Origin of the sequence: Pseudomonas sp. 3HC3, assembly GCF_044904505.1 — a bacterium.
Lineage (GTDB): Bacteria > Pseudomonadota > Gammaproteobacteria > Pseudomonadales > Pseudomonadaceae > Aquipseudomonas > Aquipseudomonas putida_Y.
In genome coordinates this window covers 394335-450125 of the sequence record NZ_JADDRH010000002.1, presented here as the reverse complement: position 1 = coordinate 450125, position 55791 = coordinate 394335, and the positions used below count along the sequence as shown (strand labels likewise).

Here is a 55791-nt window from a genome sequence, read left to right as displayed (position 1 = left end):
ATAATGCCCAGCGTTTTTTGGTCCACCGGACCTGCGTGCAATCCACTCCCAACCTGGACACCGAAAAGCCTTGATACGTCTGCTGAAGTTCTTCTGGTGGTCTTCCGTCGCAGTCATCTGCGCGCTCGTACTCGGTGTGAGCGGTGCGTTTCTGTATCTTAGCCCCAGCCTGCCCTCGGTCGAGTCCCTCAGAAGCATCCAGTTGCAGATCCCCCTCAGGGTGTACAGCAGCGATGGCAAACTGATTGCCGAATTCGGCGAAATGCGCCGCTCGCCGATCCGCTTCGCGGATATTCCCCCACAATTCATTCAGGCGCTGCTGTCAGCCGAGGACGACAATTTCCTCAACCATTACGGTGTCGACCCCAGCAGCCTGATGCGCGCCGCGACCCAGCTGGTGAAAACCGGTCATATCCAGACCGGCGGCAGCACCATCACCATGCAGGTGGCGAAGAACTTCTTCCTCACCAGCGAGCGCAGCTTCTCACGCAAGACCAACGAAATCCTGCTGGCCCTGCAGATCGAGCGTGAGCTGACCAAGGACGAAATCCTTGAGCTGTACGTGAACAAGATCTACCTGGGCAACCGCGCCTACGGTATCGATGCAGCTGCACAGGTGTACTACGGCAAGTCCATCCGTGACGTGAGCCTGGCGCAGATGGCGATGATCGCCGGCCTGCCCAAGGCACCGTCACGCTTCAACCCGCTGGCCAACCCGGTGCGTGCCAAAGAGCGCCGCGACTGGATCCTCGGACGCATGTACAAGCTGGGCAAGATCGACGAGGCCAGCTACCAAGCCGCCCTGGCCGAGCCGCTCAACGCCAGCTACCACGTGCCGACGCCTGAGGTGAATGCCCCGTACATCGCCGAAATGGCCCGCGCGGAAATGGTCGGCCGCTACGGCAGCGACGCCTACACCGAAGGCTTCCGCGTCACGACCACCGTGCCTAGCGACATGCAGGAAATGGCCAACAAGGCCGTTCTCAAAGGGCTCTCCGACTACGATGAGCGCCACGGCTACCGTGGCCCTGAAGCACGTTTCCCGGGCCGCACCCAGGCAGCCTGGCTGAAGGAGTTGGGCAAGCAACGCACCCTTGGCGGCCTGGAGCCAGCCATTGTCACCCAGGTGGAACAAACCGGCCTCAAGGTGCTGACCCGTGACGGCCAAGAGGCGCAGGTTGCCTGGGAGACCATGAAATGGGCGCGTCCGTTCATCAACAACAACGCCCAGGGCCGCGCACCGCAATCGCCGGCCGATGTGGCCCAGGTCGGTGACCTGGTGCGTCTGCAACGCCTTGAAGATGGCATGTTGAAGTTCAGCCAGGTGCCCGCTGCGCAAAGCGCCCTGGTCACCCTCGACCCGAACAGCGGCGCCATCCGCGCCCTGGTTGGCGGTTTCTCGTTCGAGCAGAGCAACTACAACCGCGCCGTGCAGGCCAAGCGCCAACCGGGCTCAAGCTTCAAGCCATTCGTCTACAGCGCCGCGCTGGACAGCGGCTACACCGCTTCCAGCCTGGTCAACGATGCGCCGATCGTGTTCGTTGACGAGTCGGTGGATAAAGTGTGGCGACCAAAGAACGACAACAACACCTTCCTCGGCCCTATCCGCATGCGTGAGGCGCTGTACAAGTCGCGTAACCTGGTGTCGATCCGCCTGCTGCAAGCCATGGGCGTGGACCGCACCATCGACTACATCGCCAAGTTCGGCTTCAACAAACAGGATCTGCCGCGCAACCTGTCGCTGGCCCTGGGTACCGCCACCCTGACCCCGATGGAGATCGCCACCGGCTGGAGCACCTTTGCCAACGGTGGCTACAAGATCACCCCGTACCTGATCGACCGCATCGAAAGCCGCAGCGGCGAGACACTGTTCACCGCCAACCCGGCCCGCGTACCGCAAGGTGCCGAGGACCAGGCGGGCCTGGCCGCCCCCGAGCAGCCAATCAGCACTGCGGCCATGCCAGGCGAGGCACCTGCTGCCCTCAGCCAGGTGGCCGCGGCACCGCAAACGCCAGCAGTGGCCGAACAGATCATCGACGGGCGTACCACCTACATCCTCACCAGCATGCTGCAGGATGTGATCAAGCGCGGCACCGGCCGCCGGGCCCTGGCCTTGGGCCGTACCGACCTGGCGGGCAAGACGGGGACCACAAACGAATCCAAGGACGCCTGGTTCTCCGGTTACAACGCCGACTACGTGACTACCGTTTGGGTCGGCTTCGACCAGCCGGAAACCCTCGGCCGCCGCGAATATGGCGGGACTGCGGCACTGCCGATCTGGATGAGTTTCATGGGCGCGGCGCTCAAGGACAAGCCTGCGCATGCCCCGGCAGAGCCGGAAGGCATTCTCAGCTTGCGCGTCGACCCGGTCAGCGGTCGAGCAGCATCGCCGAGCACACCGAATGCCTACTTCGAGCTGTTCAAAGCCGAAGATTCACCGCCGTCGGTGGACGAACTGGGCAATGGTGTGGCACCGGGCAGCCCGCTGCCAGCCGATGAAGCGACGCCGATGGATCTGTTCTAAAACAGGGCGCCTGACTCAGGTTTTGCGCGGGCGGCGCTCGACCTGATAGGCGCCACAAGTGCCCTGACGAACACCCTGCAGCCCTGACACATTCCCAAGCCCCAATAAAAAGCCCCGGCTCATGCGAGCCGGGGCTTTTTAGTGTCGCGGCAATCAGCCGTTGAACACTTCATCCACGCTGGTCAGCGGGTAGTGCTTCGGATAAGGCAGGGTAGCCACGCCAGATTCGATGGCGGCCTTGGCCACAGCATCGGAAACGACAGTGATCAAGCGTGCATCCAGCGGCTTCGGAATGATGTACTCACGGCCGAACTCCAGGCCTTCAACGCCATAGGCTTCGCAAACTTCCTTCGGCACTGGCAGCTTGGCCAGGTCTTTCAGGGCGATAGCGGCAGCGATCTTCATTTCTTCGTTGATACGCTTGGCGCGAACGTCCAGAGCACCACGGAAGATGAACGGGAAGCCCAGCACATTGTTGACCTGGTTCGGGTAGTCGGAACGACCGGTCGCCATGATCACGTCGTTGCGAGTGGCATGCGCCAACTCTGGGGAGATTTCCGGGTCCGGGTTCGAGCAGGCGAACACGATCGGGTTGGCAGCCATCGACTTCAGGCCTTCTGGGCTCAGCAGGTTCGGGCCAGACAGACCTACGAACACGTCGGCACCGTCAAGGGCGTCGGCCAGGGTGCGCTTGTCGGTGGCGTGGGCGAACTGCGCCTTGTATTGGTTCAGGTCGTCACGGCCAGCGTGGATCACGCCACTACGGTCGATCATGAAGATGTTCTCGACCTTCGCACCCATGCTTACCAGCAGCTTCATGCAGGAGATGGCAGCAGCGCCGGCGCCCAGGCAGACGATCTTGGCGTCTTCCAGTTTCTTGCCGGCGATTTCCAGGGCGTTGATCATGCCAGCGGCAGTCACGATGGCAGTACCGTGCTGGTCATCGTGGAACACCGGAATGTCGCACTGTTCGATCAGGGTACGTTCGATTTCAAAGCACTCAGGTGCCTTGATGTCTTCAAGGTTGATGCCACCGAAGGTGATCGAAATGCGGCGAACGGTGTCGATGAACGCTTGCGGGCTTTCCGACTCGACTTCGATGTCGAACACATCGATACCGGCGAAACGCTTGAACAGAACACCCTTGCCTTCCATGACCGGCTTGGAAGCCAGTGGGCCAAGATCACCCAGACCGAGGATGGCAGTGCCATCGGAAATCACCGCAACCAGGTTGCCTTTGCCGGTGTATTTGTAAGCCAGCTCTGGATCACGGCCAATTTCGCGCACCGGCTCTGCAACACCTGGGCTGTAGGCCAGGGCGAGATCACGGGCGGTGGCAGTGGGCTTGGAGAGTTCAACGCTCAGTTTCCCCGGACGAGGTTGAGCGTGATATTCGAGAGCGGCGGTTTTCAGGTCTGACATGGTGGGCATTCCGCTATTTACTGTTCTGACGGACCGCCGAGGATACGCAAAGAGCCGGGGAGCCACAAGACTGGCCGGTCACTTGTGTCAAGGCCTTTAGCCTACGACTTTACGCTACAACCCACGGGGGCATACGACCTACAGTGTGTACAATCCAACATAGAAATGTCTACATCTTTTAGCCTGAAATACGCTCCAGCATGCTCGGATCGGTCAATGGCAATACCCAGCGTCGCTGCCCAGGCTTGAGGCCACCCCTGCGGGAGCGATCCTGCACCCAGCCACGCGCTTCGACCTGGCGTCCCTTGAGGTTATCGAAGAAGCTGGCGGGGAAGTTGCGCTGCAGACGAGCGGGAACCTGCAGCACCATGGTATTGCCCAGGGTCAGCCAGACCCCGCCACGATTATGCTCAATGCCTCCGATACGACCACGTACAACAGCGAAACCTGACTGCCTGACATCGCCTGCAGGCACCACGGGTGAACGCCGCCACAGGCCAACACCAGCCTGGCGCGACGCTTGTTCGGCAAGCTGCTGGCAGCCGCTGAAACGCACATTAGGGGCAATTGCCACGCGATAGCCCAAGCCCTCGCTAAGCAGTTGTGCTTCCAGATTGTCGCCATTGCGGCTGTAGATGTGCGCCAGTGTGCGACCGTACTTGTCTTTGCCTTCAACACCAGGCACCAGCCCGACGCGATGGTCACTGGCCTTTACCAAGGCCTGCAATCGCCGCCTGGCAGCTTCGGCATAAGGCTCACTGGTACGCCCCTTGCGACCGATTTCCGGTGCATTGATGCCGATCAGCCGCACACTGCGGCCATCGACCAGACGCAAGGTGTCGCCATCGACCACCTGTCGTACCGCTACCCATTGGGGCTTATCCGGCTGCGGGCAGAACGCCAGGACCGGGAAGTGCCAGATAACGCCCACAAAAAAGGCGCCCACAAGGGGCGCCCTCTTCAGCAACAATGCGAAACCCGAAGGATTCGCCATGCGCATGATTACTTCTTGGCACCGAACATGCCGAAGCGATCGGCGAACTTCTGTACGCGACCACCGGTGTCCAGAACTTTCTGCTTACCGGTGTAGAACGGGTGGCACAGGTTGCAAACGTCGATCGACAGGACATTGCCCAGGGTCGAACGAGTTTCGAACTTGTTACCGCAGCTGCAGGTGACTGCAACTACTTCGTAGTTCGGGTGGATACCTTCTTTCATGGTCACTTCCTCGAGCTGCGTGCCGCCACCCAACACCAATTGTTGAATACCGCACGTAATTAGGCGGCGAATAATACCAGAGCACACCGTCAGCGCAAGATGTCGCTTGCACCGACCGTCGTCTGCTAGGCTCGCCAGTCCTTGTAACGCCCTCCGAGACTTTCCGCGTGTCCGACGTCATCCTGCGCCTTGCCCTGCCCTCTCCGCTGCGGCGCCTGTTCGACTACAAGGCACCAGCGAGCATGGCGCGCCTGACCTTGACCCCTGGCATGCGCATCCGCGTACCCTTTGGCCGCCGCGAAATGATCGGTGTACTGATAGAAGTGTGCACGCAGAGCGAAGTGCCCGCCGACAAACTGAAGCCTGCCAGTGCCCTGCTCGACCCGGTGTCCCCCATCCCCGCGTCGCTGTTCAAGCTGTGCCTGTGGACCGCCCAGTACTACCAGCACAGCCTGGGCGATACCCTGAGCTGGGCATTGCCCACGCTGCTGCGCCAGGGCGAGGCTGCCGAAATGCGCCAGGAGCGTTTCTGGCACATAGCCCCTGGCGCCCGCCTGGAAGACCCGCGCATTGCCCGCGCGCCGCGCCAGCGCGACGCTCTCAAGACCCTGGCCCAGCACCCGCACGGCGTGGCCCACAGCCTGCTGGCCAAACTCAACCTGAACAAGGACAGCCTCGACCTGCTGCTGGCCAAGGATCTGGTGCAGGTCGAGACGCGCCGCCACTTGCCGGCACAACGCCATGAGCACTGGCTGGCACAGCCGGAACTACCCCTCAACGAAGAGCAACGCGATGCCTTCGACGCCGTGTGCGAGGGCTTTGGCAGCTTCGGCGCATTCTTGCTGGCCGGCGTCACCGGCAGCGGCAAGACCGAGGTCTACCTGCAACTGATCCGCGAAACCCTGGAAGCCGGCAAGCAGGCGCTGGTGCTGATCCCGGAGATCAACCTCGGCCCGCAAACCCTGGCGCGCTTCGAGCAACGCTTCAACGCGCGCATTGCCCTGCTGCACTCGGGGGTGAACGACCGCGAACGCCTGGATGCCTGGCTGGCGGCTCGGGACGGCGAGGCCGATATCATCATCGGCACCCGCTCGGCTTTGTTCACGCCGATGAAAAACCCCGGCCTGATCATCATCGACGAAGAGCACGACGGCTCCTATAAACAGCAGGAAGGCCTGCGTTACCACGCCCGCGACCTGGCGCTGGTACGCGCTCACCAGGAGAACATCCCGATCCTTCTCGGCTCCGCCACACCTTCGCTGGAAACCCTGCATAACGCCCTGACCGGCCGCTACCGCCTGCTGCGTATGAACCAGCGCGCCGGAGGTGCACGCCCGCCGCGCATGCTGCGCCTGGATGTGAAAAGCCTGCCGCTGGACAGCGGCATCAGCGGCCCGCTGCAGCAGGCTATCCGACAGACACTGGAAGCCGGCCAACAAGTGCTGGTGTTCCTCAACCGCCGCGGCTTTGCCCCAACCCTGCTGTGCCACGACTGCGGCTGGTTGTCCGAATGCCCACGCTGCGATGCGCGCATGACCGTGCACCAGCGCTCCGGCGTGCTGCGCTGCCATCACTGTGGCTATGACGAACGCCTGCCGCACCAGTGCCCGCAATGCAACCATGTCGACCTGCGCCCGGTCGGCGCCGGCACCGAGCGCGCCGAAGAGCGCCTGAAGGTGCTGTTCCCGGATTACCCGATCCTGCGCGTGGACCGCGACAGCACGGCGCGCAAGGACGCCATGCACAACCTGTTCAGCACCATCCAGCGCGGCCAGCCAAGCATCCTCGTCGGCACCCAGATGCTCGCCAAGGGCCACCACTTCCCCCGGGTGACCCTGGTGGCCATCCTCGATGCCGATGGCGGGCTGTTTTCCGGCGACTTCCGCGCCAGCGAGCGCATGGCACAACTTATCGTACAGGTGGCCGGGCGAGCCGGGCGGGCCGAAGAGCCCGGCAAGGTCATCATCCAGACCCACCTGGCAGACCACCCACTGCTGGTACAGCTAACCGAGCAAGGCTACTTCGCTTTCGCCGAACAGGCCCTGGACGAACGCCGGGCCGCCGGGCTGCCGCCCTACTCACACCTGGTCTTGCTGCGTGCCGAAGCACACAAGCCGGGGCAGGCCGAAGGTTTCCTCGACGAAGCCTGTGCCGCCGCCGAGCGCCTGGTGGCCGAACAACACCTGCCGGGCATCGAACTGCTGGGCCCGGTACCAGCACCCATGGAGCGCCGTGCCGGACGATTCCGCGCGCAACTGTTGATACAGGCCAATACCCGGGCGCCGTTGCATCGACTGATCAGCGCCTGGTTGCTAGTGTTGGAACAGATGCCAAGCGGGCGCCAGGTGCGCTGGTCGCTGGATGTCGACCCGGTAGACCTGTATTGAACTGCAAGCTGCGAGTTACCAGCCGCAAGCAAGCGCCGTGCGGGTGCGATGCCGCTTTTTCTTGCAGCTTGTGGCCTCCAGCTTGCCGCCCAAAGGTTGGCAACCTGCTCCCGGCAACGGATAATGCCCAGTTTTTCCACCTGCGCATCCAGGCGCTCACCGCGCTTGCGGTCGAAAAGAGATCCCCATGAAAGACACCATTCGCCAGCTGATCCAGCAAGCCCTCACCCAACTCGTCACCGACGGTGTGCTGCCTGAAGGGCTGTCGCCGGCGATCCAGGTGGAAAACGCCCGGGACAAGACCCACGGCGACTTCGCCAGCAACATCGCAATGATGCTGGCCAAGCCGGCCGGCATGAAGCCGCGCGACCTCGCCGAAAAACTGATCAACGCCCTGCCGGCCAGCGCCGACATCAGCAAGGTCGAGATTGCAGGCCCTGGCTTCCTCAACTTCTTCCAGAACACCGACGCCCTGGCCAGCCGCCTGGATGCCGCCCTGGCCGACGCCCACCTGGGTGCGCGCAAAGCCGGTCCGGCGCAAAAGGTGGTGATCGACATGTCGGCACCCAACCTGGCCAAGGAAATGCACGTCGGCCACCTGCGCTCGACCATCATCGGTGACAGCGTTGCACGTGTGCTGGAGTTCCTGGGCGACAACGTCATCCGCCAGAACCACGTCGGCGACTGGGGTACCCAGTTCGGCATGCTGATGGCCTACTTGCAGGAAAACCCGATCACCAGCGACGAGCTGTCGGACCTGGAAAACTTCTACCGTGCGGCGAAGAAACGCTTCGATGAATCGGAAGAGTTCGCCACTCGCGCCCGCGGCCTGGTGGTCAAGCTGCAAGCTGGTGACCCCGAGTGCCTGGCCCTGTGGACTCGCTTCAAGGACATCTCGCTGTCGCACTGCCAGAAGACCTACGAGCTGCTCAACGTCAAGCTGACCATGGCCGACGTGATGGGCGAAAGCGCCTACAACGACGACTTGGCCAACGTGGTGGCCGATCTCAAGGCCAAGGGCCTGCTGGTCGAAGACCAAGGCGCCCAATGCGTGTTCCTCGACGAGTTCAAGAACAGCGAAGGCGACCCCCTGCCGGTGATCGTGCAGAAGGCCGACGGCGGCTACCTGTACGCGACCACCGACCTGGCTGCCGTGCGTTACCGCAGCAACGTGTTGAAAGCTGACCGCGCACTGTACTTCGTCGACCAGCGCCAGGCCCTGCACTTCAACCAGGTGTTCGAAGTAGCCCGCCGCGCAGGCTTCGTCAGCCACCCGATGCAAATGGAGCACATGGGCTTCGGCACCATGAACGGCGCCGACGGCCGCCCGTTCAAGACCCGTGACGGCGGCACCGTGAAGCTGATCGACCTGCTCACCGAGGCCAAGGAGCGCGCCTACGCGCTGGTCAAGGAAAAGAACCCGAGCCTGGCCGACGACGAACTGCGCCACATCGGCGAGGTGGTGGGCATTGGCGCGGTGAAATACGCCGACCTGTCCAAGCACCGCACCAGCGACTACAGCTTCAACTTCGAGCTGATGCTCAACTTCGAAGGCAACACCGCGCCTTACCTGCTGTACGCTTACACCCGCGTAGCCGGCGTGTTCCGCAAGCTGGGCAAAGGGTTTGACGAAGTCGACGGCAAAATCGTGCTGCAGGCTGCCCACGAGCAAGATTTGGCCGCGCGCCTGGCGCAGTTTGGCGAAATCCTCAACAACGTCGCCGAAAAAGGCACGCCGCACGTGCTGTGCAGCTACCTGTACGACTTGGCCGGCCTGTTCTCCAGCTTCTACGAGAACTGCCCGATCCTTGCTGCCGAAACCCCTTCGCAGCAGCAGAGCCGGCTGCGCCTGGCCGCCCTGACCGGCCGCACCCTCAAACAAGGTCTGGAACTGCTCGGCCTGGAAACCCTGGAGCGCATGTAAGTTGGCTGCCAAGAAAAAACCTGCCCCGAAACGCGGCGCCAGCCGCCAGACGGCACCAGCCAAACAGCCGATCCCCGGCTGGGTATGGCTGGCGGTCGGCCTGACCGTAGGCGCGTTCATCGTATTCCTGATGAAGCTCGAACCCGGTGGCGACGACATCAAACGCACCAAACCCGAGCAGCAGAAGCCGGCGAAAACGGCCGAAGCCGGCAAGCCAGCGCAAGCTACTGCGCAACAGCCGGTGAAGCCGAAGTACGACTTCTACACCCTGCTGCCGGAGTCTGAGGTGATCGTGCCGCCGGAAGCCGTACCGGAGAAAACGCCACCAGTGCCGGCCCAGCCGGTAGCTCCGGTAACACCAGCAGAAGCGGCGAAAATCGACACGGCGAGGGCCCAGGCAGCGCTGCTCGGCCAAACCCCGCCGCCGCCACCACCCGTGATCAAGCCGGCTGCGACCACACAGTACTTCCTACAGGCAGGCTCGTTCCGCAAGCAGGCCGATGCCGACAAGGTACGGGCACAGATCATCCTGCTGGGCCAGTCGGTGAAGGTGGAGTCGGGTACGGTCAAGGAGGAAACCTGGTACCGCGTGCTGGTCGGGCCGTTCAGCAACCGCGAGCAATTGACCGGGGCACAGAAGCAGCTGGCTGGAGCCGGTTTCAGCAACCTGTTGCTGCAACAGCGGCAGACCCGCCAGTAACAAAGAAGGCCTTGCCGCAGCGGTGCGACAAGGCCTTTTTTATATAGGCAGCATTACCCGTGAGTGGGCTGTAAAACAGCCCCGGCACCGTCAGCCCCGCCCCGCATTCCTCTCGGACACCTGGGTGTTCAACGTCCAGAAGTCATACAGCACCCCCACCAGGAACAACCCACCGGTAAAGAAGTAGATGATCGCGGTGATCCACTTGCCCTGATACAGCCGGTGCAGGCCAAACACCCCGAGGAAGGTCAGCAGAATCCAGGCGATGTTGTAGTCGATACGCCCGGACTGAAACCTCAGGTCGGCTTCACGGTCCATGGACGGGATCAGGAACAGGTCGATCAACCAACCAATGCCCAGCAAGCCCAAGGTGAAGAACCAGATGGTCCCGGTAATCGGCTTGCCGTAATAGAAGCGATGGGACCCGGTGAAGCCGAAAATCCACAGCAGGTAGCCAATGGTTTTGCTGTGGGTGTCGTGAAAGGGCACCCCCTGTTGATAACTGTTCATTCATAGCCCCTGTGGGTTATCCGAAAATTTTCTAAGAAAAAATGTGACTTTCTCGCCGCAAGCCGACATACGGCACCTGGACAATCGACCAACGGATCAATGATTGATCAAAAAGCTGTTATAAAGTTGCGCGCCCAACACATAACTATTCATAAGAGCTTCATCTATGCCGCCTTTGATCAAGACATGGCTGACCCTCTGCCTATTATTGCCCCTGGCCGCCCACGCCACCAATCGTGAGCAACGTCTTCCCAATGGTTTCACCGGCTACACGACCAACGCGTCGGTGAAACACGCACCCGCCAAACAGACCGCGCTGCGCGCCCGCCCAAGCAACGCCGTCAGCAGCCGCGGTGCCAATGTCGCCGCCATGTCGCCCAAGCAAAGCAGCGACGTACTCAGCCGTGCGGTCAATGTGCTCGGTACCCCTTATGTTTGGGGCGGCAGCAGCCCGAAAAAAGGCTTTGACTGCAGCGGGCTGGTCAAATACGCCTTCAACGACGTCGCTGACGTCAACCTGCCGCGCACCTCCAATGCCATGGCCCAGGGCCACGGGGTGAAGGTAGCCAAGGCTGATCTGAAGCCTGGAGACCTGATCTTCTTCAACATAAAGAGCCGTCGGGTCAATCACGTAGCCATCTACCTGGGTAACGACCGCTTCATCCACGCTCCACGCCGTGGCAAGCGGGTGAGTATCGACACCTTGAGCAAGCCTTACTGGCAGAAGCACTACGTGGTGGCCAAGCGGGTACTGCCGAAAGAGCAGCAGCTGAGTCTGGCCAAGCGTTAATCTGATCGGCGCTATCCGGTACCGGCCCCTTCGCGGGCACGCCCGCTCCCACAGGTACCGCGTCGCTCTCGCGGGCAGCGCCATACCTGTGGGAGCGGGCGCGCCCGCGAAAGGGCCTTTGCAGGTACTACTAGCTTTTGATCAACCCTCGCTCCCTCAGCCTCCGCATCGCCCCCTCCATCGTCCGCATCCCCTCCGCTGCCCCACCCTGCATCACCGAAGACAACTGCGCCAACCGCCCCTCCCGAACCAGGTTACGCACCGCCGGCGTCGCCACCAGCACTTCCCGCGCAGCCACCCGCCCACCTTCCACACGCCTGACCAGCACCTGCGCGACCACCAGGCGCAGCGACTCGGACAGCATCGCCCGCACCAACGGCTTTTCCTCGGCAGCAAAAACCTCCACCAACCTGTCGATGCTGCTGGTCGCCGAACGCGCATGCACGGTTGCCAGCACCAGGTGCCCGGTTTCGGCCGCGCGCAGGGCCAGACGAATGGTTTCCAGGTCGCGCAACTCGCCGATCATGATCACGTCCGGGTCCTGGCGCAGCGCACTGCGTAGCCCCTGAGCAAAGCCGCGACAATGGCGCCCCATCTCACGCTGGTTGACCAGGCTGCGCTGGCTGCCATGGATGACCTCAACAGGGTCTTCCAGGGTAATGATGTGCAGTGCCCGCTCGCGGTTCAGCTGGTCGAGCAGCGTTGCCAGGGTGCAGGTCTTGCCACTGCCGGTCGGCCCGCCGACGAGGATCAAGCCATCACTGCATTGCGCAACAGCTTGAAACACATCCGCAAGGTCCAGCTCGCTCACGGTGGCAATGCGCCCCGGAATCAGCCGAAAGGTCACCGCCGGGCCATTCAACTGGCGAAACAGGTTCAGCCGAAAGCGCCCAAGCGCCGGCAACTCCAGCGCAAGGTCCAGTTCATCGCCTTGGGCCCACTGCTGGCACTGGTGGTCATCCAGCACGCTCGCCATGCCCTCGATCAAGGCACCCGCGCTCAAGGGCGGCAAGCCCATACGCTGCAACTCGCCATCCAGGCGCAGCATTGGAATCTGGCCCGTCGCCAGGTGCAGGTCCGAAGCCCCCGCATCCACAGCTCGGGCCAACAGGTCGGTCACATCCATGAGACTCCCCAAAGGCCTTCAAGCAGGTAGAATGCCGCAGACCCTACAGCTGCCGGCATTGATCCATGTCCACCCTAGCAGACAACCTTTCCGCGATTTCCGCCCGTATCGCCAGTGCTGCCCAGGCAGTCGGGCGTGATCCGGCCAGCGTCCAGTTGCTGGCCGTGAGCAAGACCAAGCCCGCCAGCGCTATCCGCGAAATCCATGCCGCCGGTGCGCGCGACTTCGGGGAAAATTACCTACAGGAAGCACTGACAAAGCAGCAGGCGCTCAGCGACTTGCCCTTGATCTGGCACTTCATCGGCCCCATTCAGTCGAACAAGACCAAAGCGATCGCCGAGCACTTCGACTGGGTACATTCCGTGGACCGCCTGAAAATTGCCCAACGCCTGTCGGAACAGCGCCCTGCCGGGCTGGGGCCGCTGAACATCTGCCTGCAGGTAAACGTCAGCGGCGAAGACAGTAAATCCGGCTGCGCCCCGGCCGACCTGCCCGCGCTGGCCGCAGCCGTAGCCGCACTGCCCAACCTGCGCCTGCGCGGGCTGATGGCAATTCCCGAACCCACCGAAGACCGCGCCACCCAGGAAGCCGCCTTCGCCAGCCTGCGCAAGTTGCAGGAAGGCCTGGGGCTTGGCCTGGACACCCTGTCCATGGGTATGAGCCACGACCTGGAAGCGGCCATCGCCCAGGGTGCGACGTGGGTACGGATTGGCACGGCCCTGTTCGGTGCCCGCGACTACGGCAACACCTGATTCCATGCTTCACTCACTCTTTTCCACAAGGACCTGACATGAGCAAGACACGTATTGCCTTTATCGGCGCCGGCAACATGGCCGCCAGCCTGATCGGTGGTCTGCGTGCCCAGGGCCTGGACGCCTCGCAGATCCGCGCCAGCGACCCCGGCGCCGACACCCGCAGTCGCATCCAGGCCGAGCACGGCATTGAAGCCTTCGAGGACAACGCCCAGGCCATTGATGGCGCCGACGTCATCGTGCTGGCGGTCAAGCCACAAGTCATGAAAACCGTCTGTCAGGCGTTGCAACCCAACCTGCAGGATGGCCAGCTGATCGTTTCCATCGCCGCCGGTATCACATGCGCCAGCCTGCAAAGCTGGGTGGGCGCTCGCCCGGTAGTGCGCTGCATGCCCAACACCCCGGCATTGCTGCGCCAAGGCGTGAGCGGCCTGTACGCCACCGCTGAAGTGTCCGGCGAACAGCGTCAGCAGGCCGAACAACTGCTGTCGGCCGTGGGCACCGCCCTGTGGCTGGAACAGGAACAGCAACTGGACGCCGTGACTGCTGTGTCTGGCAGTGGCCCGGCGTACTTCTTCCTGCTGATCGAGGCCATGACCGCGGCCGGCGAAAAACTCGGCCTGCCACGCGAAACCGCCTCCCAACTGACCTTGCAGACGGCCCTGGGCGCCGCGGGCATGGCGGTTGCAAGCGATGTCGATGCCGCCGAACTGCGCCGCCGCGTCACCTCGCCCGCCGGCACCACGGAAGCGGCGATCAAGTCGTTCCAGGCCAGCGGCTTCGAAGCCATCGTCGAGCAGGCGCTGCAGGCTGCAGCCACGCGCTCCGCCGAGCTGGCCGAACAACTGGGCAAATAAGGAGCTTTAGATGAATGCACTGTCAGGCGCCGCGATTTTCGTGGTGCAAACCCTGGTAAGCCTTTACCTGGTAATCGTCCTGCTGCGCTTCGTACTGCAGTTGGTCAAGGCCAACTTCTACAACCCGCTGTGCCAGTTCGCAGTTCGTGCCACCCAACCGCTGCTCAAGCCGATCCGCCGGATCATCCCTAGCGTTGGCGGGCTGGATACCTCGTCGCTACTGCTGGCGGTGGTCATCCAGGCCCTGCTTATGGGCTTCGTGCTGATGGTCACCTACGGGACCTTCGGCGACGTCCTGCACCTGCTGATGTGGGCAATCATCGGCATCACCTCGCTGTTCCTGAAGATTTTCTGGGTGGCGATGATCGTCATGGTGATCGTTTCCTGGGTTGCACCCAACAGCCACAACCCGGCGGCCGAACTGGCCTACCAGATCAGCGAGCCAGTGCTGGCGCCATTCCGCCGTCTGGTACCAAATCTGGGCGGCATGGACATTTCGCCGATCTTCGCCTTCCTGGCGATCCAGGTAATCCAGTCGTTTGTCATGCCCCCGCTGGCCGCCTACGCCGGCATGCCTCAAGAGCTGTGGCGAATGATCTGAGGCTCGCCAGCCCAGCTTGCCCCCAGTCGCAAGCCTTTGCTTGCCGCTGGGGGTAGCGCTCTTTAGACTTACGCCTCCGTCAAGCGTGAGCAGGGTCGATGTCAACTGTCTTTCCCGAAGATTCCGTCGGTCTGGTAGTACCGCAAACCGCCCGGTTCGATGAACCGCTGGCACTGGCCTGTGGCCGTTCACTGGCCAGTTACGAACTGGTCTACGAGACCTATGGCACCCTGAACGCCAGCGCGAGCAATGCCGTGCTGATCTGCCATGCCCTGTCCGGCCACCACCATGCCGCTGGCTACCATGCCGCCACCGACCGCAAGCCGGGCTGGTGGGACAGTTGCATCGGCCCCGGCAAGCCGATCGATACCAACCGCTTCTTCGTAGTCAGCCTGAACAACCTCGGTGGCTGCAACGGCAGCACTGGCCCCAGCAGCGTCAACCCTGCCACCGGCAAACCGTATGGCGCCGATTTCCCTGTACTGACCGTAGAGGACTGGGTACACAGCCAGGTGCGCCTGGGCGAGCGCTTGGGCATCCAGCAGTGGGCCGCTGTCGTGGGCGGCAGCCTTGGCGGCATGCAGGCACTGCAATGGACCATCAGCTACCCCGAGCGTGTGCGCCATTGCGTCGACATTGCCTCGGCACCCAAGCTGTCAGCGCAGAACATCGCCTTCAACGAGGTGGCGCGCCAAGCCATTCTCACCGACCCTGAGTTCCATGGCGGTTCGTTCCAGGACCAGGGCGTGATCCCCAAGCGCGGCCTGATGCTGGCACGCATGGTCGGGCACATTACCTACCTGTCCGACGACTCGATGGGTGAAAAATTCGGCCGTGAGCTGAAAAGCGACAAGCTCAACTACGATTTCCACAGCGTCGAGTTTCAGGTCGAAAGCTACCTGCGCTATCAGGGCGAAGAGTTTTCCGGCCGTTTCGACGCCAACACCTACCTGCTGATGACCAAGGCGCTGGACTATTTCGACCCGGCCGCCAAGCAGGGGGGTGACCTGGCAGCCACCCTGGCCCACGTCACAGCGGACTACTGCATCATGTCGTTCACCACCGACTGGCGCTTCTCTCCGGCCCGTTCGCGCGAGATCGTCAACGCGCTGATGGCTGCGCGCAAGAACGTCTGTTATCTGGAGATCGATTCGCCCTACGGGCACGATGCCTTCCTGATCCCCACACCTCGCTACATGCAGGGTTTCTCGAACTACATGAACCGCATTGCCATCTGAGGACAGCATGAGAGCCGATCTGGAAATCATCCACGACTGGATCCCCGCCGGCAGCCGGGTACTCGACCTGGGCTGCGGTAGCGGCGAACTGCTGGCCTCGCTGCGTGACCGCAAACAGGTCACCGGCTATGGCCTGGAAATCGACGCCGACAATATCGCCGCCTGCGTGGCCAAGGGCGTCAACGTCATCGAACAAGACCTGGACAAAGGCCTGGGCAACTTCGCCAGCAACAGTTTCGACGTCGTGATCATGACCCAAGCCCTGCAGGCCGTGGAGTACCCCGACCGCATCCTCGACGAAATGCTGCGCGTGGGCCGTCAGTGCATCATCACCTTCCCCAACTTCGGCCACTGGCGCTGCCGCTGGTACCTGGCGACCAATGGCCGCATGCCGGTATCGGACTTCATGCCGTATACCTGGTACAACACGCCGAACATCCACTTCTGCACCTTCGCCGACTTCGAAGAACTTGTGCACGAACGCCGAGCCAAGGTACTCGACCGCCTGGCGGTCGACCACTTGCACCGCAATGGGTGGGGTGGCCGGCTATGGCCTAATCTTCTAGGTGAGATCGGCATCTACCGCGTCAGCAGTCCGGGCCTGCAAGAGCAGCCGCTCGCGGTCTGACGCCCACCGGAGGAATCGCCCCATGCGCCGCCTAGCCCTGTTCCTGATCAGCCTGTGCCTGGCCCTGCCAGTACTGGCTGCCGATGCCGCACGCCCCGAGCGCAAGGAGGTATTTGGCGACGTGACGGTGCACTACAGCGCATTCACGTCGAGCATGCTCACGCCCGAGGTGGCAGCGGCCACCGGCCTGGTTCGCAGCAAGAACCAGGGCGTGCTCAACATTACCGTACTCAAGGCCAGCAAACCGGCCACAGCGGTGGTCAGCGGCACGATCAAGGACCTGACCGGGCGCAGCAGCCCGCTGTCGTTCAAGCAGATTACCGAACAGGGTGCGGTGTACTACATCGCCCAGTTCAAGATCGACCAGCCAGAAACCGTCACCTTCGACTTGAACATCGAAACCGGCGGCATCAGCAACTCTCTCCGCTTCAACCAGGAAGTGTTCCCAGGCGAATGATGAATTTCCAGCAACTCGTATTGGCCAGCCACAACGCCGGCAAACTCAAGGAACTCCAGGCCATGCTCGGCCAATCCGTGCAACTGCGCTCGATTGGTGAGTTCAGCCAGGTCGAGCCGGAAGAAACCGGCCTGTCGTTCGTCGAGAACGCCATCCTCAAGGCGCGCAACGCCGCCCGCATTTCCGGCCTGCCGGCCCTGGCCGATGACTCCGGTCTGGCGGTGGATTTCCTCGGCGGCGCGCCGGGCATCTACTCGGCACGTTATGCCGATGGCCAGGGTGACGCGGCAAACAACGCCAAGCTGCTCGAAGCCTTGAAAGACGTGCCTGAAGGTGAGCGCAGTGCACAGTTCGTCTGCGTTCTGGCACTGGTGCGTCACGCCGACGACCCGTTGCCGATCCTGTGCGAAGGCCTGTGGCAAGGGCGCATCCTGTTCGAGGCCAGCGGTGAGCAGGGCTTTGGCTACGACCCGCTGTTCTGGGTACCGGAGCGCAACTGCTCCAGCGCCGATCTGGCCCCCGCAGACAAGAACCAGCTCAGCCACCGCGCCCGTGCCATGGTCCTGCTGCGCCAACGTCTGGGCCTGGCATGATCGAAATGCTGTCGCCCTCCGGCGCGGCGGGCTTTACCAGCCTGCCGCCGCTGGCGCTGTACATCCACATTCCGTGGTGCGTACGCAAATGCCCTTATTGCGACTTCAACTCCCACGCTGCCGGGCCTGAGCTACCGGAAGATGCCTATGTCACAGCCTTGCTCGACGACCTCGACCAGGAACTGTCTGCCGTACAAGGCCGCCCGCTCAGCTCGATCTTCTTCGGTGGCGGTACGCCAAGCCTGTTCAGTGCCAACGCCCTCGGCCGCCTGCTGCGCGGCGTAGAGCAACGTATTGCGTTCGCGCCAGACATCGAGATTACCCTGGAAGCCAACCCGGGCACCTTCGAGCAGGACAAGTTCAAGGCCTACCGGCAGACCGGCATCAACCGCCTGTCGATCGGTGTGCAGAGCTTCCAGCCAGCCAAGCTGGAAGCACTTGGACGCATCCACAATGGCGACGAAGCGGTTCGGGCCGCTGGCATGGCGCGCGCGGCCGGTTTCGACAATTTCAACATGGACCTGATGCACGGCCTGCCCGACCAGTCGCAGGACGACGCACTGGCTGACCTGCGCCAGGCCATCGACCTGGGCCCGACACACCTGTCGTGGTATCAGCTGACCGTGGAACCGAACACGGTGTTCTGGAACCAGCCGCCAGAGCTACCCGAAGACGATATCCTCTGGGATATTCAGGAAGCCGGCCAAGCGCTGATGGCCGCGCACGGCTACCGCCAGTACGAGGTATCAGCCTACGCCCAGGCAGACCGCGCCGCCCGGCACAACCTCAACTACTGGCGCTTCGGCGACTTCATCGGCATTGGCGCTGGCGCTCACGGCAAGCTCACCTTTGCCGACGGGCGCATCCTGCGTACCTGGAAGACCCGCCTGCCCAAGGATTACCTGAACCTGGCCAAGCCGTTCAAGGCCGGCGAGAAGCTGCTGCCAGTCGATGAACTGCCGTTCGAGTTCCTGATGAACGCCCTGCGCCTGACCGATGGCGTGGAAGCCGACTTGTTTACCCAACGCACCGGCTTGCCACTGGCACAGCTGCATGAGGCACGCCGTGCCGCCGAACAAAAGGGCCTTTTGCAGGTCGAACCGGATCGACTGGTAGCCACGCCGAGGGGCCAGTTGTTCCTCAATGACCTGCTGCAGTATTTCTTGACCTAAGGATGACCCATGGATCTGGTACTTGATCTGCTCGCGACGGTTTCCCGCTGGAGCCGCAGCAACCTGTCGGAGATTTCACTGGCCTTGGTAGGCTGCTTGCTGGTGCTGTTCGGCACCGATGTCAAAGCCTGGGCAGAGCAACGCCTGGGGGGCTTAGCCGGCGCCCTGCGCGTGCCGTTCATGGCGCTGATGGTGATGATCGGTAGCGGTGCTGCGCTGATCTATGCCACGCCGTGGGTGGTGAAGGGGCTGAGCCAGTTCAACAACTATGCGCTGGCGCCGGTATTGCTGGTGGTGCTGGTGTTGATTGGCGTGGTGGCGGATCGCCGCGGCTGAGCCAATGGCCCCTGGGTCAACTGTCTTGCTCAACATTTGAAAGACCTGCGCGGCCGCCTGTAGGAGCGGGTTTACCCGCGAAGAGGCCGGCCCTGCTGGCCAATTTCCACCCGCCATTCACTGTTGCTGCCGCCACCGTATTCGCGGGTAAACCCGCTCCTACACAGATGGGTGGTGGACACACATCGGTGGTTGGACACAGCCCACTGTAGGAGCGGGTTTACCCGCGAATGGGCCGGCCCTGCTGGCCAATTTCCCCGCCGTTCACCGTTGCCGCCGCCACCGTATTCGCGGGTAAACCCGCTCCTACACAGATTGGTGGTGGACACATCTCGGGGTTGGACACAGACCGCTGTAGGAGCGGGTTTACCCGCGAATGGGCCGGCCCTGCTGGCCAATCTCCACCCGCCGCTCACCGTCGCAGCCGCCCGCGAACACCGGCAAAGCCGGTGCCATCCACCGCGTTGGTTTCTTCGCGGGCATGCCCTGAGGTGTTGTGTATTACCGAAAAAAACCGCCCTTCTCAAGGCGGTTATTTTCGCCTGCATTCCTGCAGGCATCAGCACATCGAAAGGCCGTATCAGCCGCTCAATCCACCTTCTCGAACTTCAAGTCCCACACCCCGTGTCCCAGCCGCTCACCGCGGCGTTCGAACTTGGTGATCGGGCGCTCTTCGGGGCGCGGCACATAGGTGCCGTCTGCCGCACGGTTGCGATAGCCCGGGGCAGCGCTCATCACTTCCAGCATGTACTCGGCATACGGCTCCCAGTCGGTGGCCATGTGGAACACGCCACCGGGCTTGAGCTTGCGACGTACCAGCTCGGCGAACTCCAGCTGGACGATGCGGCGCTTGTGGTGACGCGCCTTGTGCCAAGGGTCTGGGAAGAACAGCATCAACCGATCGAGGCTGTTATCCGCCACACAGCGGTTCAGCACCTCGATGGCATCGCAGTCATACACCCGCAGGTTTTTCAGCCCCTGGGTCAGCACGCCATTGAGCAGCGCGCCAACACCCGGGCGGTGCACTTCCACACCGATGAAGTCCTGCTCAGGTGCGGCAGCGGCCATTTCCAGCAGGGAATGGCCCATGCCGAAGCCAATCTCCAAGGTGCGCGGGGCCGAACGGCCGAACACCTGGTCGTAGTCCACCGGGCTGTCAGCCAGTGGCAGGATGTACAGCGGGCCGCCTTGGTCCAGGCCGCGCTGCTGGCCTTCGGTCATGCGCCCGGCACGCATCACGAAGCTCTTGATGCGGCGGTGTGGGCGGGCTTCGCCGTCGGGGGTGATCGGCGTATCGTGCGATTCAGTCATCAGTTGCTCTTACTTGATCAGACCATCCAGCGGCGAAGAGGCGCTGGCATAGAGTTTCTTCGGCATACGACCGGCCAGGTAGGCCATGCGACCCGCGACAATGGCGTGTTTCATGGCCTCGGCCATCAGCACCGGCTGCTGGGCATGGGCGATGGCCGAGTTCATCAGCACTGCCTCACAGCCCATTTCCATGGCGATGGTGGCGTCGGATGCGGTACCCACACCGGCATCGACCAGCACCGGCACCTTGGATTCTTCCAGGATGATCTGCAGGTTGTAGGGGTTGCAAATACCCAGGCCGGTGCCAATCAGGCCAGCCAGCGGCATGACCGCGATGCAGCCGACTTCGGCCAGCTGACGGGCGATGATCGGGTCGTCGCTGGTGTAGACCATTACATCGAAACCTTCCTTGACCAGCACTTCGGCAGCCTTGAGGGTTTCGATCACGTTAGGGAACAGGGTTTTCTGGTCGGCCAGCACTTCCAGCTTCACCAGCGTGCGGGACTCGTGCGATTTGCGCCCATCGAGCAGTTCGCGGGCCAGACGGCAAGTGCGTACCGCTTCCACCGCGTCAAAGCAGCCTGCAGTGTTCGGCAGGATGGTGTACTTGTCGGGCGACAGTACATCGAGCAGGTTCGGCTCGCCCGCGTTCTGGCCAAGGTTGGTGCGGCGTACAGCGACAGTGACGATTTCGGCACCCGAGGCCTCGGTGGCCAGGCGGGTTTCTTCCATGTCACGGTACTTGCCGGTACCGACCAGCAGGCGCGACTGGAAAGTACGCCCGGCCAGGGTGAAGGGCTTGTCGCTACGAACGTTGCTCATCGTTGTTCCTCGGGAAAAGGTTGCAGGGCTTGCTTGTGAACCGCCGGGCTGCTGTCAGCCGCCACCGATGGCGTGGACCACTTCGACCTGGTCGCCGTCATTCAGCAGCGTGCTGTCGTGCTGGCTGCGCGGCACGATATCCAGATTCAGTTCCACTGCAACACGGCGCCCGGTCAGTTCCAGGCGCGCCAGCAGGGCTGCAACGCTTTCGCCGGCAGGCAGTTCGTAAGGTTCACCGTTCAATTTAATGCGCATGCGCACGGCCACCATTGTTCTTTGGGGCCAGCATTCTAGCGCCGAACCGCCCTGCAACCCAAGGGCGGTGCGCGCCATTAGTCGTGATTGTGGACCACTCGGTCAGCCCAGCCGCCAGGCTGCCAGGCCCAGGCACAACCAGCCGCCGAGGAAGCACAAGCCACCAATCGGGGTGATGATGCCAAGCTTGCCGATGCCGCTGAGGGTCAGCAGGTACAGGCTGCCGGAGAACAGCACGATGCCCAACGCAAACAGGCCGCCAGCCCACCCCACCAGGCGCCCGGGCAGGTGCGCCGAGAGCACCGCAACGCCGAAGATCGCCAAGGCATGGACCAGTTGGTAAGTCACGCCGGTATGGAAGATTGCCAGGTAGTCAGCCGTCAGCCGGTTTTTCAGGCCATGAGCGGCGAAGGCGCCCAGGGCGACGCCGGTAAAGCCAAAAAAGGCGGCAAGCATCAGGAAGCTGCGAAGCATGGGACGACTCCTTGTATCGGGTCTGTATAATGGCCCCTTCCACCCTTAGGGCCAAGCCATCGACATGCTGTCAACGCTTATCCGTCGCCTCTCCCGTGCCCTGCTCTGGTTCGTTGCCGGCAGCATCGTACTGGTGCTGGTGTTCCGCTGGGTCCCACCGCCCGGCACGGCGCTGATGGTCGAGCGCAAGGTACAGTCTTGGGTGAGTGGTGAACCGATCGACCTTCAGCGCGACTGGGAGCCATGGGAGAACATCTCCGATCAGCTCAAGGTTGCAGTCATTGCTGGCGAGGACCAGAAGTTCGCCAGCCACTGGGGCTTCGACATCCCGGCCATTCAGGCGGCGCTGGCCCACAACGAGCGCGGCGGCAACATTCGCGGCGCCAGCACCCTGACCCAACAAGTGGCCAAGAACCTGTTTCTGTGGTCAGGCCGCAGCTGGTTTCGCAAGGGGCTGGAGGCTTGGTTCACCGCGCTGATTGAGCTGTTCTGGTCGAAGGAACGGATTCTCGAGGTCTATTTGAACAGCGCCGAGTGGGGCAAGGGCGTGTTTGGTGCCCAGGCGGCGGCGCGTTATCACTTTGGTGTCGACGCCAGCCGGCTCAGCCGTCAGCAGGCAGCGCAGCTGGCTGCGGTGCTGCCTAGCCCGATCAAGTGGAGTGCCAGCCGGCCGAGTGCGTATGTGGCCAGCCGGGCCAGCTGGATTCGCCGGCAGATGAGCCAGTTGGGCGGGCCCAGCTACTTGATGCAGCTGGACTCATCCAGAAAGCTTTGAATGCAGGCCCGGCCCTTTCGCGGGTAAACCCGCTCCTACGGGCAACTGCGCGCCCGCGCGCCTACGGGCAACCGCATCCCCTGTAGGAGCGGGTTTACCCGCGAAGAGGCCGGCAAAGCCAGCACAAATAAAAAAGCCGCTCACCCCATCAGGGCCAGCGGCTTCTCTCTACAACCAAGACTCGATCAGGCAGCGATCAGGGCCTTGACCTTGTTCATCGCATTCTTCTCCAGCTGGCGAATACGCTCAGCCGATACGCTGTACTTGTCTGCCAGTTCATGCAGCGTGGCCTTCTCTTCCGCCAGCCAACGCTGGTAGAGAATATCGCGGCTACGCTCGTCCAGACCTTGCAGCGCTTCGTGCAGGTTGCTGGTGGAATTGTCACTCCAGTCGGCATCCTCCAGCTGCACTGCCGGATCGTAACGGTGGTCTTCCAGGTAATGCGCAGGCGACTGGAAGGCGCTGTCATCGTCAGCTTCCGCTGCCGGGTCAAAGGCCATGTCCTGGCCACTGAGGCGGCTTTCCATCTCGCGCACTTCGCGCGGCTCGACGCCAAGGCTTTCCGCCACGCGATGCACTTCGTCGTTGTTCAGCCATGCCAGGCGCTTCTTCTGGCTACGCAGGTTGAAGAACAGCTTGCGCTGAGCCTTGGTGGTAGCCACCTTCACGATGCGCCAGTTGCGCAGAATGAACTCGTGGATCTCTGCCTTGATCCAGTGCACGGCGAACGACACCAGACGCACGCCCATTTCCGGGTTGAAGCGCTTGACGGCTTTCATCAGGCCGACGTTGCCTTCCTGGATCAGGTCAGCCTGAGCCAACCCATAGCCGGCATAGCTACGGGCGATATGTACGACAAAACGCAGGTGGGCCATCACCATCTGACGAGCGGCCTCGACATCCTGCTCATAATAGAGACGCTCGCCCAGATCACGCTCCTGCTCGACCGTCAGCAGCGGGATGCTGTTGACCGTGTGCACATAGGCTTCCAGGTTTGCACCGGGTACCAAGGCATAGGCAGGTTGCAACGATGTGGTCATTCAAGAACCTCCGACTTACAAAACTCGCACCTTGTGGGCGCTGCCAACATTGACCTGGAACGACGGTACAAGTTCCGCAGTGAAGAAAATGTCAATGCTGACACGTAAAAACTATCGCGGCGCCAGCTCGTTCAAGTGGCGGGCGACTGCAATCCATGCACCGATATACCCCAACAACACTGCTCCGATCAAGAGCGACAGACCATCGGAAGCCGGAACGCCGCCCAGGGCGAAGTCACTGCCATACAGCCCGGAAAGCCCTACTACCGCCTCGTTCAGCCAGTTCAGGCCAAACGCCAGGATGCCCCACGCCAGCAGGCCTGCGCCCAGGCCATACAGGGCGCCCATGTACAGGAAAGGCCGGCGCACGTAGGCGTCGGTGCCGCCGACCAGCTTGATCACTTCGATCTCGATACGACGGTTTTCAATGTGTAGACGAATTGTGTTACCGATTACTAACAGCAGGGCAGAAATCAGCATCACGGCCAGGCCGAAGACGAAGCGGTCACCCAACTTGAGGATGGCTGCCAGGCGCTCGACCCAGACCAGGTCCAGTTGCGCCACGTCCACCCGCGGCAACTCCGACAGGCGCTGACGCAAGGCTTCCAGGGCCGGCTTGTCAACCTCGGTCGGGGTTACCACCACCGTCCCCGGCAGTGGGTTGTCTGGCAGTTCGCGCAGGGCCTCGCCCAGCCCGGACTGCTGCTGAAACTCCTCCAGCGCCTGCTCGCGGCTGACATACTGGGCGTCCGCCACCCCAGGCATGCCCTTGATCTCGTCGCGCAGCGCTTCGCCATCGCGGCTGCCGGCATCAAGCTTGAGGTACAGCGAAATCTGCGCAGCGCGCTGCCACGAACCGCCAAGCTGCTCGACGTTCTTCAGCAACAAGGACAGGCCCATCGGCATGCTCAGCGCCACTGCCATCACCAGGCAGGTGAAGAAACTGCCGATCGGTTGCTTGCCCAGGCGGCGCAGGCTGTCGGCCAAGCTGGCACGGTGGCTTTCCAGCCAGGCATGCAGCAGGGTGCGGAAGTCCGGGCCATCATCGTCTTCCCCGCTTTTTTTCTTCGCAGGTTGCGGATCGGCCGGTTTCGGTGCGACCCGCTCGGAAACCTTCGGCGTACGTGTAGTGTTCATTGCCCGGCCTCCCCATCGCCGATCAAGCGGCCGCGTTGCAAGGTCAGCATGCGGTGGCGCATGCGCGCGATCAGTGCCAGGTCGTGGCTGGCGATCAATACCGTCGTGCCCAGGCGGTTGATGTCCTCGAACACGCCCATGATCTCTGCAGCCAGGCGCGGGTCGAGGTTACCGGTGGGCTCGTCGGCCAGCAGCAGAGCCGGCTGGTGAACGATGGCTCGGGCGATACCGACCCGCTGCTGCTGCCCGGTGGACAGGTCGGCCGGGAACAGCTCGCCTTTGTCGGACAGCGACACACGTTCCAGGGCCGAGTCCACGCGCTTGGCGATCTCGACCTTGGACAGGCCGAGAATCTGCAGCGGCAAGGCAATGTTGTTGAACACGGTGCGGTCGAACAACAGCTGGTGGTTCTGGAACACCACGCCGATTTGCCGGCGCAGGAACGGGATTTGCGCATTGCTGATCTGGCCCAGGTCCTGCCCTGCCAGCATCAGCTTGCCGCTGGTCGGGCGCTCCATGGCCAGCAACAGGCGCAGCAGGGTGCTCTTGCCAGCGCCCGAGTGGCCGGTGACGAACAGGAATTCGCCCCGGCGCGCCCGGAAACTCAGCTCATGCAAACCCACATGACCATTGGGATAGCGCTTGGCAACCTGCTCGAATCGGATCATGGTCAATCTCGCTCGGCGAACAGAGCCTTGACGAACGGCTCGGCTTCGAAGGTACGCAGGTCGTCGATGCCTTCACCGACACCGATGAAACGGATCGGGATGTTGAACTGCTTGGCCAGGGCGAAGATCACCCCGCCCTTGGCAGTGCCGTCCAGCTTGGTCAGGGCCAGGCCGGTCAGCTCGACGCTCTGGTTGAAGTACTTGGCCTGACTGATGGCGTTCTGGCCGGTGCCGGCGTCAAGCACCAGCAGCACCTCGTGCGGCGCCTCAACGTCGAGCTTGCCGATGACCCGGCGGACCTTCTTCAGCTCTTCCATCAGGTTGTCTTTGGTGTGCAGGCGGCCGGCAGTGTCGGCGATCAGCACATCAACGCCACGGGCCTTGGCGGCCTGCACGGCATCGAAGATTACCGAAGCAGAGTCGGCACCTGTGTGCTGGGCGATCACCGGAATCTGGTTGCGCTCGCCCCACACCTGCAACTGCTCGACCGCCGCTGCACGGAAGGTATCACCGGCAGCCAGCATTACCTTCTTGCCTTCCAGTTGCAGCTTCTTCGCCAGCTTGCCGATGGTGGTGGTCTTGCCGGCGCCGTTCACGCCAACCACAAGGATCACATAGGGTTTGTTCTGGGCTTGTACGTTCAGCGGCTGCTCGACCGGGCGCAGCAGCGCAGCCAGTTCTTCCTGCAACGATTTGTACAGGGCATCGGCATCGGCCAACTGCTTGCGCGCGACCTTCTGGGTCAGGTTCTGGACAATGGCCGAGGTAGCCTCCACACCCACGTCGGCTGTCAGCAGGCGCGTTTCGATTTCGTCGAGCAGGTCGTCGTCGATGACCTTCTTGCCGAGGAACAGGCTGGCCATGCCCTCGCCGATGCTGGCACTGGTCTTGGACAGGCCTTGCTTGAGGCGCGCGAAGAAGCCGGGCTTGGCCTGTTCGGCGGGAGCCGCAACAGGGGCCGCGGGAACTGGTACCGCGCGTTCCGGGATTGCGGGCGGCGCTTTCGGCTCCAGGTCCGGCACCAGGGCGACGGGCTCTTCGGCAACCGGCAGCACCAGGTTGCTGACCGGCGCTGCGGCCTCGACAGGGGCAGACTCGACAGGGGCCGCCTGCAAGGGCATGGACGCGACCGGCTGCGGTGCAGGCGCCACCAGCGGCCGGGACGCGACCGGCTCGGGCTCAGGGGCCTGCAACGGCTGGGACGCAACCGGTTCAGGGACGGGGGCCTCGACTACCGGGGGCCGGGCGGGTGCGGCGACCGGCTGCGGCTCAGCCAGCTGTGGAGCCGCAGGGGCCTGAACGGGTTCGGGGGCCTGTGGCACTTCGGCGGTTGAGCCCTCGACCGGCGCGGCTGCAGACTGCTCGGCAGCGGGGGGTTCATTCGCGGGCACGCCCGCTCCCACAGGTGGCTGCGGCTTCTTGCGAAACCAGCTGAACAGGCCTTTCTTCTCACCAGCCTCGGCCGGCGCTTTTTTGTCGTCGTTGGAACCAAACATGGAAGACGGCTATCTCAGGGTAGCGATGGGCCAGCGAGGGCCAATCAGGAATTCTCTCTACGCAGAACAGACTATCTTGAAGCCGGCTGGTTCATGCGCAACGTTTTGTCTTAGTGTCCTGTGGGCCAGAACGGCGACAGGCATGGTCGCCAGGCAACCGGATCAGTATCCTAGCACCTCCTGGCCCGCCGACGCTAAACCCAGCGGGCCGCCGAACAGGTTAAACACCGTATGAATGCTCTAGCCCGCCGCGCCGCTGGCCTGTTGCTCGGCACGCTCTGCCTGCCGCTCGCGGCATTTGCCGCCGATGTGCAACCCACCCACGAATTCATCCTCGACAATGGCCTGAAGGTTGTGGTCCGCGAAGACCATCGCGCCCCGGTGGTGGTCTCGCAGATCTGGTACAAGGTCGGCTCGAGCTACGAGACCCCGGGCCAGACCGGGTTGTCCCATGCACTGGAACACATGATGTTCAAGGGCAGCGCCAAGGTCGGCCCCGGCGAGGCTTCGCGCATTCTGCGTGACCTCGGCGCCGATGAAAACGCCTTCACCAGCGACGACTACACCGCCTATTACCAAGTGCTGGCCCGCGACCGCCTGCCGGTAGCCCTGGAACTGGAGGCCGACCGCCTTGCCAGCCTGCGCCTGCCTGCCGACGAGTTCAGCCGCGAAATCGAGGTCATCAAGGAAGAACGCCGCCTGCGCACCGACGACCAGCCCAATGCCAAGGCATTCGAGCTGTTCCGCGCCATGGCCTACCCGGCCAGCGGCTACCACACGCCGACCATTGGCTGGATGGCAGACCTGGAGCGCATGAAGGTCGAGGAGCTTCGCCATTGGTACGAGTCCTGGTACGCCCCCAACAACGCCACCCTGGTGGTGGTCGGTGATGTCACCGCCGACGAGGTCAAGGGCCTGGCGCAGAAGTATTTCGGCAATATTCCCAAACGCGCCGTACCCCCAGCCAAGCTGCCCTTGGAGCTGGCCGAACCAGGTTGGCGCCAGTTGACCCTGCACGTACGAACCCAGCTGCCAAGCCTGATCTACGGTTTCAACGTGCCCGGCCTGCCCACCGCCAAGGACCCACGTACGGTGCATGCACTGCGCCTGATCTCGGCACTGCTCGACGGCGGCTACAGCGCCCGCATGCCGGCACGCCTGGAGCGTGGCCAGGAACTGGTGGCCGGCGCTTCGTCCAGCTACAACGCTTTCACCCGCGGCGACAGCCTATTCCTGATCTCGGCGACGCCGAATGTGCAGAAGCAGAAAACCCTCGCCGACGTCGAGAAAGGCATCTGGCAGCTGCTTGACGAACTCAAGAGCACGCCACCCAGCGCAGAAGAGCTGGAGCGCGTACGCGCCCAGGTCATCGCCGGCCTCGTCTACGACCGCGACTCCATCAGCAGCCAGGCCACCACCATCGGCCAGCTGGAAACCGTCGGCCTGTCCTGGAAGCTGATCGACAGCGAGCTGGACGAGCTCAAACGCGTCACCCCGCAGGACATCCAGAACGCCGCGCGCACCTACTTCACCCGCGAACGCCTGAGCGTTGCCCATGTACTGCCTGAGGAGTCCGCTCATGAGTGATCGCCGCGCCCCACGCCCAACCCTGCTGGCCACGGGCATTCGTGCCCTGGCGCTGGCGGCTGTGCTGGCCGCTCCGGCCATGGCCGATAACGCTGCCAAGGCCGACAGCAGCGCAGCCCGCCCGGCCAACACCTTGCAATCGCTGGCCGAACTGAACGGCAAGGCACCCAGCCGGCGTCAGTTGAACATCCAGCACTGGAACACCGCCGAAGGTGCCCGGGTGCTGTTCGTCGAGGCCCGCGAACTGCCCATGTTCGACCTGCGTGTCACCTTCGCCGCCGGCAGCAGCCAGGATGGCGGCACGCCAGGCCTGGCCGCTCTGACCAACGCCATGCTCAACGAGGGCGTGGCCGGCAAGGACGTCACCGCCATCGCCGAGGGCTTCGAAGGCCTGGGTGCAGACTTTGGCAACGGCTCCTACCGCGATATGGCCGTGGCATCACTGCGCAGCCTCAGTGCCAAGGACAAGCGCGAACCAGCCCTCAAGCTGTTTACAGAGGTGGCGGGCAAGCCGACATTCCCCGAAGATGCCCTCAAGCGCATCAAGAACCAGATGCTGGCAGGCTTCGAATATGAGAAGCAGAACCCGGGCAAGATCGCCGGCAAGGCCCTTTTCGGCAACCTTTATGGCGACCACCCCTACGCCCACCCAAGCGACGGCACCGCAGAGAGCATCGCGGGCATAAGCCTGGCACAACTGCGCGCGTTCCACGCAAAGGCCTATACCGGCGGCAATGCGGTAATCGCCCTGGTCGGCGACCTCAGCCGTGCAGAAGCCGAAGCCATCGCCGCCCAGGTATCTGCCGGCCTGCCCAGGGGCCCGGCGCTGGCCGCACCGGCCCAACCCAAAGACGCCAAGGCTGGCTTGACCCACATCGACTTCCCGTCCAAACAGACCCACCTGATGCTGGCCGAACTGGGGATCGACCGCCAGGATCCGGACTGGCCAGCCCTGTCGCTGGGCAACCAGATCCTTGGCGGTGGTGCCTTCGGTACCCGGCTGATGAGCGAGGTGCGGGAGAAGCGCGGGCTGACCTACGGCGTTTACTCGGCATTCAGCCCGATGCAGGTGCGCGGCCCATTCATGATCAACCTGCAAACCCGTGCCGAGCTCAGCGAGGGCACGCTCAAGCTGGTGCAAGACATTCTCGCCGACTACCTGAAGACGGGCCCGACCCAACAGGAGCTGGACGATGCCAAGCGTGAGCTGGCCGGCAGCTTCCCGCTGTCCAATGCCAGTAATGCCAGCATCGTCGGCCAACTGGGCGCGATCGGCTTCTACAACTTGCCGCTGACCTGGCTGGAGGACTTCATGCAACAGTCCCAGGCCCTCACCGTCGAACAGGTCAAGGCAGCCATGAACAAACACCTGTCAGCCGATAAACTGGTGATCGTCACCGTTGGCCCGAAAGTGCCACAAAAACCGCTGCCAGCACCCACTGACAAGCCCTCCGAGCAACCGCTCGGGGTACCGGAGCACTAATGCCAAGATCCACCCCTCCCGCCCGCCCGCAAGCGGGCAAAAGCAAGGGCCAGGGCCACCTGCGCATCATCGCCGGCGAGTGGCGCAGCCGCCGCCTGGCGGTGCCGGAAGGCGAAGGCCTGCGGCCAACGCCTGATCGCGTGCGGGAAACCGTATTCAACTGGCTAGCCCCCTACATCGAGGGTGCCCGCGTGCTGGACGCCTTTACCGGCAGTGGCGCTCTGGTGCTCGAAGCCCTGTCCCGTGGGGCCGAGGACGCCGTGGCGCTGGATAGCAACCCTGCGGCCATCGCCAACCTGAAGAACAACCTCGAAATCCTGCGCTGTCCCCGCGGGCAAATTCTGCAGACCGACGCCCTGCGCTACCTGCAAGGCCCGGCCAAGCAGCAGTTCGATGTCGTGTTCCTCGACCCGCCGTTCCACCAGGACCTGCTGGCCAACACCTGCAACTTGCTGGAGCAGAATCAGTGGCTGGGCGAGCAGGCATGGGTCTACACCGAAAGCGAAGCGGCACCCTCGACCTTGCAGTTGCCGGGCAACTGGCGCCTGCACCGCGAGAAGAAGACCGGCCAGGTGCACTACGCACTCTGGCAGCGGGGCTGATTACCCGCCGCGTCATGGTTGAAACTGAACCTTCAACTTCCACCAATAGCGCAGGTACTGGGGCGTTGTTTCGTGGCAAGCTAGAAAGGCACATCATGAGTCGCCTAGCATGCCCAGCCACAACGCCACATTCCGTCCGGCCATCGGCCTGTCCAACCCCCACCTGCAGACCCTGTGGGGGCCACTCTGGCGCAAGCTACCTGAGCTGCAGCGTGACCGTGAGCGGCTGTGGCTGGCCGACGGTGACTTCATCGACCTGGACTGGCACGGCCCGCACCAACCCCATGCACCACTGGTCCTGGTGCTGCATGGGCTGACCGGCTCGTCTCACTCGCCTTACGTGAAAGGCTTGCAGCAAGCGCTGCAAGGCCGCGGCTGGGCCAGCGTGGCAGTGAACTGGCGTGGTTGTTCAGGCGAACCCAACCTGTTGCCGCGCAGCTACCACTCCGGCGCCAGCGAAGACCTGGCGGAAATTGTCAGCCATCTTCGCGCCCAGCGCCCGCTGGCACCGCTGTACGCAGTGGGTTATTCGCTGGGTGGCAATGTACTGTTGAAGTACCTGGGTGAGAGCGGCGTCGCCAGCCAACTGGAGGCAGCAGTTGCAGTATCGGTACCCTTTCGCCTGGACCACTGTGCCGACCGCATCGGCCAGGGATTCTCCAAGGTGTATCAGGCGCATTTCATGCGCGAGATGCTGGCGTATGTTCAGCTCAAGCAGCGGCACTTCCACGCCCGGGGCCAGCATGAGCAGCTGGCGACACTGGAACGCCTGGGCCAACTCACCAACTTGCGCACATTCTGGGACTTCGACGGAAAAGTCACTGCACCGCTCAATGGCTTTCGCGATGCACATGACTACTATCGCCGCTCATCCAGCCACTTCTTCCTTGGCCAGAACCGCACGCCAACGCTGATCATCCATTCCAGCGATGACCCGTTCGTGTCCAGTCACAGCCTGCCGACGGCCCGTGAACTGTCACCACAGACCCGCTTCGAACTGCATGGCCGCGGTGGGCATGTGGGCTTTGTCGATGGCAGCCTGCGAAATCCGGGGTACTACCTGGAGCGACGGATTCCGCAGTGGCTGGTGGACGGTAGCTAGCCTCAAGCTGATAGAGGCTGCGCGCGCCTACAGGGATTCAACCCGACCTGCTTACTCGCCGGTGGCCACAGCATGCTGCGGGTTGTTGATCCATTCACTCCACGACCCGGCATACAACTTGCCCAGCGGGTACCCCGCCAGCGCCATGGCAAACAGGTTATGGCAAGCGGTTACCCCAGAGCCGCAGTAAGACACCAACTGCTCCGGCGCCCGTCCACCCAGTTTTTCGGCAAAACGCTGCTTTAGCTGATCCGCCGGCAGAAAACACCCGTCAGCCCCCAGGTTGTCGGTAAACGCCGCACACTGGGCACCGGGAATATGCCCCGCCACCGGGTCGATCGGCTCTACTTCACCACGAAAACGTGGCAAGGCACGCGCATCGATCAAAGTCAGGTCTGTGCTACCAAGGCGCTTGCCCAGATGGTCGGCATCAATCAGCAGCTTCGCGTCCGGCTCACCACTGAAAGTGCCCTCACGTTTGGGCGGCGGGTCCAGGCTCAACGGCAGGTGCGCCGCGTGCCAGGCCTTCAGGCCACCGTCGAGAATCGCCACACCGCTGCGCTTGCCCAGCCAGACCAGCAGCCACCAGACCCGGGCGGCAAAGGCGCCGGGGCCATCGTCGTACAGCACCACTTCGCTATCGTTGTTCAGCCCCCACTCTCGCAGGCGCTCGACCAGCCGCTGCGGATCGGGCAATGGGTGGCGCCCGGTGCGCCCCTTGCTCACCGGCCCGCTGAGGTCGCGGTCCAGGTCGGCAAAATGCGCCCCGGCAATATGCCCCTGGGCGTAGCTGCGCTGGCCATAGTCCACATCCTCGAGGGCAAAACGGCAGTCGAGGATCACCAACCCGGGCGAGTCCAGTCGCTCGGCCAACTGCTGCGGGGTGATCAATTGCGCAAGGGGCATGACAATCTCCTGATCAATGGCACGAGGGCCCTGAGCTAGTGCTCCAGGGCCTGGTTGAACGGTACATGGAATTCTTCGCACAGCGCGTCCACGGCAGTGCGGGCATTGTCAGTGACGAAGCCGAGTTCCAGCACCAGCACCTGATAGACGCCGCGCTTGAAGGCTTCTTCACCCAGATGCGCGGAATGTTCACGCGTGGTGCTGAGAAAACGTACCCATGATGTCAGCACGATCCAGGCGTTGATGGTCAGCGATTCGATCTGCGCCGGCACCATGGCCAGAATGCCCGCCTCGACGAAGCCGCGGTAGATCGCCTGGCCCTGGCGCAGGCAGCGCTCGGAAAAACGCCGGTAACGGGCGGCCAGTTCGGCATCGCTGTCCAGCAGATGCTCCAGGTCACGGTGCAGGAAGCGGTAGTTCCACATCGCCGCCAGCAAGGCCTTGAGGTAGAAGCGCTTGTCTTCCACGGTTGCCGCGCGGCCCTGCGGCGGGCGCAGAAAGCTGTCCACCAGCTCTTCGTACTGGCTGAACAACAAGGCAATGATCGCTTGCTTGTTGGGGAAGTGGTAATACAGGTTGCCGGGCGAGATTTCCATGTGCGCGGCAATGTGGTTGGTACTGACGCTGCGTTCGCCCTGCTGGTTGAACAGCTCCAGGCTGTTCTGCACGATGCGCTCTCGGGTCTTCATGCGCGGGGCCATGCTCAGCTCCCAGTCTGCGGGCCTTCATCAAAGGTTTATCTTACGGCGTATTGCAGGTGGAATGCACCGTTGAACGGCATGTAAAAATTCGCACCATGGTACAAATTAGAGTATAGGCTCTAGGCAACCCCTGCCCGGACTCGACACCGCCATGAACTCGCCCAGTGCCTTGCCCTCTGTGCAATTCGACCTCGACCTCGCGACGACGTTCGCGGCCCAGCGCCTGGCCTTTGCCGGTAACCCGTTGCCACCAGCGGCGCAGCGGCGCCAGTGGCTGAAAAGCCTGCGTGAAGCCTTGCTGGGCAACCAGGCAGAACTGATCGACGCCATCAGCCAGGATTTTGCCGGGCGCAGCGCCGACGAGACCTTGCTGGCCGAGCTGCTACCGTCAGTACAGGGCCTGCGCCACGCCGAAAAGCACTTGCAACGCTGGATGCGCAGCAGCCGACGCCGCGTAGGCCTGGCGTTCCAGCCAGCCAGCGCACAGGTGCGCTATCAACCCTTGGGCGTGGTCGGCATCATCGTGCCGTGGAACTACCCACTGTTCCTCGCCATCGGCCCGTTGACCTGCGCCCTGGCCGCCGGCAACCGGGTCATGCTCAAGCTTAGCGAGGCCACACCGGCAACTGGCCTGGCCCTACAGCAAGCGCTCGAGCGCGTGTTCCCCACTGACCTGGTCAGCGTTGTGCTCGGTGAAGTCGAGGTGGGCCAGGCCTTCGCCCGCCTGCCCTTCGACCACCTGCTGTTCACCGGTGCCACCAGCGTGGGCCGCCAGGTGATGCAGGCTGCCGCACACAACCTGACCCCGGTCACCCTGGAGCTGGGTGGCAAGTCCCCCGCTATTGTTTCTGCCGATGTGCCGCTGGACAGCGCCGCCGAGCGCATCGCCTTCGGCAAGACCCTCAACGCCGGCCAGACCTGCGTCGCCCCCGACTACGTACTGGTGCCGCGCGAACGGCTGCCCGCCTTCAGCGACGCCTACCAGCGCGCTGTGCACCGACTGTACCCGCGCATCGCCGACAACCCCGACTACACCGCCATCATCAACCCGCGCCAGTTGCAGCGCTTGCAGCACCTGCTGGACGATGCCCGGGCCAAAGGCGCGCAAGTACTCGACTTGTACCCAGGCGAGGCTCCTCAAGGCCGGCGCATGCCGCCACACTTGCTGCTGGACGTGAACGACAGCATGCAGGTGATGCAGGACGAAATTTTCGGCCCGCTACTACCGCTAGTGCCTTATGACGGCATCGACCAGGCCTTGGCCTACATCAACCAGCGCCCGCGCCCACTGGCGCTGTACTTCTTTGGCTATGACCGCCGCACACAAGAGCATGTGCTGCGTCACACCCACTCCGGCGGTGTGTGCCTGAACGACACCTTGCTGCATGTTGCCCAGGACGATCTACCCTTCGGCGGCATCGGTCCTTCAGGCATGGGCCACTACCATGGTCATGACGGCTTCCTGACTTTCAGCAAGGCCAAGGCGGTACTTGCCAAGCAACGCTTCAATGCCGCGCGGCTGATCTACCCGCCTTATGGCAAAGCCTTGCAGCGCCTGGTCTACAAATTGTTCATCCGCTGAGGATCGCACCATGCACCGCCGCGAACTGCTGCGTTTCAGCCTCGGCGCCAGTGCTTTTCTGGCGGGCGCCAGCCTGGTGGGGTGCAGCGCGCAAACAGCCGCGACCGGCTATCAGGTACTCCGCGACGACGACCTGCCACTGCTGCGAGCGCTGATCCCGGTGGTGCTGGCCGGCACGCAGGCCACCGAGACGCCGGTAATGCGCAGCCTCGACAACAAGCTGGCGGCGTTGTCGCCGGAAATGCTCAAGCTCACCCGGCAATTGTTCGACGTGCTCAGCCTGCCACTGACTCGCGGCCCGCTGACCGGCGTCTGGGGCAACTGGAGCCAAGCTGGCGCCACGCAGGTCACGGCGTTCCTGCAGCGTTGGCAGGACAGCTCGCTGAACCTGCTACGCATGGGGCACGCCTCGTTGCTGCAACTGCTGCAGATGGCCTGGTACGAACGCCCCGAATCCTGGGCAGACTGCGGTTACCCGGGCCCACCAAAAATCTGAAAACAACAAGAGCATCGCCAATGCCTGTCCCCGACCCGTTTCGCCAAGGCCTCGAACGCGGCTGGATCACCCACGACGCCTCGCGCCTGGAGCACGACCTGTTTCTAGAGGCCGACATCGCCGTAATCGGCAGTGGTGCCGGCGGCGCCACCAGCGCACAGGTGCTCAGCGCTGCCGGTTTCAAGGTACTGCTGATCGAAGAAGGCCCACTGAAGACCAGCAGCGATTTTCACCTGCTGGAAAACGAAGCCTACGCCAGCCTTTACCAGGAAGGCCTGGGGCGCATGAGCAAGGATGGCGCCATTACCATCCTGCAGGGCCGTGCCGTGGGTGGCACCACGCTGGTGAACTGGACCTCGAGCTTTCGTACCCCGCCGCAAACCCTGGCGCACTGGGCCTCGGTCCACGGCGTGAACGGTTTGGGCGAAGATGAACTACGCCCCTGGTTCGAACGCATGGAGCAGGAACTGGGTATCAGCCCCTGGGCCTTGCCGCCGAATGCCAACAACGATGTGCTGCGTCGGGGCTGCGAACAGCTGGGCTACCGCTGGGGGGTGATCCCGCGCAACGTGCGCGGCTGCTGGAACCTGGGCTACTGCGGCATGGGTTGCCCGGTGAATGCCAAACAATCGATGCTGGTGACCCGTATACCTGCCACCCTCGAGCAAGGCGGCGAGCTGCTGTACCTGGCGCGGGCCGAGCGCTTCACCCACAACGGCGAACGCATTCAGAGCCTGACATGCCAGGCCCTGGACGCCCAAGGCATACACCCAACCGGCAGGCAGGTCAGCGTGCGGGCACGCCATTACCTCCTGGCCGGTGGCGGTATCAACAGCCCGGCCCTGCTGCTGCGCTCTGCTGCGCCCGACCCACATGGCCGCCTGGGCAAGCGGACCTTCCTACACCTGGTCAACTTCAGTGCAGCACGCTTCAGCGAGCGTATCGACCCCTACTATGGCGCCCCGCAGTCGATCTACAGCGACCATTTCCAGTGGCAAGGGGGCGCAGACGGTCCGGTTGGCTACAAGCTGGAAGTACCGCCGCTGCACCCGGCCTTGGCCAGCACCCTGCTGGGCGGGCACGGCCACGAGAATGCCCAGCGCATGGCCGAGCTGCCCCATACCCATGTGATGCTGGCGCTGCTACGCGATGGTTTTCACCCCGAAAGCCAGGGTGGGACCGTGGAACTGCGCAGCGATGGTTCACCCGTGCTCGATTACCCGGTCACCGACTACCTGCGTGACGGCTTGCGGCGCGCCTACCGCAGCATGGCACAAGTCCAGTTTGCCGCTGGCGCCACCCAGGTAACCCCGGTGCACAGCGACGCCAGCGCCGCATCAGGCCTGGAGCAGGCCCTGACCATGATCGACAGGCTGCGCCTGGAGCCCTTCCGCACGCGCTTGGGCAGCGCCCATGTGATGGGCGGCTGCGCACTCGGCGAAGACCCGCGCCAGGCGGTGTGCGACAGCCTGGGCCGCCATCACCAACTGGAAAACCTGTCGATTCACGACGGCTCGCTGTTCCCCACCAGCATCGGCGCCAACCCGCAACTGTCGGTGTATGCCATCAGCGCCAGGCTCAGCGAAGCACTGGTCACCCGCCTGGCACACAGCGCATGACAACGAATATGGCCCCTGTCTATAGTGCCATCAGTCGGCCGCATGACTTGGCCGGGGCGCCGTCGCTGCGCTACCATCCGACTCCCCAACGCACTCCAGCCAGGATGACGCGATGAACCGAGTGTTGTACCCGGGTACTTTCGACCCCATTACCAAAGGCCATGGCGATCTGGTCGAGCGCGCTTCGCGGCTATTCGACCACGTGATCATCGCGGTGGCGGCCAGCCCCAAGAAAAACCCCTTGTTCCCACTGGAACAACGGGTTGAGCTCGCCCGTGAGGTCACCAAGCACCTGCCCAATGTCGAAGTCATCGGCTTCTCTTCCCTGTTGGCGCATTTCGCCAAGGAACAGGGCGCCAACGTCTTCCTGCGTGGCCTGCGTGCGGTGTCCGACTTCGAGTACGAGTTCCAGCTGGCGAACATGAACCGGCAACTGGCCCCCGATGTCGAGAGCCTGTTCCTGACGCCGTCGGAGCGTTATTCGTTCATTTCCTCGACGTTGGTCCGGGAGATTGCGGCGCTGGGCGGTGATATCAGCAAGTTCGTCCACCCGGTGGTGGCCGACGCGCTGACTGAACGCTTCAAGAAGCAAGCCTGACGCCTGATTGTCGCGCCCGCGTGCACTGCGGGCGCGAATGCGGCACAATTGTGCCCATTGCGTTGAACATGCCCGGGCTGTGAGCCCCGGCCGGAGCCCCCATGTCCCTGATCATCACCGACGATTGCATCAATTGCGACGTCTGCGAACCCGAGTGCCCGAACGAGGCTATCTCCCAAGGCGAAGAGATCTACGTGATCGACCCTAACCTGTGCACCCAGTGCGTAGGCCATTACGACGAGCCGCAGTGCCAGCAGGTCTGCCCGGTCGACTGCATCCCGCTGGATGAAGCGCACCCGGAAACCGAAGAACAGCTGATGGCCAAGTATCGCCGGATCACTGGCAAGGGCTGATCACTGCCCTTCTCTGCACGGTCCCTGTGGGAGCGGGCATGCCAGCAGTTCAGGTTTTGCTTCAACAGGTTTGCAGCGAACGTTTCATCGTTGGCAACGCGGGCAGTACACGCTCGCCCTCTGCCCCAGCTTCACCTCGCGCAACTCAGTGCCGCATACCTTGCACGGCTGCCCGCCACGCCCGTACACAAACAGTTCCTGCTGGAAGTACCCCGGCTGCCCGTCGCCACCGATGAAGTCACGCAGGGTGGTACCGCCCTGCTCGATCGCCGCCGCCAGCACCCGCTTGATTTCGGTCGCCAGCTTCAGGTAGCGCGCCCGGGAAATCCCGCCCGCTTCCCGGCGTGGGTCGATACCGGCAGCAAACAGCGCCTCGGTGGCGTAGATGTTGCCCACTCCCACCACCACCGCGTTGTCCATGATGAACGGCTTGACCGCCATCGACCGCCCGCGGGACAGCTGGAACAGCCGTTCACCATCGAACAGGTCGGTCAGCGGCTCAGGCCCCAGGCGCAGCAGTAGCTCATGGTTCAGAGGGTCCAGGCTCCACAGCATGGCACCAAAGCGGCGAGGGTCGGTGTAGCGCAGCATCAGCCCGGACTCCAGTTCGATGTCGACATGCTCATGCTTGGCCGCCGGCAAGCCCAGCTCGACCAGCCGCAGGTTGCCCGACATGCCCAAGTGGCTGATCAGCGTCCCCACTTCGGCATTGATCAACAGGTACTTGGCGCGTCGCTCCACGCTGACGATGCGCTGCCCTGACAGACGCACATCGAGGTCTTCCGGAATCGGCCAGCGCAGGCGTCGGTCGCGTACCACCACACGGCTGACGCGCTGGCCTTCCAGGTGTGGCGCAATACCGCGCCGGGTGGTTTCTACTTCTGGCAATTCCGGCATGTGTCAGTGTCCGCCCAACTCGCGAATGTTCTGCTTGAGGTTTTCGAAATCGTATTCCGACAAGCCAATGTAATCGAGCACCAAAGGGCCGACCGCATTCCATTCGTGGTCCACCGACTGGTTGCCCAGCACCCGGTAGGACGCACAGATATGCTCGGCCATCTTCAGCACCGCCAGCAGGTTTTTCAGCTGGCTCTGGGTATTGCGCGAAGTATCGTCGCGGAACACGGCCAAGGCATTGTGGTGGTTGGCGATGGCCGCAGTGAGGTGCTCAGGCAAGCGCCAGGATTTGGCTGTGAAGTAGCCGACCACTGAATGGTTGGTGTTGAACGCTCGGTTTTCGGTATCGACCACGCGTGTTTCTTCGTCGGCCTTGGCGTATGCCTCTTCCAGCACATCCATGTAAGTGGGGAAGCGCTTGAGCATCAACGGCACGCCACAGTCATGGAAGAGGCCAAGGGTATAGGCCTCGTCCGCCGCCTGAATGCCGGTTCGCTTGGCCAGCGTCAGGCAGGTCATCGCCACGTCCTGGGCGGTATCCCAGAAGCGGTTGAGGGTAACGATAGTCTCGTCGCTCATCTCACCCTTGATCGACTGGGCGTTGATCAGGTTGATGATCGAACGGCTACCCAGCAGGTTCACCGCACGCTGGATCGAACCGATCTTGTTGGACAAGCCGAAGTGCGGAGAGTTGACCAGCTTGAGCAAGGCGCCAGAGAGGCCCGGGTCCTGGGAAATCAGCTTGGCGATGGTTTCCAGGTCCGGGTCAGGCATGTACTGCTCGAACTGCAGATCGACCATGATCTGCGGTTGAGGCGGGATGGTGATGCCTTGCAAGGCTTGCTGGATCTGTTCGGCGCTGAGTTCTTGGGACATACGTGCACACTCGTTTAGGACGCGGCATTTTAACCCTCTAAGCGCCCCCGGTTACCACTCCTCTAAAGGCGAAAGCACCGCAGACACGCTATAATCCCGCTCTTTTTCCCGGAGCGACGTCATGTCCCTGCCCAGCCTTCGCCTCAAAGCCAATGCCGACCGCCGCCTGCGCGCCGGCCACCTGTGGGTCTACAGCAACGAAGTCGATGTCAGCGCGACCCCTTTGCAAGGCTTCCAGGCGGGTCAGCAGGCCATTCTCGAGGCTGCCAACGGCAAGCCGCTGGGCATCGTCGCACTGAGCCCGAACAACCTGATCTGCGCCCGCCTGCTGTCACGCGACATCAAGCTGCCGCTGGACAAGTCGCTGCTGGTACACCGCCTGAACGTCGCCCTGTCGCTGCGCGAGCGCCTGTTCGACCAGCCGTGCTACCGCCTGGTCTACGGTGACTCCGACCTGCTCCCAGGCCTGGTGGTCGACCGCTTCTTCGATATCCTCGTGGTGCAGCTGGCCTCGGCCACCATGGAAGCGCAAAAGGATGACGTGATCGCCGCGCTGGTGCAGGTGCTCAAGCCCAGCGGCATCCTGTTCAAGAACGATTCCGCCGCGCGCGACGCCGAAGGCCTGCAGCGCTATGTCGAAACCGTCTACGGCGAAGTGCCGGACTGGGTGCCGCTGGAAGAGAACGGCGTCAAGTTCGAGGCCCCGGTGCGCGAAGGCCAGAAGACGGGCTGGTTCTACGACCACCGCATGAACCGCGCCCGCCTGGCGCCATACGTGAAGGGCAAGCGTGTACTCGACCTGTTCAGCTACATCGGCGGCTGGGGCGTGCAGGCCGGTGCCTTTGGCGCCAGCGAAGTGTTCTGTGTCGATGCCTCGGGCTTTGCCCTGGACGGCGTGGAGCGTAACGCTGCACTGAACGGCATCAGCGAGAAGCTGACCTGCATCGAAGGCGACGTGTTCGAAGCCCTGCGCGAGCTCAAGGCGGCCGAAGAACGCTTCGACGTGATCATTGCCGACCCACCTGCCTTCATCAAGCGCAAAAAAGACCTGAAAAACGGCGAAGCGGCCTACCGCCGCCTGAACGAACAGGCCATGCGCATGTTGAACAAAGACGGCATCCTCGTCAGCGCCTCGTGCTCGATGCACCTGCCCGAGGACGACCTGAACAACATCCTGCTGACCAGCGCCCGCCACCTGGACCGCAACATGCAGTTGCTCGAGCGTGGCGGCCAAGGCCCGGATCACCCGGTACACCCGGCCATTGCCGAAACCCGCTACATCAAAAGCATCACCTGCCGGTTACTGCCGAACAGCTGAAATCTGCCAAAAAGGGCCGCCCAGCGGCCCTTTCCTGCCGCAATCCCCCCGCCAACCATCCACATCTGCATTCCCTCACCGCGCCAGCGGTGTAGAATCGGCCTATTCATCGCCAGTCATCCCCGGCGGGTTTATGAGCTCTGGTCAAGCACGCGGCGATCCCGCGCCGTCTTGGCCCCATCCGTGCCAGTGGCAACCGGCCTGCGGCGCAAAGGACAAGAGAAGCTCACTCCCCTATTTGTGACCTGATTAAGCCGCCAGGAGTGTTTCATGCCTGATTATCGTTCCAAGACTTCCACCCAAGGCCGCAACATGGCCGGCGCCCGCGCCCTGTGGCGCGCCACCGGGATGAAGGACGAAGACTTCAAGAAACCGATCATTGCCATCGCCAACTCGTTCACCCAGTTCGTCCCGGGCCATGTGCACCTGAAGGACCTGGGCCAACTGGTGGCTCGCGAAATCGAACGCGCCGGTGGCGTGGCCAAGGAATTCAACACCATCGCGGTCGATGACGGCATCGCCATGGGCCACGACGGCATGCTGTACTCGCTGCCAAGCCGCGAAATCATTGCCGACGCCGTGGAGTACATGGTCAATGCGCACTGCGCTGACGCCATCGTCTGCATCTCCAACTGCGACAAGATCACCCCCGGCATGCTGATGGCCGCCCTGCGCCTGAACATCCCGGTGATCTTCGTTTCCGGCGGCCCGATGGAAGCCGGCAAGACCAAGCTGGCCAGCCACGGCCTGGACTTGGTCGATGCCATGGTCATCGCGGCCGATTCCACGGCCTCCGACGAGAAAGTCGCCGAATACGAGCGCAGCGCCTGTCCGACCTGCGGTTCGTGCTCCGGCATGTTCACCGCCAACTCGATGAACTGCCTGACCGAAGCCCTGGGCCTGGCCCTGCCGGGCAACGGTTCGACCCTGGCCACCCACTCCGACCGCGAGCAGCTGTTCCTCACGGCCGGCCGCACCATCGTCGAGCTGTGCAAACGCTACTACGGCGAGAATGACGAGTCGGTCCTGCCACGCAGCATCGCCAACTTCAAAGCGTTCGAAAACGCCATGATGCTGGACATCGCCATGGGCGGTTCGACCAACACCATCCTGCACCTGCTGGCAGCAGCACAGGAAGGTGAAGTGGCGTTCGACCTGCGCGACATCGACCGCCTGTCACGCAAAGTGCCACAGCTGTGCAAAGTGGCGCCGAACATCCAGAAGTACCACATGGAAGACGTCCACCGCGCCGGCGGCATCTTCAGCATCCTCGGTTCGCTGGCCCGTGGCGGCCTGCTGCACACCGACCTGCCGACCGTTCACAGCCGCAGCATGGAAGAAGCCATCGCCAAATGGGACATCACCCAGACCGATGACGAAGCCGTGCACACCTTCTTCAAGGCCGGCCCTGCCGGTATCCCGACCCAGACCGCATTCAGCCAGTCGACCCGTTGGGAAACCCTCGACGACGACCGTGAAAACGGCTGTATCCGCAGCTTCGAACACGCCTACTCGCAAGAGGGCGGCCTGGCCGTGCTGTACGGCAACATCGCGCTGGATGGCTGCGTGGTCAAAACCGCCGGTGTCGACGAATCGATCCACGTGTTCGAGGGCACCGCGAAGATCTTCGAAAGCCAGGACAGCGCCGTACGCGGCATCCTCGCCGACGAGGTGAAAGCCGGCGACATCGTGATCATCCGCTACGAAGGCCCGAAAGGCGGCCCGGGCATGCAAGAAATGCTCTACCCGACCTCGTACCTCAAGTCCAAAGGCCTGGGCAAGGCCTGCGCCCTGCTCACCGACGGTCGCTTCTCGGGCGGTACCTCGGGCCTGTCGATCGGCCACGCCTCGCCAGAGGCCGCGGCGGGCGGCGCCATCGGCCTGGTGCGCGACGGCGACAAGGTACTGATCGACATCCCTAACCGTTCGATCAACCTGCTGGTCAGCGATGAAGAGCTGGCGGAACGCCGCGTCGAGCAGGACAAGAAGGGCTGGAAGCCAGCTGAGGTCCGTCCACGCAAGGTGACCACCGCGCTCAAGGCCTATGCCCTGCTGGCCACCAGTGCCGACAAAGGCGCTGTGCGTAACAAGGCGATGCTGGAAGGCCTCTGAGGTGCTTTTAGCGTGAAATAAGAACCGGCGCCCTGGGCGCCGGTTTTTTTATGCCTGCACCGGCCCCTCGCGGGCACGCCCGCTCCCACAGGGCCCGCACAGGTAAGGCAAGATTTACTGGATCTGCTCCGGCGTGACAATCACCCAGTTCTTGTCCGCCGTCACCGGCAACCCTTCCTTGGCCTGCGCTGCCGCATTTTTGGCAATCATCCCGTTGAGCTGGTCCATGTACTTGGCCTTGCGGTTTATCCACAGGTGGATACCGCCTTTGCCCACATCCACACCGTGGAACTGCATGTAGCCATCGCTGGTCGGCGTGTCGCCTCCCACCAGCACCGGTTTCTTCCATTCATCGATGTAGGTAAGGATCGCCGCCTGCTTGCCCGCCATCCAGGTGGCTGGGGTCCACAGGTAGGGGGTCAGCTCCAGGCCCTCGTTAGCCTTGGCATCGTAGTGCCCGGCGCTGATCTGCTTGCGCGCAGTGGTCAGCTGGCCGCTGGCGCGGTCCTTGAGCAACAGGCTCACGCCAATCACGTTCTGGGGTTTCACGTTGTAACCATACTTGGGGTCCGAGGCGACCATGCGCACCAGCTCTTCGGAGGCCGCCGAAACCACATAGACCTCGATGCCATTCTCCATCAGCTTGTTGTACAGCTCGGCCTGGCCCTTGAAGACCTTGGGCGGCTGAACCTCGATGGCCTTGACCTGGTCGCCTTCGTAATAGGTGCTGGGGATCGGCTTGGTCGAAGCCATCAGCTCATCCACCTGCGCCTTCAGCTGCTTGAGGGTAAAGCCAGAGAACACCTGGGCTACCCACGGGTAGCAGACCATGTCATCAATTTCACACAGCCGGTAGTAGTAGCTGAACAGGCTTTCCTTGTGCTCGGCAGTGTCCTTGAACGGCATCAGCTTCAGCGAAGGGTCGAGCTTGTCGCGGCTTAGCAGCCCCTTGTTTTCCATGAACGGAAGCAAGGCTTCTTCCAGGTCATAGCGGTAACTGGTGTTGTCCATGTCGAACACCGCGTAGTTACCCTTGTTGGCATTGGCGGCGATCATGCTGTCGAGCTGCTTGGCTGCGTCGGCAGGCCAGTGTTTGAGCTCGGTGGCGAAGGTTTCGATACTGAACAGCAGGGACAGGCCGATGGCGGCGGCTTTCACAGCGACTTTCATGTACGAATCTCCTGAAATGACCCAGAAACGCTAGTGCAACAATCCCCACTGCAAACCCTCGATAACGACCCCCAGGCAACTGTAAACGCCTTGTTCATTGCAATTTGCGACACCTCGTTATTCCATAAACGACTATGTAAATTCCATTTGGGTATAAATTCGTTTGTTTTCAGGCTGTTAGCATTTCCGTTCGCAATCGCTCACAGAGGCGATGCCACTTCTGCTTTTTTCTGCTGGAGCTTCAATGAACCTGCCGCTATCACTCAACCTGCTGGCGTTCCTGGCCCTGTTGCTGGGCCTGGCACAAACCCGCCGCACCGACTGGAGCCTGGCCAAGAAGGTACTGCTTGGCCTGGTGCTGGGCGTGGTCTTCGGCCTTGTGCTGCATACGATCTATGGCGCAGGCAACCCCGTGCTCAAGGCAACCATCGCCTGGCTCGATCTGGTCGGCAACGGCTATGTCGGCCTGTTACAAATGATCGTCATGCCGCTGATCTTCGCCTCGATCCTCAGTGCCGTGGCGCGTTTGCACAATGCCTCTTCACTGGGCCGCATCAGCGTGCTGAGCATCGGCACCCTGCTGCTGACCACTGCCATTGCCGCCCTGATCGGCATTGTGTTGACCAACCTGTTCGGCCTCAGCGCCGAGGGCCTGGTGGCCGGCGCTCAGGAAAGCGCACGCATGCAGGTTATCCACAGTGACTACGCGGGCAAGGTCGCCGACCTCAACATCCCGCAACTGCTACTGTCGTTCATCCCCAGCAACCCGGTAGGCGACCTGGCGCGGGCCAAGCCGACCTCGATCATCAGCGTGGTGATCTTTGCCGTGTTCCTCGGCCTGGCCGCGCTGCAGTTGATCAAGGACGACGCAGAGAAGGGCGAGCGCGCCCTGTCGGCCATCGACACCCTGCAGGCCTGGGTGATGCGCCTGGTGCGGGTCGTGATGAAGCTGACCCCCTATGGCGTGCTGGCGTTGATGACCAAAGTCGTGGCCAGCTCCAACACGGAGGACATCCTCAAGCTGGGCAGCTTCGTGGTGGTGTCGTACCTGGGCCTGGGGTTGATGTTCGTGGTGCACGGAATCATCCTCGCCGCCACCGGCGTGAGCCCGCTGCGCTTCTTCCGCAAGGTGTGGCCGGTGCTGACCTTCGCCTTCACCAGCCGCTCCAGCGCCGCCAGCATTCCGCTGAACATCGAGGCACAAACCCGCCGTCTGGGGGTGCCGCAATCGATCGCCAGCTTCAGCGCATCGTTCGGCACCACCATTGGCCAGAACGGCTGCGCCGGGCTCTATCCGGCCATGCTGGCGGTGATGGTCGCGCCAGCGGTAGGCATCGATACCTTCGACCCGCTGTGGATCGCCACCCTGGTGGCCATCGTCACGCTGAGCTCGGCAGGAGTTGCCGGCGTGGGCGGCGGTGCCACCTTCGCCGCGCTGATCGTGCTGCCAGCCATGGGCTTGCCGGTGGAGTTGGTGGCGCTGCTGATTTCGGTGGAGCCGCTGATCGACATGGGCCGTACGGCGTTGAACGTGAACGGTTCGATGACGGCGGGCGTTGTCACCAGCCAGCTGCTGAAAGAGACAGACAAGGAAGTGCTGGCCGGTGATGAACATGCCGAGCTGAGCCACACCTGACAGATCGCCGGGGGCGCGCTGCGCCCCTTTCGCAACAAGGGCGCGCGTGTCTTGCTCAAAATCTGAACCCCTTGCGCCCCCCGTAGGAGCGGGTTTACCCGCGAAAGGGCCAGGCCTGCTGGCCAATTTTCACCAGCCGTTCACCGTTGCCGCCGCTATCGTATTCGCGGGTAAACCCGCTCCTACAGGGTGGTGGATACACATCGGGGGTTGGACACAGGCCGTTGTAGGAGCGGGTTCACCCGCGAAGGGCTGCAAAGCAGCCCCCAACAATCTCAACCCTTATCCCAAACCTCGAAGTGATACACCGGCTTACCTTCCTCAGCCCGTGCCTCGCTAGAAGTCAGCCTCCACTGCCCTTCATCAAACGCCGGGAACCACGCATCCCCCTCTGGCGCCAACTCAACCCGCGTCAGGTACATGCGGTTGACCAGCCCCTTCTCCAGCGCCTGCCCATACAGCTGCGCCCCGCCAATCAGCATCAGCTCACCGACGCCCTGCTCGCGCGCCCACTGCTCGGCCCGCACCAACGCCTCTTCAAGCGAGGCGAACACCTCGGCACCCGCCAGTTCAAGCTCCGGCTGGCGGCTGACCACGATGTTCAGCCGCCCAGGCAACGGCCGCCCTAGCGAATCCCAGGTCTTGCGCCCCATGATGATCGGCTTGCCCAGGGTGGTGGCCTTGAAGTATTTGAAGTCCCCCGGCAAATGCCAGGGCATGGAGTTGTCGATGCCGATCACGCGGTTCTCGGCATACGCCGCGATCAGGCTGAGGGGAAGTGATGTATTCATGCCAGCGAGGATAGCACCGGGCGTGTGGGTTATGCTTCTGCCTTGACCTGTGCAATGGAAGACCTTGTGACTGCACCCACGCCACTGGACAAGCGCTGGCTCACCGAAGCGGTACGCCTGCGCGAAGAACATGCCGGCCCGCTGGAAGACCAGGAAGCCAACCGCCACGCCCGCCAGCTAGGTGGCGACCTGGCCACGCGCATCGAAACACGTGCGCTGTTCCTGGCCGAGCGCGATGGCATGACCGGCGCCCTGCGCCATTGGAAGCAGGGAGCGCGCCTGGCGCTGCTGGCCTTGCTGCTGATGGCCGTGCTCAGCGGCGCAGGCCTGGGGCTGGCCGCCCTCGGTGACGGGCAGCGCCCGGTGAATGTGTTCTGGGCGCTGGGCAGCCTGCTCGGGCTGAACCTGCTGATGCTGCTGGGCTGGGCCATGGGTTTTGCCCTGAGCGGCGAGCATGGCGCAGGGCTGGGCCGCTTGTGGCTGTGGCTAAGCGAACGCTTTGCCCGCGATGCCAAAGCCGCGCACCTGGCGCCAGCGCTGCTGGTGCTGCTGCAACGTCAACGCCTCAACCGGTGGCTGCTCGGCCTGTTGGTACATGGCCTTTGGCTGTTGGCGATGCTTACCGCACTGGGCATGCTGCTGGCCTTGCTGGCGACCCGGCGCTATGGCTTTGTCTGGGAAACCACCTTGCTCGCCGCCGATCCGTTCATTCATCTGACCCAAGCGCTGGGCACCCTGCCCTCGTTGCTGGGCTTCGCCGTGCCCGACGAAGCCATGATCCGCGCCAGCGGCGACAGCCTGCCGGCCCTGGACATGGCACGCCAGGCCTGGGCCAGCTGGCTGCTCGGCGTGGTGCTGGTATACGGCCTGCTGCCCCGCCTGCTGCTGGCCGGGTTATGCCTGTGGCGCTGGCACCAAGGCCGTGAACGCCTGACACTGGACCTGGGCCTGCCCGGCTACGCGCAACTGCGCGAGGCACTGATGCCGCGCAGCGAGCGCATCGGCGTGCAGGATGCTGCCCCGCAAGCCCTGCCACAGTTTGCCGCAGGGCAGCTGGAAAGCGGCAGCAGCGGTGCCCTGCTGGTGGGCCTGGAGCTGGACGACCAGCGCCCTTGGCCACCGGCCCTGCCCAAAAGCGTGACCGATGCCGGCGTGCTCGACAGCCGCGAATCACGCAACCGGCTGCTGGAACAGCTCAGCCGCTTCCCACCGGCACGCCTGGCCATCGCCTGCGACCCACGCCGCTCGCCCGACCGAGGCAGTTTGGCGCTGCTCGCCGAACTGGCGCGCAATGCCGGCGCCACCCGTATCTGGCTGCTGCAGGCTGCACAAGGGCAGCCCCTCGATGCCGAGCGCCTGGGCGATTGGCACGAAGCCCTTGACCGCCTTGGCCTGCAACATGCCGACACTTCACCGCTGACCTGGCTGGAGCATGGCCATGACTGAGCCACTGAAACTGGCCGTGGTCGGCCATACCAATGTTGGCAAAACCTCGCTACTGCGCACCCTGACCCGCGACGTCGGTTTTGGCGAAGTGTCCCACCGCCCCAGCACCACCCGCCATGTGGAAGGTGCGCGACTGTCGGTGGACGGTGAACCCTTGCTGGAGCTGTACGACACGCCCGGCCTGGAAGATGCCATCGCGCTGCTGGACTACCTTGAACGCCTGGAACGCCCGGGCGAGCGCCTGGACGGCCCGGCCCGCCTGGAGCGTTTTCTGCAGGGCAGCGAAGCGCGCCAACGTTTCGAGCAGGAGGCCAAGGTATTGCGCCAACTGCTGGCCAGCAATGCCGGCCTGTATGTGATCGATGCACGCGAGCCGGTGCTGGCCAAGTACCGAGACGAACTGGAAGTACTGGCCAACTGCGGCAAGCCGTTGCTGCCGGTTCTCAACTTCGTCGCCAGCAGCCAGCACCGCGAGCCGGAATGGCGTGAAGCCCTTGCCCGGCTTGGGCTTCACGCATTGGTGCGGTTCGACAGCGTGGCCCCGCCAGAGGATGGCGAACGCCGTTTGTATGAAAGCCTGGCGCTGCTGCTGGAAAGCGCCCGCCCGGCGCTGCAACGGCTGATCGACGACCAGCAGGCGCAGCGCTTGGCACGCCGGCACAGCGGCAAGCGCCTGATCGCCGAACTGCTGCTCGATTGCGCTGCATGCCGGCGCAGTGTCGAGGCCGAACCGGCGGCAGAAGCCCGGGCCATCGAGGCGCTGCGCCAGGACATACGCCAACGTGAACAGCGTTGCGTCGAGGCCTTGCTCAAGCTGTATGCCTTCCGCCGCGAGGATGCCCATGCCAGCGACCTGCCGTTGCTGGATGGCCGCTGGGGCGATGATTTGTTCAATCCAGAGACCTTGAAACTGTTGGGCGTGCGCTTGGGAAGCGGTGTGGCGGCGGGGGCTGCGGCCGGTGCCGGGGTCGATTTGCTGGTTGGTGGCCTTACCCTCGGCGCAGCGGCGCTGGCCGGGGCGATTGCCGGTGGCGCGCTGCAGACGGCGCGCAACTATGGTTCGCGGTTGATGGGCAAGCTCAAAGGCAAGCGCGAGCTGACCGTGGACGACACGGTATTGCGTCTGCTGGCCTTGCGTCAGCAGCAGTTGATGGTGGCGCTCGATAACCGCGGGCATGCGGCTCAGGACAGCATTCGCCTGGGCGAGCTGGATGAAAAGGCCTGGCGTGAGGGCAAGTTGCCGGAAGCGTTGGTCAAAGCGCGGGCACACCCGCAGTGGTCCACCCTCAACCCTGGGGCGAAGCTGAACCAGGCTGAGCGGCAGGAGCAGTTGGAGGCGCTGGTTTCGCAGATTTGAGCCAGCAGGGTCGGCCTCTTCGCGGGTAAACCCGCACCTACGGCGGCCTCTGTACAACCACCGATGTGCGCCCACCACCGATCCGGTGTAGGAGCGGGTTTACCCGCGAATACGGTAGCGGCAGCAACAGTGAACGGCGGGCGGAAATTGGCCAGCAGGGCCGGCCCTTTCGCGGTTTACCCGCGAAGAGGCCGGCCCTGCAATAGTGAAGCGTTACTGCTGGGCCACCTTCTCCGACTTGCCGTCATAGCGCTTGCGCCATTCGGCCAGGATCTGGTCACGGTTTTTCGAAGCCCAGGCAAAGTCGTTCTTGATCAACCGCTGCTCATAATCCGCCGGCAGCTCGGTCTGCGGCTTGGCGATGCCCGGCGCGGCCAGTACCGCGAAGTTTTCCTTGTACAGTTCCATGGCTGCCGGGCTGGCCGAGAAATCGGCCAGGCGCTTGGCCGCATCTGCCTTGGGCGAGCCTTTGATCACCGCGGTCGCCTCGATCTCCCAGCCCAAACCCTCCTTTGGCAGCACGATGTCCAACGGCGCGCCTTGGCGCTTGAGCTGCACGGCCGGGTATTCGAACGAAATACCGATCGGGAACTCGCCCGCCGCCGCCAGCTTGCACGGCTTTGAGCCGGAATGAACGTACTGGCCAATGTTCTGGTGCAGCGCGTCCATGTAGGCCCAGCCCTGCGGCTCGCCAAAGGTCTGCAACCAGGCACTGACATCCAGGAAGCCGGTACCGGACGAAGCCGGGTTGGGCATGACGATCTTGCCCTTGTACTCGGGCTTGGTCAGGTCCTGCCAGCTCACCGGCTTGCTCAGGCCCTGTTTCTCGGCCTCGATGGTATTGAAGCAAATGGTGGCGGCCCACACGTCCATGCCGACCCAGGCTGGCGGGTTGGCGGCGTCGCGATAATTGCCGGAGATCTTGCCCAGGTCCTTCGGCGCATAGGCTTCGAGCATGCCGTTCTGGTCGAGGATGGCCAGGCTCGATGCCGCCAGCCCCCACACAGCATCGGCTTGCGGGCGCTCTTTCTCGGCCAGCAGCTTGGCGGTGATGATACCGGTGGAATCACGCACCCACTTGATCTCGATATCCGGGTTGGCCTTCTCGAAGGCCTGCTTGTAGGTTTTCAGCTGTTCGGCTTCCAACGCGGTGTAGACCGTCAGCTGGGTATCGGCGGCCGACGCCTGCAGGCTGAACACGGCGGAAACGGCAGCGGCAAGGGCAAGGTGCTTGTGCATGGGTAGGTTCCTTGGAAGTCAGACGGTCGCGGCGCGTTGGCGCCAGGCTTGGGAACGGCGCAGCAGGCCGCGCGAGGCTGCAGCCAGCAACAATGAGGCGCCGGCACTGGTCAGCAGGATCAGGGTGGACATGGCGGCGGCACCGCCAACGTTGCCGGCGTCGTCCATGTTCAGCACGGCAACGGCAGCCAGGAGGGTGTCGGGGCTGTACAGGAAAATCGCTGCCGACACGGTGGTCATCGCCGATACGAACAGGTAGCGGATGATATCCAGCAGTGCCGGCAAGCAGATCGGCACAGTCACGCGCAGGAAGTGCTTGTACAGCGGCGCTTTCAACGACAGCGCGGCGGCCTCGAACTCGCCGTCGAGCTGGCGCAGGGCGGTGGTCGCGGTCATCTGCGCGGTGGTCAGGTAATGGGCAATGGTGCACACCACCAGCAACCCCATGCCGCCGTAAAGCACATGCAGCGGGTTGCCGTTCAGGTTGAAGAAGAATACGTAGCCCAGGCCCAGCACCAGGCCCGGCACGGCCATGGGGATGAAGCTGAGCAGGCGCAGCGCATGGTTGAGCAGGCGTTGGCCCTGGGTCTTCTCCATCAGGTAGGCACCGGTGAAGATCACGATGCTGCCAATCAGCGCGGTGCCAATGGCCATGGTCACGCTATTGCGGTAGGCCAGCCAGCCGCCACCGGCAGTGTCTTCGAACATGTAGTGGCGCAGCGACAACGACAGGTTGTAGGGCCAGAAAGTGACCAGCGAGGAGTACACCGCCATGCCGATCACCAACAGCAACGCCGCGCACACCAGCAGCACAATGGTCAGGAAGCAGGCATCGCGGCCGCGTGATGGCTTGGGTTCGAACACCTGGGCACGGCCGCCCATTGCCTCGCCCTGGCGCCTACGCAGCCAGGCGTCGACGGTAAAGCTGAACAGGGCCGGCAACAGCAGCACCATGCCGATCAGCGCGCCACGACCGAACTGTTGCTGGCCCACCACCGCCTTGTAGGCTTCCAGCGCCAGCACTTGATAATCGCCCCCCACCACGACCGGTACACCGAAGTCTGTGATAGTTAGCGTGAATACCAGGCAAAATGCCGCGAATACCGCCTGACGCGAGGCCGGCCAGGTGATGCTGGTGAACGCCCGCCACGAGCCTGCCCCCATACTGGAGGCCGCATCGAACAGGCGAGCATCGGCCAGTGACAGTGCCGACAGCAGAATCATCAGCGCATGCGGGAAGGTATAGATGGCCTCGCCCAGCACGATGCCCCAGAAGCCGTAGATATTGTCGCTGAGTAACCCGCGCAGCAGGCCCTGATTGCCAAACAGATAGACCAGGGCGATGGCCGGCAGCATCGACGGTGCCAGCAATGGCAGCAGCGAAATCCCCCGCCACAGGCCCTTGGCCGGGATCAACGTGCGTTGCAGGGCAAAGGCGAACAAATAGGCCAGCGGTACCACAATGGCCGCGACAGTGAAGGCCACCGACAGGCTGTTGCCAAGCAACCAGCGGAAGCTGGCGCTGGCGAACAGTTCACGGGCCGCCAGCAAGCCACCACCCTGGCCCGCTTCCCCGCTGAAACCACGCCAGAAGATCGCCAGCAAAGGCATCAGCACGGCCAGCACCAACAGAATCAGCAGCAGGCTCTTGCCGCCGACGACGAACAACCGGTCACCCAGGGCGATGCCAGCACGCGGCGCGGCTTTGGCCTGGCTCAACGGCAGGGACATTGGCGCGGCCATCTCAGGCAAACACCTGCAGGCTCTGCGGCGGCAACGCCACCCAGATGTCCTGCGAGCCCAAGTGCGGCATGGCCTCGGGGGCCAGCTCGGCCAGCAGGGCATGGCCTGGCAGAGCCTTGAGTTCAAAGCTCATGCGGCAGCGGTTACCGAGGAAGGTGATTTCGCGGACCATGGCCGGGAACAGGTTTTCTTCGTGCACCACCGGGTTGACCGTGATCGCTTCCGGGCGGCAGAACAGCCGGCCACTGCTGGCCTGGGCTGAACCCGGCGCCAGGCGCATGTTCATGTCGCCGACCTGGGCATGGCTGTCGCTGCTGCGCTGGAACGGCAGCCAGTTGCCCTGGCCGACGAACTCGGCAACGAACGGCGTGGCCGGATGGTCGTAGATTTCCTGCGGGGTGGCGTACTGCTCGACCTGACCGTTGTTCATCACCGCAATGCGGTCGGCCATCAACATGGCCTCGTCCTGGTTGTGGGTAACCATCAACGTGGTGATGCCCAGTTGGCGCTGCAACTGACGCAGTTCGGTGCACAAGTGCTCACGCACCCGGGCATCCAGCGCCGACATCGGCTCATCGAGCAGCAGCAGCGATGGCGACGGTGCCAGCGCGCGGGCCAGGGCCACACGCTGCTGCTGGCCACCGGAGAGCTGGCCTGGGTACTTCTTCTCGCTGCCCGTCAGGCCTACCAGTTCGAGCATTTCGGCCACCCGCTGGCGGGCCTGCTCCCGACCACTGCCCGTCAGGCCATAGGCGATATTGGCTTCGACGGTAAGGTTGGGAAACAGCGCGTAGGACTGGAACAGGATGCCGTAGTCCCGCGCCTGGGGGGACAGATCGGAAATATCACGTTCGCCGATGTACAGCGTACCGCGGTCCTGGCGTTCCAGGCCGGCAATGCAACGCAGCAGCGTGGTCTTGCCACAGCCGGATGGGCCGAGCAGGCACACCAGCTCGCCCGCGGCGATGTCCAGCGAGACATCGTTGAGCGCCGTGAAGGCTCCGAAGCGCTTGTGGATATTGCACACTTTTATCTGTGCGCCGGGGGTGGTGTGGTTCATGGCAGGGCCTCATCGAAGAGATGGGGCCATGCTAGGCAGGCTGTGCGAAGGTTCTGTGGCTTTAAGGCAAAAGCCGGTGATAGTGGTATAGGCAGATTTAGTAGTGGCCTGTGCCGGCCTCTTCGCGGGTAAACCCGCTCCTACAACGGAATACGTGTACGCGGAAAATGCAGGCATGCGGGTACGCTGAAATGCAGGAGTGCGTTTAGCCGCGAAGAAGCCAGCAAAAATCTAGAACTGCGAACCGGCCACTTCCTGCGCCACCCCCAAGAATGCCGCCGGCAACCGGGCCTGGCGCCGTTCCTTCAGGCAATACAGGTACTCGTGCATCACCGGCGCATTCTCCAGCGCCAGCACCCGGAGCTCAGGGTTGTGCGGCACCTCATGGCGGGCAATCACGCTGATGCCGATATTGCGCAGCACCGCTTCGCGGATCGACTCGCGGCTGCCGATTTCCATCATGGCGCTGGCCTTGACCCCAGCCTCCTGCATCATCTGCTCGGTCAGCTTGCGTGTGGTCGAGCCCTTCTCGCGCATCAGCAGGCAATGCCCCGACACCACCTCGATCGACACCGTCTGGCGATGGGCCAGCGGGTGGTTGCGGTGCACCGCCACCACCAAAGGGTCAGTGCCCAATATACGCCGCACCAACCGTGCGTCCTCCACCCATTGCGACGACGCGGCAATATCCACCCGGTAATCCTCGAGCATTTCCAGCACCTGCTGCGAATTGCCGATCTCCACCGCTACCTCAACCTGCGGCAGGCGTTCGCGATAGACCTTGACCAGGTCGAGAATGTAGTAAGGCGCAGTGGCAGCGATGCGCAGGCTGCCCTGGGCCTGGCCACTGTTGCGCAGCTCGAACTCGATGTCGGCTTCCTGCTGCAGCAGCGCCTTGACCATCGGCAGCAGGCGTAGGCCCTCCTCGCTCAATACCAGGCGCCGCCCGCCGCGGTAGAACAGCTCCACAGCGTACTGGCCTTCCAGGCTGCGGATCTGGGTGGTCACCGTGGGCTGGCTAAGGCCAAGCTTCTTCGCCGCCTGGGTGATACTGCCCAGACGGGCCACCATGTAGAAGGCCTTCAGCTCGGCACTCAGCATGCACGTCCTCTATTTGCGCAAAAGGCGCAAGCCGTTGAACACCACCAGCAAGCTCACGCCCATATCAGCGAACACCGCCATCCACATCGTGGCCATGCCGGCAAAGGTAATCGCCAGAAATATCGCCTTGATGCCCAACGCCAGAACGATGTTCTGCATAAGGATCGCCGCACTTTGGCGCGACAGCCTGACGAAGGCCGGGATTTTCCGCAAGTCATCGTCCATCAGCGCCACATCAGCCGTCTCGATGGCGGTGTCGGTGCCGGCAGCAGCCATGGCAAAGCCGATTTCGGCGCGGGCCAGCGCCGGGGCGTCGTTGATGCCGTCACCGACCATGCCCACCCGATGGCCTTGGGCGTACAACGCCTCAATGGTTTTCAGCTTGTCGGCCGGCAACAGGTTGCCCTCGGCGCGGTCGATCCCCACCACGGCGGCAATGGCCTGCGCAGTATGGGGATTGTCACCGGTCAGCATGACAGTCTTGATACCCAGTTGATGCAATTCGGCGATCGCCTCACGGCTGCTGTCCTTGACCGTGTCGGCCACGGCGAACAGTGCCAGTGGCCCGGAGCGGTCGATCAGCAGGACCACGGTCTTGCCCTGGCGCTCCAGCGCATCCAGTTGGGCCTCCAGCGCTGGCGAACACAGCCCCAGTTCCTCGACCAGGCGGTGGTTGCCCAAATGGTAGACCTCACCGGCGATCACGCCGCGCACACCACGCCCGGCCAGGGCGGCGAAGTCACTGACCTCGCTCAAAGCCAAGCCTTGCTGCTTGCCGAACTCGGCAATGGCGCGGGACACCG

General features: G+C 63.1%; 52 protein-coding genes and 1 pseudogene (1 of these 53 cut by a window edge). 29 read left to right on the top strand and 24 right to left on the bottom strand.

Annotated features, from left to right (window positions below):
- Positions 1-73: 73 nt before the first annotated feature.
- A complete protein-coding gene (locus tag INQ47_RS06725; protein ID WP_404701404.1) occupies positions 74-2524 on the top strand; it encodes a penicillin-binding protein 1A in 2451 nt (816 codons plus the stop codon).
- A 153-nt stretch (positions 2525-2677) separates the two neighbouring features.
- On the opposite strand, the gene INQ47_RS06720 is transcribed toward INQ47_RS06725, so the two are convergent.
- The 3 genes from INQ47_RS06720 to rpmE form a co-directional block, all read right to left on the bottom strand.
- Positions 2678-3946, bottom strand: a complete 1269-nt coding sequence (locus tag INQ47_RS06720; RefSeq protein WP_003249133.1) for a malic enzyme-like NAD(P)-binding protein — start codon at positions 3944-3946, stop codon at positions 2678-2680.
- A 178-nt stretch (positions 3947-4124) separates the two neighbouring features.
- Positions 4125-4946: a thermonuclease family protein gene (locus INQ47_RS06715; protein ID WP_404701373.1), complete on the bottom strand. Its 822-nt coding sequence runs from the start codon at positions 4944-4946 to the stop codon at positions 4125-4127.
- A 2-nt stretch (positions 4947-4948) separates the two neighbouring features.
- Positions 4949-5164 (bottom strand): 50S ribosomal protein L31, encoded by a 216-nt coding sequence (gene rpmE / locus INQ47_RS06710; protein WP_003249127.1) that lies wholly within the window; start codon positions 5162-5164, stop codon positions 4949-4951.
- A 167-nt stretch (positions 5165-5331) separates the two neighbouring features.
- Between rpmE and INQ47_RS06705 the strand changes: the two genes are divergently transcribed.
- The 3 genes from INQ47_RS06705 (at position 5332) to INQ47_RS06695 (ending at position 10175) form a co-directional block, all read left to right on the top strand.
- Positions 5332-7551 (top strand): primosomal protein N', encoded by a 2220-nt coding sequence (locus tag INQ47_RS06705; RefSeq protein ID WP_404701372.1) that lies wholly within the window; start codon positions 5332-5334, stop codon positions 7549-7551.
- Positions 7552-7738: 187 nt separating this feature from the next.
- A complete protein-coding gene (gene argS / locus INQ47_RS06700; RefSeq protein WP_021783671.1) occupies positions 7739-9475 on the top strand; it encodes an arginine--tRNA ligase in 1737 nt (578 codons plus the stop codon).
- A gap of 1 nt (position 9476) precedes the next feature.
- Positions 9477-10175, top strand: a complete 699-nt coding sequence (locus INQ47_RS06695; RefSeq protein WP_404701371.1) for an SPOR domain-containing protein — start codon at positions 9477-9479, stop codon at positions 10173-10175.
- A gap of 90 nt (positions 10176-10265) precedes the next feature.
- Here the strand turns inward: INQ47_RS06695 and INQ47_RS06690 are convergent, their stop codons facing one another.
- Positions 10266-10685 (bottom strand): TM2 domain-containing protein, encoded by a 420-nt coding sequence (locus tag INQ47_RS06690; RefSeq protein ID WP_028697535.1) that lies wholly within the window; start codon positions 10683-10685, stop codon positions 10266-10268.
- 166 nt (positions 10686-10851) lie between these two features.
- Here INQ47_RS06690 and INQ47_RS06685 point away from each other — a divergent pair, with 166 nt between their 5' ends.
- Positions 10852-11475 carry a C40 family peptidase gene (locus INQ47_RS06685; RefSeq protein ID WP_252460707.1) on the top strand — a complete coding sequence of 208 codons (624 nt, stop codon included), beginning with the start codon at positions 10852-10854 and terminating at the stop codon, positions 11473-11475.
- A 130-nt stretch (positions 11476-11605) separates the two neighbouring features.
- Here the strand turns inward: INQ47_RS06685 and INQ47_RS06680 are convergent, their stop codons facing one another.
- Complete coding sequence (locus tag INQ47_RS06680; protein ID WP_404701370.1) at positions 11606-12601, bottom strand: type IV pilus twitching motility protein PilT; 996 nt, start codon at positions 12599-12601, stop codon at positions 11606-11608.
- 65 nt (positions 12602-12666) lie between these two features.
- Between INQ47_RS06680 and INQ47_RS06675 the strand changes: the two genes are divergently transcribed.
- The 9 genes from INQ47_RS06675 (at position 12667) to INQ47_RS06635 (ending at position 19235) form a co-directional block, all read left to right on the top strand.
- Positions 12667-13353 carry a YggS family pyridoxal phosphate-dependent enzyme gene (locus tag INQ47_RS06675; RefSeq protein WP_404701369.1) on the top strand — a complete coding sequence of 229 codons (687 nt, stop codon included), beginning with the start codon at positions 12667-12669 and terminating at the stop codon, positions 13351-13353.
- 38 nt (positions 13354-13391) lie between these two features.
- Positions 13392-14210, top strand: a complete 819-nt coding sequence (gene proC / locus INQ47_RS06670) for a pyrroline-5-carboxylate reductase (RefSeq protein ID WP_404701368.1) — start codon at positions 13392-13394, stop codon at positions 14208-14210.
- A 10-nt stretch (positions 14211-14220) separates the two neighbouring features.
- A complete protein-coding gene (locus INQ47_RS06665) occupies positions 14221-14811 on the top strand; it encodes a YggT family protein (RefSeq protein ID WP_012053960.1) in 591 nt (196 codons plus the stop codon).
- Positions 14812-14909: 98 nt separating this feature from the next.
- On the top strand, positions 14910-16049 hold the full coding sequence (locus INQ47_RS06660) for a homoserine O-acetyltransferase (protein WP_252460712.1): 1140 nt from the start codon (positions 14910-14912) through the stop codon (positions 16047-16049).
- A gap of 7 nt (positions 16050-16056) precedes the next feature.
- A complete protein-coding gene (gene metW / locus INQ47_RS06655; protein WP_404701367.1) occupies positions 16057-16677 on the top strand; it encodes a methionine biosynthesis protein MetW in 621 nt (206 codons plus the stop codon).
- Positions 16678-16699: 22 nt separating this feature from the next.
- Positions 16700-17134, top strand: coding sequence for a DUF4426 domain-containing protein (locus INQ47_RS06650; RefSeq protein ID WP_021783663.1), 435 nt, complete (start codon positions 16700-16702; stop codon positions 17132-17134).
- The gene (gene rdgB, locus INQ47_RS06645) at positions 17131-17727 is read left to right on the top strand and encodes an RdgB/HAM1 family non-canonical purine NTP pyrophosphatase (RefSeq protein WP_021783662.1); all 597 of its coding nucleotides are present in this window, start codon (positions 17131-17133) and stop codon (positions 17725-17727) included. Before INQ47_RS06650 ends, rdgB begins: the two co-directional genes overlap by 4 nt.
- Positions 17724-18899 carry a radical SAM family heme chaperone HemW gene (gene hemW, locus INQ47_RS06640; protein ID WP_404701366.1) on the top strand — a complete coding sequence of 392 codons (1176 nt, stop codon included), beginning with the start codon at positions 17724-17726 and terminating at the stop codon, positions 18897-18899. The genes rdgB and hemW overlap by 4 nt, the downstream gene beginning before the upstream one ends.
- A gap of 9 nt (positions 18900-18908) precedes the next feature.
- Positions 18909-19235: a DUF3392 domain-containing protein gene (locus INQ47_RS06635; RefSeq protein WP_003249095.1), complete on the top strand. Its 327-nt coding sequence runs from the start codon at positions 18909-18911 to the stop codon at positions 19233-19235.
- Positions 19236-19823: 588 nt separating this feature from the next.
- Here INQ47_RS06635 and trmB read toward each other — a convergent pair.
- From trmB to INQ47_RS06615, 4 genes are all read right to left on the bottom strand, one after another.
- On the bottom strand, positions 19824-20546 hold the full coding sequence (trmB, locus tag INQ47_RS06630; RefSeq protein ID WP_004575478.1) for a tRNA (guanosine(46)-N7)-methyltransferase TrmB: 723 nt from the start codon (positions 20544-20546) through the stop codon (positions 19824-19826).
- Positions 20547-20555: 9 nt separating this feature from the next.
- On the bottom strand, positions 20556-21368 hold the full coding sequence (locus tag INQ47_RS06625) for a thiazole synthase (RefSeq protein WP_003249091.1): 813 nt from the start codon (positions 21366-21368) through the stop codon (positions 20556-20558).
- A 54-nt stretch (positions 21369-21422) separates the two neighbouring features.
- Positions 21423-21623 (bottom strand): sulfur carrier protein ThiS, encoded by a 201-nt coding sequence (gene thiS, locus INQ47_RS06620; RefSeq protein WP_003249090.1) that lies wholly within the window; start codon positions 21621-21623, stop codon positions 21423-21425.
- A gap of 102 nt (positions 21624-21725) precedes the next feature.
- Positions 21726-22097: a DUF423 domain-containing protein gene (locus INQ47_RS06615; RefSeq protein WP_021783659.1), complete on the bottom strand. Its 372-nt coding sequence runs from the start codon at positions 22095-22097 to the stop codon at positions 21726-21728.
- Positions 22098-22126: 29 nt separating this feature from the next.
- On the opposite strand from INQ47_RS06615, the pseudogene mtgA reads away from it, so the two are divergent.
- A pseudogene (mtgA, locus tag INQ47_RS06610) lies at positions 22127-22872 on the top strand (monofunctional biosynthetic peptidoglycan transglycosylase).
- 185 nt (positions 22873-23057) lie between these two features.
- Here the strand turns inward: mtgA and rpoH are convergent.
- The 4 genes from rpoH to ftsY form a co-directional block, all read right to left on the bottom strand.
- Positions 23058-23912, bottom strand: coding sequence for an RNA polymerase sigma factor RpoH (gene rpoH, locus INQ47_RS06605; RefSeq protein ID WP_003249083.1), 855 nt, complete (start codon positions 23910-23912; stop codon positions 23058-23060).
- A gap of 111 nt (positions 23913-24023) precedes the next feature.
- Positions 24024-25049, bottom strand: a complete 1026-nt coding sequence (gene ftsX / locus INQ47_RS06600; protein ID WP_404701365.1) for a permease-like cell division protein FtsX — start codon at positions 25047-25049, stop codon at positions 24024-24026.
- Positions 25046-25717, bottom strand: coding sequence for a cell division ATP-binding protein FtsE (gene ftsE, locus INQ47_RS06595; RefSeq protein ID WP_003249079.1), 672 nt, complete (start codon positions 25715-25717; stop codon positions 25046-25048). Before ftsE ends, ftsX begins: the two co-directional genes overlap by 4 nt.
- A gap of 2 nt (positions 25718-25719) precedes the next feature.
- A complete protein-coding gene (gene ftsY, locus INQ47_RS06590) occupies positions 25720-27213 on the bottom strand; it encodes a signal recognition particle-docking protein FtsY (RefSeq protein ID WP_404701364.1) in 1494 nt (497 codons plus the stop codon).
- 231 nt (positions 27214-27444) lie between these two features.
- Here ftsY and INQ47_RS06585 point away from each other — a divergent pair, with 231 nt between their 5' ends.
- The 4 genes from INQ47_RS06585 to INQ47_RS06570 all read left to right on the top strand — a co-directional run bounded on the left by INQ47_RS06585 (position 27445) and on the right by INQ47_RS06570 (position 31987).
- Positions 27445-28800: a pitrilysin family protein gene (locus INQ47_RS06585; RefSeq protein ID WP_021783655.1), complete on the top strand. Its 1356-nt coding sequence runs from the start codon at positions 27445-27447 to the stop codon at positions 28798-28800.
- Entirely contained in the window at positions 28793-30283 is a 1491-nt protein-coding gene (locus INQ47_RS06580; protein WP_404701363.1) for a M16 family metallopeptidase, read from the top strand. The genes INQ47_RS06585 and INQ47_RS06580 overlap by 8 nt, the downstream gene beginning before the upstream one ends.
- Positions 30283-30885, top strand: a complete 603-nt coding sequence (rsmD, locus tag INQ47_RS06575; protein ID WP_404701362.1) for a 16S rRNA (guanine(966)-N(2))-methyltransferase RsmD — start codon at positions 30283-30285, stop codon at positions 30883-30885. Before INQ47_RS06580 ends, rsmD begins: the two co-directional genes overlap by 1 nt.
- 109 nt (positions 30886-30994) lie before the next feature.
- Positions 30995-31987: a hydrolase gene (locus INQ47_RS06570; RefSeq protein ID WP_252460139.1), complete on the top strand. Its 993-nt coding sequence runs from the start codon at positions 30995-30997 to the stop codon at positions 31985-31987.
- 51 nt (positions 31988-32038) lie between these two features.
- On the opposite strand, the gene INQ47_RS06565 is transcribed toward INQ47_RS06570, so the two are convergent.
- Together INQ47_RS06565 and INQ47_RS06560 are read right to left on the bottom strand one after the other, a co-directional pair.
- Positions 32039-32893: a sulfurtransferase gene (locus INQ47_RS06565; protein WP_404701361.1), complete on the bottom strand. Its 855-nt coding sequence runs from the start codon at positions 32891-32893 to the stop codon at positions 32039-32041.
- Positions 32894-32928: 35 nt separating this feature from the next.
- Complete coding sequence (locus tag INQ47_RS06560) at positions 32929-33594, bottom strand: TetR/AcrR family transcriptional regulator (protein ID WP_101196380.1); 666 nt, start codon at positions 33592-33594, stop codon at positions 32929-32931.
- Between the two features lie 151 nt (positions 33595-33745).
- Here INQ47_RS06560 and INQ47_RS06555 point away from each other — a divergent pair, with 151 nt between their 5' ends.
- From INQ47_RS06555 to INQ47_RS06535, 5 genes are all read left to right on the top strand, one after another.
- Positions 33746-35176, top strand: coding sequence for a coniferyl aldehyde dehydrogenase (locus INQ47_RS06555; RefSeq protein WP_404701360.1), 1431 nt, complete (start codon positions 33746-33748; stop codon positions 35174-35176).
- A gap of 10 nt (positions 35177-35186) precedes the next feature.
- Positions 35187-35672, top strand: coding sequence for a twin-arginine translocation pathway signal protein (locus tag INQ47_RS06550; RefSeq protein ID WP_404701359.1), 486 nt, complete (start codon positions 35187-35189; stop codon positions 35670-35672).
- Between the two features lie 20 nt (positions 35673-35692).
- Complete coding sequence (locus tag INQ47_RS06545) at positions 35693-37291, top strand: GMC family oxidoreductase N-terminal domain-containing protein (RefSeq protein WP_404701358.1); 1599 nt, start codon at positions 35693-35695, stop codon at positions 37289-37291.
- A gap of 112 nt (positions 37292-37403) precedes the next feature.
- Complete coding sequence (coaD, locus tag INQ47_RS06540; protein ID WP_010955660.1) at positions 37404-37889, top strand: pantetheine-phosphate adenylyltransferase; 486 nt, start codon at positions 37404-37406, stop codon at positions 37887-37889.
- A 101-nt stretch (positions 37890-37990) separates the two neighbouring features.
- Entirely contained in the window at positions 37991-38242 is a 252-nt protein-coding gene (locus INQ47_RS06535; protein ID WP_003249063.1) for a YfhL family 4Fe-4S dicluster ferredoxin, read from the top strand.
- An 84-nt stretch (positions 38243-38326) separates the two neighbouring features.
- On the opposite strand, the gene mutM is transcribed toward INQ47_RS06535, so the two are convergent.
- Both mutM and INQ47_RS06525 read right to left on the bottom strand, forming a co-directional pair.
- Positions 38327-39139 (bottom strand): bifunctional DNA-formamidopyrimidine glycosylase/DNA-(apurinic or apyrimidinic site) lyase, encoded by an 813-nt coding sequence (gene mutM / locus INQ47_RS06530; protein ID WP_004575471.1) that lies wholly within the window; start codon positions 39137-39139, stop codon positions 38327-38329.
- 3 nt (positions 39140-39142) lie between these two features.
- Entirely contained in the window at positions 39143-39961 is an 819-nt protein-coding gene (locus INQ47_RS06525; protein ID WP_404701403.1) for an HDOD domain-containing protein, read from the bottom strand.
- Positions 39962-40136: 175 nt separating this feature from the next.
- On the opposite strand from INQ47_RS06525, the gene INQ47_RS06520 reads away from it, so the two are divergent.
- Both INQ47_RS06520 and ilvD read left to right on the top strand, forming a co-directional pair.
- Positions 40137-41333, top strand: a complete 1197-nt coding sequence (locus INQ47_RS06520; RefSeq protein WP_404701357.1) for a class I SAM-dependent rRNA methyltransferase — start codon at positions 40137-40139, stop codon at positions 41331-41333.
- 270 nt (positions 41334-41603) lie between these two features.
- Positions 41604-43445, top strand: a complete 1842-nt coding sequence (gene ilvD, locus INQ47_RS06515; protein ID WP_003249056.1) for a dihydroxy-acid dehydratase — start codon at positions 41604-41606, stop codon at positions 43443-43445.
- Positions 43446-43559: 114 nt separating this feature from the next.
- On the opposite strand, the gene INQ47_RS06510 is transcribed toward ilvD, so the two are convergent.
- On the bottom strand, positions 43560-44615 hold the full coding sequence (locus INQ47_RS06510) for a phosphorylcholine phosphatase (RefSeq protein ID WP_021783642.1): 1056 nt from the start codon (positions 44613-44615) through the stop codon (positions 43560-43562).
- A gap of 244 nt (positions 44616-44859) precedes the next feature.
- Between INQ47_RS06510 and INQ47_RS06505 the strand changes: the two genes are divergently transcribed.
- Entirely contained in the window at positions 44860-46251 is a 1392-nt protein-coding gene (locus INQ47_RS06505; RefSeq protein WP_252460131.1) for an L-cystine transporter, read from the top strand.
- Positions 46252-46526: 275 nt separating this feature from the next.
- Here INQ47_RS06505 and INQ47_RS06500 read toward each other — a convergent pair whose 3' ends face one another.
- A complete protein-coding gene (locus INQ47_RS06500) occupies positions 46527-47042 on the bottom strand; it encodes a dihydrofolate reductase (protein WP_367251348.1) in 516 nt (171 codons plus the stop codon).
- A gap of 54 nt (positions 47043-47096) precedes the next feature.
- Here INQ47_RS06500 and INQ47_RS06495 point away from each other — a divergent pair, with 54 nt between their 5' ends.
- On the top strand, positions 47097-48488 hold the full coding sequence (locus INQ47_RS06495) for a DUF2868 domain-containing protein (protein ID WP_252460129.1): 1392 nt from the start codon (positions 47097-47099) through the stop codon (positions 48486-48488).
- On the top strand, positions 48481-49845 hold the full coding sequence (locus INQ47_RS06490; protein ID WP_252460127.1) for a GTPase/DUF3482 domain-containing protein: 1365 nt from the start codon (positions 48481-48483) through the stop codon (positions 49843-49845). Before INQ47_RS06495 ends, INQ47_RS06490 begins: the two co-directional genes overlap by 8 nt.
- Positions 49846-50058: 213 nt before the next feature.
- Here INQ47_RS06490 and INQ47_RS06485 read toward each other — a convergent pair whose 3' ends face one another.
- From INQ47_RS06485 to INQ47_RS06465, 5 genes are all read right to left on the bottom strand, one after another.
- Entirely contained in the window at positions 50059-51084 is a 1026-nt protein-coding gene (locus tag INQ47_RS06485) for a putative 2-aminoethylphosphonate ABC transporter substrate-binding protein (RefSeq protein WP_404701356.1), read from the bottom strand.
- Between the two features lie 18 nt (positions 51085-51102).
- Positions 51103-52827, bottom strand: coding sequence for a putative 2-aminoethylphosphonate ABC transporter permease subunit (locus INQ47_RS06480; protein WP_252459148.1), 1725 nt, complete (start codon positions 52825-52827; stop codon positions 51103-51105).
- A gap of 1 nt (position 52828) precedes the next feature.
- Positions 52829-53887 carry a putative 2-aminoethylphosphonate ABC transporter ATP-binding protein gene (locus INQ47_RS06475; RefSeq protein WP_339444639.1) on the bottom strand — a complete coding sequence of 353 codons (1059 nt, stop codon included), beginning with the start codon at positions 53885-53887 and terminating at the stop codon, positions 52829-52831.
- Positions 53888-54118: 231 nt separating this feature from the next.
- Entirely contained in the window at positions 54119-54988 is an 870-nt protein-coding gene (locus INQ47_RS06470) for a LysR family transcriptional regulator (protein ID WP_021783634.1), read from the bottom strand.
- A 9-nt stretch (positions 54989-54997) separates the two neighbouring features.
- Positions 54998-55791 carry the 3' end of a heavy metal translocating P-type ATPase gene (locus INQ47_RS06465; RefSeq protein WP_404701355.1) on the bottom strand. It continues 1444 nt past the right edge of the window, so 794 of the gene's 2238 nt are visible here — the last part of the coding sequence; its start codon lies off the right edge, out of view; it ends in the stop codon at positions 54998-55000.

What these genes read in the sequence shown, in the direction of transcription:
- INQ47_RS06495 (WP_252460129.1), top strand. Translation starts at nt 47,097, where the DNA reads ATGGAAGACCTTGTGACTGCACCCACGCCACTGGACAAGCGCTGGCTC.
- INQ47_RS06720 (WP_003249133.1), bottom strand. Translation starts at nt 3,946, where the DNA reads ATGTCAGACCTGAAAACCGCCGCTCTCGAATATCACGCTCAACCTCGT.
- INQ47_RS06490 (WP_252460127.1), top strand. Translation starts at nt 48,481, where the DNA reads ATGACTGAGCCACTGAAACTGGCCGTGGTCGGCCATACCAATGTTGGC.
- INQ47_RS06520 (WP_404701357.1), top strand. Translation starts at nt 40,137, where the DNA reads ATGTCCCTGCCCAGCCTTCGCCTCAAAGCCAATGCCGACCGCCGCCTG.
- INQ47_RS06675 (WP_404701369.1), top strand. Translation starts at nt 12,667, where the DNA reads ATGTCCACCCTAGCAGACAACCTTTCCGCGATTTCCGCCCGTATCGCC.
- ftsY (WP_404701364.1), bottom strand. Translation starts at nt 27,213, where the DNA reads ATGTTTGGTTCCAACGACGACAAAAAAGCGCCGGCCGAGGCTGGTGAG.
- INQ47_RS06555 (WP_404701360.1), top strand. Translation starts at nt 33,746, where the DNA reads ATGAACTCGCCCAGTGCCTTGCCCTCTGTGCAATTCGACCTCGACCTC.
- ftsE (WP_003249079.1), bottom strand. Translation starts at nt 25,717, where the DNA reads ATGATCCGATTCGAGCAGGTTGCCAAGCGCTATCCCAATGGTCATGTG.
- metW (WP_404701367.1), top strand. Translation starts at nt 16,057, where the DNA reads ATGAGAGCCGATCTGGAAATCATCCACGACTGGATCCCCGCCGGCAGC.
- INQ47_RS06660 (WP_252460712.1), top strand. Translation starts at nt 14,910, where the DNA reads ATGTCAACTGTCTTTCCCGAAGATTCCGTCGGTCTGGTAGTACCGCAA.
- INQ47_RS06480 (WP_252459148.1), bottom strand. Translation starts at nt 52,827, where the DNA reads ATGGCCGCGCCAATGTCCCTGCCGTTGAGCCAGGCCAAAGCCGCGCCG.
- coaD (WP_010955660.1), top strand. Translation starts at nt 37,404, where the DNA reads ATGAACCGAGTGTTGTACCCGGGTACTTTCGACCCCATTACCAAAGGC.
- INQ47_RS06650 (WP_021783663.1), top strand. Translation starts at nt 16,700, where the DNA reads ATGCGCCGCCTAGCCCTGTTCCTGATCAGCCTGTGCCTGGCCCTGCCA.
- INQ47_RS06690 (WP_028697535.1), bottom strand. Translation starts at nt 10,685, where the DNA reads ATGAACAGTTATCAACAGGGGGTGCCCTTTCACGACACCCACAGCAAA.
- thiS (WP_003249090.1), bottom strand. Translation starts at nt 21,623, where the DNA reads ATGCGCATTAAATTGAACGGTGAACCTTACGAACTGCCTGCCGGCGAA.
- argS (WP_021783671.1), top strand. Translation starts at nt 7,739, where the DNA reads ATGAAAGACACCATTCGCCAGCTGATCCAGCAAGCCCTCACCCAACTC.
- INQ47_RS06715 (WP_404701373.1), bottom strand. Translation starts at nt 4,946, where the DNA reads ATGCGCATGGCGAATCCTTCGGGTTTCGCATTGTTGCTGAAGAGGGCG.
- INQ47_RS06570 (WP_252460139.1), top strand. Translation starts at nt 30,995, where the DNA reads ATGCCCAGCCACAACGCCACATTCCGTCCGGCCATCGGCCTGTCCAAC.
- INQ47_RS06565 (WP_404701361.1), bottom strand. Translation starts at nt 32,893, where the DNA reads ATGCCCCTTGCGCAATTGATCACCCCGCAGCAGTTGGCCGAGCGACTG.
- INQ47_RS06615 (WP_021783659.1), bottom strand. Translation starts at nt 22,097, where the DNA reads ATGCTTCGCAGCTTCCTGATGCTTGCCGCCTTTTTTGGCTTTACCGGC.
- ilvD (WP_003249056.1), top strand. Translation starts at nt 41,604, where the DNA reads ATGCCTGATTATCGTTCCAAGACTTCCACCCAAGGCCGCAACATGGCC.
- INQ47_RS06685 (WP_252460707.1), top strand. Translation starts at nt 10,852, where the DNA reads ATGCCGCCTTTGATCAAGACATGGCTGACCCTCTGCCTATTATTGCCC.
- INQ47_RS06560 (WP_101196380.1), bottom strand. Translation starts at nt 33,594, where the DNA reads ATGGCCCCGCGCATGAAGACCCGAGAGCGCATCGTGCAGAACAGCCTG.
- INQ47_RS06505 (WP_252460131.1), top strand. Translation starts at nt 44,860, where the DNA reads ATGAACCTGCCGCTATCACTCAACCTGCTGGCGTTCCTGGCCCTGTTG.
- INQ47_RS06625 (WP_003249091.1), bottom strand. Translation starts at nt 21,368, where the DNA reads ATGAGCAACGTTCGTAGCGACAAGCCCTTCACCCTGGCCGGGCGTACT.
- rsmD (WP_404701362.1), top strand. Translation starts at nt 30,283, where the DNA reads ATGCCAAGATCCACCCCTCCCGCCCGCCCGCAAGCGGGCAAAAGCAAG.
- INQ47_RS06545 (WP_404701358.1), top strand. Translation starts at nt 35,693, where the DNA reads ATGCCTGTCCCCGACCCGTTTCGCCAAGGCCTCGAACGCGGCTGGATC.
- INQ47_RS06510 (WP_021783642.1), bottom strand. Translation starts at nt 44,615, where the DNA reads ATGAAAGTCGCTGTGAAAGCCGCCGCCATCGGCCTGTCCCTGCTGTTC.
- hemW (WP_404701366.1), top strand. Translation starts at nt 17,724, where the DNA reads ATGATCGAAATGCTGTCGCCCTCCGGCGCGGCGGGCTTTACCAGCCTG.
- INQ47_RS06635 (WP_003249095.1), top strand. Translation starts at nt 18,909, where the DNA reads ATGGATCTGGTACTTGATCTGCTCGCGACGGTTTCCCGCTGGAGCCGC.
- mutM (WP_004575471.1), bottom strand. Translation starts at nt 39,139, where the DNA reads ATGCCGGAATTGCCAGAAGTAGAAACCACCCGGCGCGGTATTGCGCCA.
- INQ47_RS06550 (WP_404701359.1), top strand. Translation starts at nt 35,187, where the DNA reads ATGCACCGCCGCGAACTGCTGCGTTTCAGCCTCGGCGCCAGTGCTTTT.
- rpoH (WP_003249083.1), bottom strand. Translation starts at nt 23,912, where the DNA reads ATGACCACATCGTTGCAACCTGCCTATGCCTTGGTACCCGGTGCAAAC.
- INQ47_RS06680 (WP_404701370.1), bottom strand. Translation starts at nt 12,601, where the DNA reads ATGGATGTGACCGACCTGTTGGCCCGAGCTGTGGATGCGGGGGCTTCG.
- INQ47_RS06470 (WP_021783634.1), bottom strand. Translation starts at nt 54,988, where the DNA reads ATGCTGAGTGCCGAGCTGAAGGCCTTCTACATGGTGGCCCGTCTGGGC.
- INQ47_RS06665 (WP_012053960.1), top strand. Translation starts at nt 14,221, where the DNA reads ATGAATGCACTGTCAGGCGCCGCGATTTTCGTGGTGCAAACCCTGGTA.
- INQ47_RS06585 (WP_021783655.1), top strand. Translation starts at nt 27,445, where the DNA reads ATGAATGCTCTAGCCCGCCGCGCCGCTGGCCTGTTGCTCGGCACGCTC.
- INQ47_RS06485 (WP_404701356.1), bottom strand. Translation starts at nt 51,084, where the DNA reads ATGCACAAGCACCTTGCCCTTGCCGCTGCCGTTTCCGCCGTGTTCAGC.
- INQ47_RS06500 (WP_367251348.1), bottom strand. Translation starts at nt 47,042, where the DNA reads ATGAATACATCACTTCCCCTCAGCCTGATCGCGGCGTATGCCGAGAAC.
- rpmE (WP_003249127.1), bottom strand. Translation starts at nt 5,164, where the DNA reads ATGAAAGAAGGTATCCACCCGAACTACGAAGTAGTTGCAGTCACCTGC.
- ftsX (WP_404701365.1), bottom strand. Translation starts at nt 25,049, where the DNA reads ATGAACACTACACGTACGCCGAAGGTTTCCGAGCGGGTCGCACCGAAA.
- trmB (WP_004575478.1), bottom strand. Translation starts at nt 20,546, where the DNA reads ATGACTGAATCGCACGATACGCCGATCACCCCCGACGGCGAAGCCCGC.
- INQ47_RS06535 (WP_003249063.1), top strand. Translation starts at nt 37,991, where the DNA reads ATGTCCCTGATCATCACCGACGATTGCATCAATTGCGACGTCTGCGAA.
- proC (WP_404701368.1), top strand. Translation starts at nt 13,392, where the DNA reads ATGAGCAAGACACGTATTGCCTTTATCGGCGCCGGCAACATGGCCGCC.
- INQ47_RS06475 (WP_339444639.1), bottom strand. Translation starts at nt 53,887, where the DNA reads ATGAACCACACCACCCCCGGCGCACAGATAAAAGTGTGCAATATCCAC.
- INQ47_RS06580 (WP_404701363.1), top strand. Translation starts at nt 28,793, where the DNA reads ATGAGTGATCGCCGCGCCCCACGCCCAACCCTGCTGGCCACGGGCATT.
- rdgB (WP_021783662.1), top strand. Translation starts at nt 17,131, where the DNA reads ATGATGAATTTCCAGCAACTCGTATTGGCCAGCCACAACGCCGGCAAA.